Raw genomic sequence first — 57,671 nt, 5'->3', positions numbered from 1 at the left:
GTCTTGTCGCCCAGGCGCGGCACCTTTTTCAGCGATTCGCGATTGCTGAACGCACCGTTGGCATCTCGGAATTCGACGATATTGCGCGCCAGCACCGAGTTCAGGCCCGACACGCGCGCCAGCAGCGGGGCGGATGCCGTGTTCACGTCCACGCCCACCGCGTTCACGCAGTCTTCCACCACGGCGTCCAGCGCACGGGCCAGCTCGCGCTGGTTCACGTCGTGCTGGTACTGGCCCACGCCGATCGACTTGGGATCGATCTTGACCAGCTCGGCCAGCGGGTCCTGCAGACGGCGGGCAATCGACACCGCGCCGCGCAGCGATACGTCCAGGTCCGGGAATTCCTTGGCGGCCAGTTCCGACGCCGAGTACACCGACGCGCCGGCTTCGCTGACCACGATCTTGGTCAGTTTCAGTTCCGGGGCACCCTTAATCAGGTCCTGCACGAGCTTGTCGGTCTCGCGGCTGGCCGTGCCGTTGCCGATCGAGCAGAGCGCCACATTGTGCTGCCTGGCCAGCCGGGCCAGCGTGGCCAGCGAACCGTTCCAGTCACGGCGCGGCTCGTGCGGGTAGATCGTCGCGGTATCGAGCAGCTTGCCGGTGCTGTCCACCACGGCGATCTTGCAGCCTGTGCGGATGCCCGGGTCGATACCCATCACGGACTTCGGACCCGCCGGCGCGGCCAGCAGCAGTTCGTGCAGGTTGCGGCCGAACACCTTGATGGCCTCGGCCTCGGCGGTCTCGCGCAGCTGGGTCAGCAGCTCGGTTTCCAGGTGCGGCTGCACCTTGACGCGCCAGCACCAGCGGCACACGTCGGCCAGCCATTTGTCGGCCGGACGGTTGCGGTTCTCGATGCCGACATGGCGCGCAATCATGCCTTCGCACGGGTGCGGCACCATGGCGTCCTGCTCCTCGCCCAGGCCAAGCTTGACCAGCAGCACGCCTGCGTTGCGGCCGCGGAACAGCGCCAGCGCACGGTGCGACGGCACGGTACGGAGGGTCTCGCTGTACTGGTAGTAGTCGCGGAATTTCTCTTCCTCGGCGGTTTCCTTGCCTTCCATGACCGTGGACGACACCACGCCGTTGTTCCACAGGTGGTCGCGCAGCTTGCCCAGCAGCTCGGCCGTTTCGCCAAACTGCTCGGACAGGATGTCGCGGGCGCCGTCCAGCGCGGCCTTGGTGTCAGGCACGCCGCCTTCGGCGGTGGGGTTGCCATTGACGTATTTGGCGGCCTCGACTTGCGGATCCAGTGTGGGGTCGGCCAGCAGTGCCTGCGCCAGCGGCTCCAGGCCGCATTCGCGGGCGATCTGGGCGCGCGTGCGGCGCTTTGGCTTGTAGGGCAGGTAGAGGTCTTCCAGCGTCTGCTTGGTCTCGGCGCCCTCGATGGCGGCGCGCAGCTCGTCGGTCAGCTTGCCCTGTTCCTCGATCGACGCCAGGATCGTGGCGCGGCGGTCTTCCATGTCGCGCAGGTACAGCAGGCGCTCTTCGAGATTACGCAGCTGCGTATCGTCGAGGTTGCCCGTCACTTCCTTGCGGTAGCGGGCGATAAACGGCACCGTGGCACCTTCGTCCAGGAGGTCCACGGCAGCCGCCACCTGGCGCGGTTGCACGGACAGTTCGGCCGCGATCAGCGACACAATCTTTTGCAGGACGGAAGCAGGCAGATTGGACATCGAGAAAACGAGTCAGTCGAAAGCGGGGCATTGTGCCACAAGCGCGGCGCGCTTCCGGTGACGGGAAGACACCTTTTACACTGTCTTTTCCGCGGCTGGCGCGGGGGGTGCCCGCACGGCACCCGGCGCCCGGTTCGCGGTGCGGTCCGAGGGGTCCCCGGATGCTAGAATCGCGGCATGATCGTCAAGCCCCTTCCGGCCGTCATGGCTCGCCCGGTTTCCATTTCCGCTTTCCCGATTGCCACGCTGGCGCTGGCCGCGCTGCTGCTGGCGGCGCCGCTGGGCACCGCGCACGCGCAGGCGTCGGCACCCGCTGCCGCTCCTTCGTTCGCGCCGCCGTCGGCGCCCACTGCGGCACCCATCCCGCCGGACCCGGGCAAGCCCCGCGATTTCGAGGCCGAGCGCAAGGCCATCAATGATTCGCGTGCATGGACCAATTACCGCTTCGCGGTGGCCGAGCGCGCGTGCTACAGCAAGTTCCTGGTGACCCACTGCATCGAGAAGGCCAAGGACGTGCAGCGCGAGGAACTGCACGTGCTGCGCGCCAGGGATCTGGAAGTTGGCGATGCCGAGCGGGCCTACAAGGCGGCAACGCGCGATCGCGAGCAGGCCCTGCGCCGCGCCGAATACGAGGCCGGCCAGCCGGGCCGGGCGGCCAACGAGCAGGCCAGCCGGGAAGCCTTCGAACGCAAGCAGCAGGAACAGGCGCTGCGCGATGCGCAGGCCACGGGGCAGGCGCCCCAGCGCGCGGCCAATGCCGAGGCCTACCAGAAGAAGCAGGACGATTACAACGCGCGCATGAAGGAAGCCCAGCAGAAGGGCGCCGAAAGCGCGCGCCAGCGTCAGGAAAACGTCAAGACTTACGAGCAGAAGCAGGCAGACGCCGTGCAGCGCCAGAAGGACCTGGACGAGCGGCGCGCACGTGCCGAGGAGAAGCAGAAGCAGGGCGGCCAGAATTCCGGGCCGAGCCCGTTCGGTTTCTGATTCGTTGGCAGGGTCGGGCGGGGCCGCTGGCCGCCGCCCTGGAGTACGAAGGCGCACCATGGATGAAAATCTCAACACGCTGGCGCGGCAGATCATCGAGTTGCAGATCGAACACCGCGACCTCGATTTCCTGATCGACCGGCTGTCCGCCGATCCCGCCCACGATGAACTGCAGCTGCGCCGCCTGAAAAAGCGCCGCCTCAAGCTCAAGGACGCGATCACCTTGCTGCAGCTGCACCTGGAACCCGATGTTCCGGCCTGACGCCCCCGCAGCGGCGCGCTGGGCCGTCGATCCGGCCAGCGCAAGCGCGGTACACGCACCACACATCTCCCGTGGCACGCCCACCGGCCACGGGTATCGAAGAAAGCCCCACCTTGCCAGATCCCACTGACGACCTCCTGTCCGATGCCGCCGAGGCGCCCGATGCCCACGAACCTGCCGAATCGCCAGGCGACGCCGTGGCCGCGGCATCGGCCAGCCAGGCGGCCTCGCAAGCCGCCCAACTGTCGACGATGTTCGCCGACACGGGCACGCTGGCCACGGCCATCCCGGGCTACCGTCCGCGCGCGTCGCAGTTGAAGATGGCCCAGGCCGTGGCCAATGCCATCGGCCAGAACGACACGGTCATCGTCGAGGCCGGCACCGGCACCGGCAAGACGTTTGCCTACCTGGTACCCGCCATGCTCTGGGGCGGCAAGGTCATCCTGTCCACCGGCACCAAGAACCTGCAGGACCAGCTGTTCCTGCGCGATATTCCGACGGTGCGCCATGCGCTGAACGTGCCGGTGTCGGTGTCGCTGCTCAAGGGGCGCGCCAATTACGTGTGCCACTACCATCTGGAGCGCGCGCAGGCCAACGGTCGGCTTGCGTCGAAGCAGGATGCCGCGTGGCTGCGCGACATCGGGAAATTCGCCAAGACCACGGCGACCGGCGACAAGGCCGAACTGGCGGCCGTGCCCGAGAACGCGCCCGTCTGGCAGATGGTGACGTCCACGCGGGACAACTGCCTGGGCAGCGAATGCCCGAACTACAAGGAGTGCTTTGTGATGCGCGCCCGCAAGGAAGCGCAGCAGGCCGATGTGGTGGTGGTGAACCATCACCTGTTCTTTGCCGACGTGGTGCTGCGCGATACCGGCATGGCCGAACTGCTGCCGGCCGCCAACACCGTGATCTTCGACGAAGCCCACCAGCTTCCGGAAACGGCGACGCTGTTCTTCGGCGAAACGCTGTCCACCAGCCAGTTGCTCGAACTGGCACGCGACACCGTGGCCGAAGGGCTGTCACATGCCCGCGACGCCGTGGACTGGGTCGCGCTGGGCGCGCCGCTGGAACGCGCCGCGCGCGACTTGCGGCTGGCGTTCGGCCGCGACAACGTGCGCATGGCGATGGGGCAGATCGATGCCGATCCGCGCACCGCAGAGCCGTTCTACGAAACGCTGGACGCACTGGAAGAGGCGCTGTCGGGGTTTGTCGAGGCGCTGGAATCGCAGGCCGAGCGCGCCGAAACGCTGGAGCAATGCCATCGCCGGGCCGTGGAGCTGGCCAACAAGCTGGAAGTCTGGCGGGACGATCGCGCTGCCGCGCCGGCCTCGGCCCCCGCGTCGTCCGGCGAGACGGCGGCGGAGGCCGCCGGGGGCGACGCCGAGACCCCGCCGCCGCCCGCGCCTGCCCAGTTCGGCCCGGATACCGTGCGCTGGGTCGAAGTGTTCTCCCACACCGTCCAGCTGCACCGCACCCCGTTGTCGATCGCGCCGATCTTCACGCGCCAGCGCGAAGGCCATCCCCGCGCCTGGATCTTTACCTCGGCGACACTGTCGGTGAAGGGCAATTTCGCCCACTACGCGGCGCAGCTGGGGCTGAACAAGGATCAATCGCTGACGCTGCCCAGTCCGTTCGACTATGCGAAGCAGGGCCTGCTCTATGTGCCGCGCGACATGCCACCGCCGAATTCGCCCCAGTTCACCGAAGCCGTGGTCGAAAGGGCGCTGCCGCTGATCGAGGCGGCTGGCGGCCGGACATTCCTGCTCTGTACCACGCTGCGCGCGGTGCAGAAGGCGTCGGACATGCTCTACGACCTGTTCGCCGCGCGCGGCATCAACCTGCCGCTGCTGGTGCAGGGGCAGGCCAGCCGCACCGAACTGCTGGACCGCTTTCGTCAACTCGGTAACGCGGTGCTGGTCGGCAGCCAGAGCTTCTGGGAAGGCGTGGATGTGCGCGGCGAGGCGCTTTCTCTGGTGGTCATCGACAAGCTGCCGTTCGCGCCGCCCGACGACCCGGTGCTGGCCGCCCGCATGGAGGTGCTGCAGAAAAAGGGCCTGAGCCCGTTTGCCGTACACCAGCTGCCGCACGCGGTGATTACGCTGAAGCAGGGCGCCGGGCGGCTGATCCGTTCGGAATCGGATCGCGGCGTGCTGGCCATCTGCGACACGCGACTCGTAGAAAAGCCATACGGCCGGCAGATCTGGCAGAGCTTGCCGCCGTTCACGCGTACGCGCGAGGCCGAAACGGTGGTGCGTTTCCTGGAAAGCCTGCGCCAGCCGGCCGGTGAGGCAGGCGCGGACGCCACGCCTGGCGGGGAAGCGGGCGGCGATGCGGGGGATGAAGGACAGCGCGGCGAGGTATAGACGGGGCGGGCGGGGCCGGAAAAGCGCCAGCAAGCATCCAACACCATCGCCAAAAAACGAAAAAGCCCGACCTTGCGTCGGGCTTTTCTCATGCTCCGGCCAGGCCGGGCGTCGTCAGAACACTTCCCACCAGGACTTGTCCTTGCGGCGTTGTCCGTACTTGATGAAATCGCTGTTTGGGTAGTTGCGTTCCATCACGCGTGCCGCGTCGTCGCGCAGGTCTTTCATGCCCAGCGCATCGTACGACCGCACCATGATGTACAGCGCCTCTTCGTTGGCCGGCGCGCCATCGTAGTCCTTGAGCGCCTGCTGCGCGCGGTTCACGGCCGCCAGGTAGGCGCCGCGGCGGTAGTAGTAACGCGCGGCGTGGACTTCGTGCTGGGCCAGCGCGTTGACGATGTACTGCATGCGCAGCGTGGCGTCCGGCGTGTACTTGCTGTCCGGATAGCGCGTGATCAGGGTCTGGAACGCGTCATAGGCGGCGCGGGCTGCCTTGGGGTCGCGTTCGCTGAGATCCTGGCCCGAGAAGCGGCCAAGCCAGCCAAGGTTGTCGTTGAAGTTGATCAGGCCCTTGAGGTAGTAGGCGTAATCGATGTTCGGGTGGCTCGGGTGCAGCTGGATGAAGCGGTCCACGGCAGCCAGCGCGGCAGCGGTCTCGCCATCCTTGTAGTTGGCGTAGGCGGTATCGATCTGGGCCTGCTGTGCATAGCGGCCAAACGGATAGCGGCCCTCGAGCTTTTCGTACAGCTTGACGGCGCGCGTGTAGTCGCCGCCATCGAGGGCATCCTTGGCTTCCGAATATAATTTGTTGGCCGACCAGCCGGCGGTTTCGTCAGGCTGGTCTCCCAGCAGGCCGCATGCCGATAGCATGACGCATCCGCCTGCGAGCAAAACCGCTCCAATTTTCGCGCGCCAGTTCGCGCGTTTGATGCTCTGCAATTGCATGGGCAACCTGTTCCGGATGAAAAAAAATAGCGCCAAGCATTATAGCCGAAGCCCCAAGACCGAAACCGGTCTGGAACGCCACACCGCAAAAGCCGACGTGACCCACGAGGAATCCGAAGACTTCGACGACCATTTCGACGACGGCGACGAAGGGGGGGCGACGGACGAATTCAATGACGAGGTGCCTGCCACGGCGCCTGCCGCGCCTGACCTGATGCCACTGTACCTGGAAGTCGATAGCGCGGCGCACGGCGAGCGGCTCGACAAGCTGCTCGCGCGGCATTTCAACGAATTTTCGCGCAGCCGCATCCAGCAGTGGATCGAGGATGGTGCCGTCCGCGTGGACGGCGAGCCCAGCCGCGCCAAGGCATCCGTCCAGATGGGCCAGCAGATCGAGATCCGGCCCCAGGCCGCGCCGGAATCGATGGCGTTTACGGCAGAGGACGTCCCGCTGGACGTGCTGTACGAGGACGACGCCCTGCTGGTCATCAACAAGCCGGCCGGGCTGGTGGTGCATCCTGCCGCAGGCAACTGGAGCGGCACGGTGCTCAATGGCCTGCTGCATCGCGATCCGCACGCGGCGCGCCTGCCGCGCGCCGGCATCGTGCATCGGCTGGACAAGGAAACGTCGGGCCTGATGGTGGTGGCACGCACGCTGACCGCGCAGACCGACCTGGTGCGGCAGCTGCAGGCCCGCACGGTCAAGCGCACGTATATCGCGCTGGTCTGGGGCGAGACGCCCGACGAGGGCACGATCGATGCGCCGATCGGGCGCGATCCGCGCGAGCGCACGCGGATGGCCATCGTGCATACCAACAGCGGCAAGCCGTCGCGCACCCATTTCGAAACGCTTGGTACGGTGCCGCTGGGCCGCTCGAAGGTGTCGATGGTGATGTGCCAGCTGGAAACCGGGCGCACGCACCAGATCCGCGTGCATTTCGAGTCCATCGGCCATCCGCTTGTGGGAGATCCGGTCTATCACAAGGCGACGCAGCGCGGCCAGCGCCCGGCCGTGCGCGTTCCGCTGCCGGTGCCGTTCACCCGCCAGGCGCTGCACGCATACCGGCTGGGGCTGATGCATCCGGTGACGGGCCGCAAGAAATCATGGGAGGCCGAGCCGCCCGAAGACCTGCAGGCGCTGATCGATGCGCTCGACTTCGAGCGGTATGCCGAGGAAGACGACGAGGACGAGGGCGAGCCCGAGTGGTACGAAGGAGAGGCCGATGACGATGACGACTGACCGCGCGACGGTTGACCCGATGGCCGGTGACGCGGCCTGGATCGTCCCGGACTGGCCGGCGCCGGCCCGGGTGCGCGCGCTGTCCACCACGCGAAAGGGGGGTGTCAGCGCGGGCCAGTATGGCCTGGCAGACGGTAGCGCCGGAGGGCTCAACCTGGGCACGCACGTCGGCGACGATCCGGCTGCCGTGGCCACCAACCGCGCCCGGCTGGCCAGCTACCTGCCGGCCATGCCTCGGTGGCTGGAGCAGGTGCATGGATGCGGCGTGGCGACAGCCGATGACGCCGGCCAAGGCGACGATGTGCCGCGCGCCGATGCCAGCGTGAGTGCCACGCCCGGACACGTCTGCGCGATCATGACGGCCGACTGCCTGCCCGTATTGCTGTGCAATACGGAAGGCACGGTAGTGGGTGCCGCTCACGCCGGCTGGCGCGGGCTGTGCGATGGCGTGATCGAGGCCACCTTGGCACGCATGGCAGCACGAGCGGGCGCCCAGGCGCAGTGGCTGGCCTGGCTCGGGCCGGCGATCGGCCCCGATGCCTTCGAAGTGGGGCCCGAAGTACGCGAAGCATTCCTGCAGCAGGCCTTGCCCGACGAGCGTGCGGCCGTGGCGGCGGCGTTCATCGCGGGCGGATCGGGCAAATTCCTGGCTGATCTGTATGCACTCGCACGCATTCGCCTTGCCCGCGCCGGCTGCACGCAGGTGTTCGGCGGCAATGCCTGCACGGTCCGCGAGGCCGACCGCTTCTACTCTTACCGCCGCGACCGCACCACGGGCCGCATGGCCACGCTGGTCTGGCTGGCCGACTAGGGCCCGGCAGCGCCATCGTCCGGAAGCCGCGCCGCCTGTGCCGAGGCGGCTTGCGCGGCGTCACGGCCTTCCTGCGCACGGCGCCTGCGACGCCGGCCCGGCGTCCCCATGATGTACATCACGATCGACACCGGCGCCAATCCGTACAGCAGGAACGTGGCCACACCGGCGACGACGCTGGTCTCGGTGATGGCCATCATCAGGGCGACGTAAAGCCAGCCAATTGCCACGATATACATCAGGCTTTCATCTTTCTCGAATAGAGGTTGGACCGGCCCGGCAACCCGCGCCAGCGTTACCGTCCGGTAGGTCGGGCTTCACTTATTCGCCCCCCGCATCGCAATGCGGATTTCCGCATTGACAGTCTCTCCATTGCAAGGCAACAATGCCTCGAAATGTATCGGAACCGAGGAACGATTCCAGGGTTTCGCCGGCAAGCATAGCGTAAGAGCCAAGCAGCCCTGGGCAGCTTGCGGACGCAACCCGGGATATGGGGCGGGTCGGGAGACAGTTACCCCGAGCCCGTCATCCACTACGACAGGCAGAGAGACGATCACATCATGGCGACCGGCAAAGGTGCGGCAGCTTCCGGAAAGGAAGACAAGTCCCAACCGTTTCAATTTGCGCCGGGGCCATTCGATCCAGCTGCATGGCTGGAATGGTCCCGTCAGTGGGCCCCTGAAACCAACGGCGAGATGCCGGCCGGTTTCCCGGCGGGTCTGGCCGGTGCATTCCCCGGTGGCTTTCCCGCGGGCGATGCCTTCGCCAAGGCGTTTCAGCAGGCGTTTCCGACTGGCGGTGCGAACGGCGGCGCGGTGAAGATCTCGCCGGACCAGCTGGCCGGCATCCAGCAACGCTATCTGAAGGACTTTGCCGAGCTCTGGCGCGAAATGGGCGAGGGCGCCATGGTCGCCAACGGCCATCCGGGCGGCAACGGCAATGCCGGTGCCAGCGAACGCTTGTCCGATCGCCGCTTCGCCAGTCCTGCCTGGCGCAACAACGCACCATACCGGTATACCGCTGCGTTCTATCTGCTGACGGCGCGCGCCATGACCGAACTGGCCGATGCCGTGGAAGCCGACCCGAAGGTACGCCAGCGCATCCGCTTCGCGGTGTCGCAGTGGGTCGATGCCATGTCGCCGGCCAACTTCCTGGCCACCAATCCCGATGCCCAGCAGCGCCTGATCGAGTCGGGCGGTGAATCGCTGCGCAACGGCGTGCGCAACATGCTGGAAGACCTGCAGCGCGGCAAGATCTCGCAGACCGATGAGAAGGCCTTCGAAGTGGGCCGCAACGTGGCGGTGACCGAAGGCGCCGTGGTCTACGAGAACGAATACTTCCAGCTGCTGCAGTACAAGCCGCTGACCGACAAGGTCTACGCCCGGCCGCTGCTGCTGGTGCCACCGTGCATCAACAAGTACTACATCCTCGACCTGCAGCCCGAAAGCTCGCTGGTGCGGCACGCCGTGGAAAACGGCCACACGGTCTTCCTGGTGTCGTGGCGCAACCCCGATGCCTCGATGGCCGAGCGCACGTGGGACGACTACATCGAGCACGCGGCCATTCGGGCGATCGAGGTGACGCGGGATATCAGCGGGCAGGACCAGATCAACGTGCTGGGCTTCTGCGTGGGTGGCACCATCATCTCCACCGCGCTGGCCGTGCTGGCCGCGCGTGGCGAACGGCCGGCAGCCAGCCTGACGCTGCTGACGACACTGCTCGATTTCTCCGATACCGGCATCCTCGACGTATTCGTCGACGAAGCACACGTGCAATTGCGCGAAGCCACGCTGGGCGGCGCGTCCGGTGCGCCTTGCGGCCTGCTGCGCGGCGTGGAGCTGGCCAACACGTTCTCGTTCCTGCGACCCAACGACCTGGTGTGGAACTACGTGGTGGACAACTACCTGAAGGGCAATACGCCGGTGCCGTTCGACCTGCTGTTCTGGAACGGCGACGCCACCAATCTGCCTGGCCCGTGGTATTGCTGGTACCTGCGCCACACCTACCTGCAGGATGAACTCAAGGTGCCTGGCAAGCTGACCGTCTGCAACGCCCCGGTGGACCTGGGCAAGATCGACGTGCCGACCTATATCTACGGGTCACGGGAAGACCATATCGTGCCGTGGATGGCTGCCTATGCATCGACCGCGCTGCTGAAGAACAAGCTCCGCTTCGTCTTGGGCGCCTCTGGCCATATCGCCGGCGTGATCAATCCGCCGGCGAAAAAGAAGCGCAGCCACTGGACCAACGATGCGCTGCCCGAATCGGCCCAGGAATGGCTGGCGGGCGCCCAGGAGCACCCGGGCAGCTGGTGGCCCGACTGGATGGCCTGGCTGGGCAAGCAGGCAGGCCCGAAGCGCGCCGCATCCGACGCGCTGGGCAACGAACATTACCCGCCGGTGGAGCCGGCGCCCGGCCGCTACGTCAGACAGCGCGCCTGATTTCATGCGGGCTGGCCGTGACGGCCGGCCCGGTTTCGAACCGATCCGCGATTCGCTTTCTCGAAAGGACCTGAAATGACCGACATCGTCATTGTTTCCGCAGCCCGTACCGCAGTAGGCAAGTTCGGTGGCTCCCTGGCGAAGATCCCGGCGCCTGAACTGGGCGCCATCGTGATCAAGGCCGCGCTCGAGCGCGCCGGCGTGAAGCCGGACCAGGTGAGCGAAGTGATCATGGGCCAGGTGCTGACGGCCGCTTCGGGCCAGAACCCGGCGCGCCAGGCATCGCGCAAGGCCGGCCTGCCGGACATGGTGCCGGCCATGACCATCAACAAGGTGTGCGGCTCCGGCCTGAAGGCGGTGATGCTGGCCGCCAACGCCATCATCGCCGGCGAAGCCGAAATCGTGGTGGCTGGCGGCATGGAGAACATGAGCGCCGCACCGCACGTGCTGCCGGGCTCGCGCGACGGCTTCCGCATGGGCGACACCAAGCTGGTGGACTCGATGATTGTCGACGGCCTGTGGGACGTCTACAACCAGTACCACATGGGCATCACGGCCGAAAACGTGGCCAAGGAATACGGCATCACGCGCGAAGCCCAGGACGAGTTCGCCGTGGGATCGCAGAACAAGGCCGAAGCCGCCCAGAAGGCCGGCAAGTTCGACGAGGAAATCGTGCCGGTGCTGATTCCGCAGCGCAAGGGCGATCCGGTGGCCTTCAAGACCGACGAGTTCGTGCGCCAGGGCGCCACGCTGGACAGCATGGCCGGCCTGAAGCCCGCCTTCGACAAGGCCGGCACGGTGACGGCCGCCAATGCATCGGGCCTGAACGACGGCGCCGCCGCCGTCGTGGTGATGTCGGCGGCCAAGGCCAAGGAACTGGGCCTGACCCCGCTGGCCACGATCAAGGCCTACGCCAACGCCGGCGTGGATCCGGCCGTGATGGGCATGGGTCCGGTGCCGGCCAGCAAACGCTGCCTGTCGCGCGCCGGCTGGGGCGTCAAGGACCTGGATCTCATGGAAATCAATGAAGCCTTCGCCGCCCAGGCCCTGGCAGTGCACAAGGAAATGGGCTGGGACCAGTCGAAGATCAACGTGAACGGTGGCGCCATCGCCATCGGCCATCCGATCGGTGCATCGGGCTGCCGCATTCTGGTGACCCTGCTGCACGAAATGAAGCGTCGTGACGCGAAGAAGGGCCTGGCCTCGCTGTGCATCGGCGGCGGCATGGGCGTGGCGCTGGCAGTCGAGCGCTGATTGCAGGAGGCATGCCGGCGGCGCGTGCCGAGGAACGTCTACCTGCCGGCATCGATACAGACCTGAGCATCGATAACAACGATCGAGCGAGCCAACTAGGAGTGGATATGACTCAGCGCATTGCATATGTGACCGGCGGCATGGGTGGCATCGGAACCGCGATTTGCCAGCGTCTGGCCAAGGACGGATTCAAGGTGGTGGCGGGCTGCGGCCCGAACTCGCCACGCCGCGAGAAATGGCTCGAACAACAACGCGCGCTCGGCTACGAGTTCGTGGCGTCCGAAGGCAACGTGGCCGACTGGGATTCGACCAAGGCGGCCTTCGACAAGGTCAAGGCAGAAGTGGGCGAAGTGGATGTGCTGGTCAACAACGCCGGCATCACGCGCGACGTGGTCTTCCGCAAGATGACGCGGGCCGACTGGGACGCCGTGATCGACACCAACCTGACGTCGCTGTTCAACGTGACCAAGCAGGTGATCGACGGCATGGCAGACCGTGGCTGGGGCCGGATCATCAATATTTCGTCGGTGAACGGCCAGAAAGGCCAGTTCGGCCAGACGAACTACTCGACGGCGAAGGCAGGCCTGCACGGCTTCACGATGGCGCTGGCGCAGGAAATGGCCACCAAGGGCGTGACCGTGAACACGGTGTCGCCGGGCTATATCGCCACCGACATGGTCAAGTCCATCCGTCAGGACGTGCTGGACAAGATCGTCGGCACGATCCCGGTCAAGCGCCTCGGCGAGCCGGCCGAGATTGCTTCGATCTGTGCCTGGCTGGCATCGGAAGAATCCGGTTTTTCGACCGGTGCCGACTTCTCGCTGAACGGCGGCCTGCACATGGGCTGACGCCGGCGGCCTGCGTTGGCGCGTCGGGTTGATGCGGCGCATCCAGCGCAGTGCACAAGCGGATATTCCGGGCCAACCGATCGGCGCCTGAAACAGGCCGCCCGCATGCCATTCGGCGCGCGGGCGGCCTTTTTTTCAGGCCTTTTGGGTATACGGCCGGGGTTTGCTGCGGGTTTTCCATAAACACTGCCGACTTTCCATAGTGCTTTCTTGAGCATAGAATCAGGGCAATGGCGCAACCGGCACCAAAGAAGAGCGTTTCTCACGGGTCTGGTCCGGTTGTATCTTGCGCGCCTGCGGCGTCGATCCCGCCCGGGACGACGCGTCCATTGCGCACTGCACCGCATGCGGTGCAGCAGCGTTGCGACCAGGCGCAGCAGCGGATGCCAACCGCCGGCATCAGCGACGACAAAAGGATAGAGCACCGATGGCCACGACCAAGAAAGGCGCAGAGCGACTGATCAAGAAATATCCCAATCGCCGGCTCTACGATACGCAGACCAGCACCTACATCACGCTCGCGGACGTCAAGCAGCTGGTCATGGATACCGAGGAATTCAAGGTCGTCGACGCAAAGACGGGCGAGGAACTCACGCGCAGTATCCTGCTGCAGATCATTCTGGAAGAAGAAACGGGCGGCGTGCCGATGTTTTCGAGCGCCATGCTGTCGCAGATCATTCGTTTCTACGGCCATGCCATGCAGGGCATGATGGGCACTTACCTGGAAAAGAATATCCAGGCCTTCATCGACATCCAGAACAAGCTTGCCGAGAACTCGAAGGGCCTGTATTCGGGCGAGGCGTTCAGCCCGGACATGTGGTCGCAGTTCATGAACCTGCAAGGCCCGATGATGCAGGGGATGATGAGCAACTACATCGAGCAGAGCAAGAACCTGTTCGTGCAGATGCAGGAACAGATGCAGAACCAGGCCAAGAGCATGTTCGGCACGTTCCCGTTCAACCAGTCTGACAAGAAGTAAGCGGCCTTCCGCCCGCGCCGATCAGGCCCTGCATGTGCAGGGCCTTTTTCGTTGTGCGGCGGCGACGAGATGTTGCGAATGTCTGGCGAATTGCCACATTGGTGTTGCACTCCCCGGAGAGCGATGTTCGCGGCAAGTCTTCTGTGGTGCAATCGGCCGAACCCTGAGCAACGGGTACCCGCTGATCCCAATTTCTTTCGCTGCACGATGGCATCTCGCGCGCAAACGCATATGGGGCGCGCCGCCATCGGGCCCGAACTGGAGGCACGTCCATGTCCAGCCAAGCCGCTACCTGGGGCCTTGAGCCCGATCCTGTCGAATCGCCGCAATTCACGAATGTCCTGGAGTTTGCACTCGGTCTGTACGGCCAGATGGCCCATATTCAGCACGAGGTCGGCGCGTTGTCGGCGGCTCAGCCGCGGATCGAGGAGCGAATCGATGCGACGCAGGCCATGGTCGGCGCCGTCGAAACCCGTCTCGGCGGACAGATCGTTGAAGCCGAGGCGCGGCTGACGGACCGGATTCGCGAATCGGAAGCCCGCATGACCCAGGCTCTGGCCGCGTCGGAGAAAAGGGGCGAGTCGCTGATCGCCAGGGTGCTGCAGGAAATCGACGCCCGTTCCGAAGCGCGCTTCAGCCGGATGGACGCCAGGTTTGACGCCATCGACGCGAAATTCGAAATCGTAGACGCCAGGTTCGATGCCATCGATGCCAGATTCGACCAGATGGACGCCCGGATGGACAAGATGGACGACCGGTTCGACAGGGTGGACGACAGGTTCGACAAATCTGATGCACGGGTGGACAAACTGGAAATCACCCTTGGAGATCGCATCCAGGCCGGTAACGAAAAGATCTCCGCCCTGAAAGACCGTCTCAACAAGGTCTTCTGGGTGGCCTCAGGCGGCGGCATCGTGCTCGGCCTGGCAGTGGGGTGGAAGCCGATCATCGAACGTGTCGGAGGTCTGGCGGGCCTCTCGTAGCGTGCTTTCCGCCCATTTGGTTCCCCCGTGCGCCAATCCCGCCTGCTCGGGGTAAAATCTCGGCCTTTCATGGCAATGACGGCGCCCGGCAGGCTCGCCGGGTGCCACTAGACCAGCGCGGCGCACCACCGGGGACGGTAGGGCGCGCCCAGATCCCACATTCGCGGTGCCCCATGTCGTCTGATACCAATCTGTCCAACCCTGCGCCGAAAGTCGGCTTTGTTTCACTTGGCTGCCCCAAGGCCCTGGTCGACTCCGAGCAGATCATTACGCAGCTGCGCGCCGAAGGCTATGCCATCAGCGGCACCTACGACGGTGCCGATCTCGTGGTAGTCAACACCTGCGGGTTCATCGACGAGGCCGTGCAGGAAAGCCTGGACGCCATTGGCGAGGCGCTGACCGAAAACGGCAAGGTCATCGTGACCGGCTGCCTGGGGGCAAAGAAGGATGCGGCCGGACACGATATCGTGTCGTCGGTGCACCCGAAGGTGCTGGCGGTCACGGGGCCGCATGCGCTGGGCGAAGTGATGCAGGCGGTGCATACGCATCTGCCGAAGCCGCATGATCCCTTTACAGATCTGGTGCCGGCCGCGGGGATCAAGCTGACTCCCAAGCACTATGCCTATCTGAAGATTTCGGAAGGCTGCAACCATCGGTGCTCGTTCTGCATCATCCCGTCGATGCGGGGCGACCTGGTTTCGCGCCCAGTGGCCGAAGTGATGCTGGAAGCCGAAAACCTGTTCAAGGCCGGCGTCAAGGAACTGCTGGTGATCTCGCAGGACACCAGCGCCTACGGGGTGGACGTCAAGTACCGCACGGGCTTCTGGGCGGGTCGGCCGTTGAAGACGCGCATGACCGAACTGGTGGCGGCCCTTGGCGAGCTGGCCAGCCAGTATGGCGCCTGGGTGCGGCTGCACTATGTCTATCCGTATCCGCATGTGGACGAGATCATTCCGCTGATGAACCAGGGCAATGTCCTGCCCTACCTCGATGTGCCGCTCCAGCACGCGCATCCGGATGTGCTCAAACGCATGAAACGTCCGGCCAACGCCGAAAAGACCCTGGACCGCATCCGTGCATGGCGCGAAATCTGTCCAGAGCTGACGATCCGCAGCACGTTTATCGCCGGTTTTCCGGGTGAAACGGAGGCCGAATTCCAGACGCTGCTCGACTTCATTGCCGAAGCCGAGCTGGACCGCGTGGGTTGCTTCGCCTATTCACCGGTCGAAGGCGCAACCGCCAACGACCTGCCGGGCGCGCTGCCCGACGAGGTGCGTGAAGAGCGCCGCGCGCGGTTCATGGAAGTTGCCGAGGCCGTATCGGCACGCAGACTCCAGCGCAAGGTGGGGCAGACGCTGCGGGTACTCGTCGACGAAGTGAACCAGGACGGCGGCATTGGCCGGTCGTCCGCCGATGCGCCGGAAATCGACGGTTTGGTCTATATCGACCCGGCCGCCAAGCCGTCGCAGCGTTTCAAGACCGGGGACTTTGTGAACGTCAAGATCACCGGTGCCGACGGTCACGACCTCTGGGGTGAAATCGCATGAGCCTCGGTATCGGCTTTGGAGGCCAGACCGGCAGACCAAAGTGTGCCTGTCCAGACAATTAGGTAAAAGTACGGTCGTTCGCTTTTGCGTGGCGGCGACTATACTGTGCACCGCAACATAACGCATGGAGACAAGACATGACGCGTGAAGTGGTGGTTGTCAGCGGTGTGCGCACCGCAATTGGTACCTTTGGCGGCAGCCTGAAGGACCTGGCCCCGACCGAACTGGGTGCGCTGGTGGTACGCGAGGCGCTGGCCCGCGCCAATGTGTCAGGCGACGACGTGGGTCACGTCGTATTCGGCAATGTGATCCAGACCGAACCGAAAGACATGTACCTGGGCCGCGTGGCGGCCGTCAACGGTGGTGTTTCCATCAATGCGCCCGCGCTGACCGTAAACCGCCTGTGCGGTTCGGGTCTGCAGGCGATTGTCAGCGCCGCGCAGACGATCCTGCTGGGCGACGCCGATGTGGCCATTGGCGGCGGTGCCGAAAGCATGAGCCGCGCCCCGTATCTGGCGCCGATGGCCCGCTGGGGCGCGCGCATGGGCGACGCCAAGCTCGTCGATATGATGCTGGGCGCGCTGCACGACCCGTTCCACACGATTCACATGGGTGTGACGGCCGAGAATGTCGCGAAGGAATACGACATTTCCCGCCAGCAGCAGGACGAAGCCGCGCTGGAATCGCACCGCCGGGCGTCGGCCGCCATCAAGGCTGGCCACTTCAAGGACCAGATCGTTCCGGTCACGTTGAAGTCGCGCAAGGGCGATGTCGTTTTCGATACCGACGAGCATGTGCGTCACGAAGCCACCATGGAAGACATGACGAAGCTGAAGCCGGTTTTCGTCAAGGAAAACGGTACGGTGACGGCTGGCAATGCCTCGGGTCTCAATGACGCCGCCGCGGCAGTGGTGCTGATGGAGCGGGCAGAAGCGGAGCGCCGTGGGCTGAAGCCGCTGGCGCGTCTGGTCTCCTACGGCCATGCCGGCGTCGATCCCAAGACGATGGGGATCGGCCCCGTGCCGGCGACAAAAATTGCGCTCGAGCGTGCCGGCCTGTCGGTCAAGGATCTGGACGTGATCGAGGCCAATGAAGCGTTCGCGGCGCAGGCCTGCGCCGTGACCAAGGCGTTGGGGCTGGATCCGGCCAAGGTCAATCCGAACGGTTCGGGCATTTCGCTGGGCCATCCGATTGGTGCCACGGGCGCCCTGATCACCGTGAAGGCGGTGCATGAATTGCAGCGCGTCCAGGGTCGTTACGCGCTGGTGACCATGTGCATCGGCGGCGGACAGGGAATCGCCGCGATCTTTGAGCGCATTTAAAGGCACTTTGCGCGATTGCCGAGGAAGCCGTCTTGTCCCGTACCGTTCTGTCCTGCCTGCTGCATTCGATCATCGTGGCCACGACCCTGGCGCTGCCGGCAACGGCCATGGCTGCCGCTGACGAGCTGTCGACAGGAACCGGGCAGGGCGGCGGCTTCGGCATCAACGACGCCATCCGCGCTGGGGAAGCCGCGCGCGGGTCGTCGCTGTCAACCGGACCGGTTCGCATGCTGTCTCCCCGCCAGGAGTACGCGCACTATCCGACTTACGTCGGCACGGTGGGCGACAAGCCAGTGCGCATGCGGATCGCGCCGAAGACCGACACACGAGACAGCCTGCAAGGCGAGTACCAGATTGGCGATGGGAAGGGCGTGCGATTGCTGTCCGGTGAATGGGACAACGGCGCATTCCTGATGGAGGAGTCGGACGACGGCACGCGTGTGTCCGGCAACTGGGAAGGTCAGATCGACCGGAACGGCGCGGTGCGCGGCACATGGACCGATGCGTACAATCCGGCGATCGTCTTGCCTTTTTTTATTCGCCCGTTTGGCGGATATCTGGTGATTCCGCCGTTTGACACCAATCCGGGCAGTGGCGTCACCTATGCGCCGCCGGCCCCCAAGTCAACGATCTCGACGGGCAAGTCCCGCTAACGGGTCGGCGCCACATCACGTGGCGAGCGCGGCATTTGCTGGTAAGCTCGGACGCCTGATCCGAATTTTCCAGGGAATACGCCGTGTCTGCATCTGACTCGTCCCGCAATGCCCCCCGCTATATCCAGACCACCGCGGTCCAACCTGAACTGGATATCGCGCCCGGTTTCGATTCTTTTTCCACGCCCACGTACCGCGGCTCGACGATCGTCTTCCGCAATCTTGCCGAACTGCGCGCCTATGGTGATCGCAGCAAGACGTACTGGCGCTACGGCCTGCATGCCACGCCCACCAGCGAGGCACTGTGCCAGCAACTGGCCCAGATTGAAGGTGGCCGGCACACATTGCTGCTGCCATCGGGCATGGGCGCGATCTCGCTGGTGTACTTTGCCTTGCTGCGGACCGGCGACGATGTGCTCGTGCCCGACAACGTCTATGGCCCGAATCGCGACCACGGCGAATGGCTGGCTCGCGAATTCGGCGTGACGGTGCGCTACTACCATCCGTCGATTGGTGCCGGAATCGCTTCGCTGATCCAGCCCAATACGCGGCTGATCTGGATGGAAGCACCGGGCTCCGTGACGATGGAGGTGCCTGACACCACCGCCATTGCCTCGGTGGCGCGGGCGCGTGGCGTGCTGACCGCCATCGACAATACGTGGTCGGCCGGCGTCTATTTCAAGCCCTTCGAGAAGGGTATCGATATCTCGGTGCAGGCGCTGACGAAATACCAGTCCGGGGGCAGTGATGTCCTGATGGGTGCCGTCATCACGCAGAACGACAAGGTGCATGACCGCCTCAAGCGTACCCGCATGACCATGGGCTGGGGCGTGTCGGCGGACGATTGCTTCCTGGTCTTGCGCGGGCTTGCCAGCATGCCGGTACGCCTGGCGGCGCACGACCGTGCGGCACGTGAAGTTGCCGAATGGCTCAAGCAGCGTCCGGAGGTGACCCGCGTGTTGCATCCCGCCTTGCCCGATTGCCCAGGCCACGCGGAATGGTTGCGCGATTTTTCCGGGGCCAGCGGACTGTTTTCGATCATCCTGCATGACCGCTTTTCGCGCGAGCAGGTGGATGCGTTCGTCGAGGCCCTGAAGCTCTATGCGATCGGTTGGTCCTGGGGCGGCGCGCATAGCCTGGCGGTGCCGTACCACATCGACACGATGCGGCCGGCGGGCACCTGGCCGCCGGAAGGCTGGACGAACGCCGGTGAGCTTGTACGCCTGTACATTGGCCTGGAAGACACACGCGACCTGATTGGCGATCTGAAGCAGGCGATGGAAAGCTGCCTGCGCTAGCCGTCGGCGCCCGTAGCATTAAAAAGCCCCGCCGAAGCGGGGCTTTCTGTTTGCTGGCCAGTCAATCAGGAGGCGTCGGCCTTGCGCATCGTGGCTTGCGGCGCCGTCTGGGCCGCTGTGCCGCGTGTTGCCCACACCGATTCGGCGGGGCCGTTCTGCGCGCGGCGCCAGCTCACCCGGGCCAGTGCGAGGTATCCGGCAGCCATGGCAATGGCGCCAATATCGAAGCCGGCGATGACCCAGCGGCCATGGAGTGCGGCGGCAAACAGGTGGTCCCCGGTCAGGATCCAGTTCGACAGCGGCACGGCCAGGGTTGCCAGCGCGGCCACGCAGAGCAGTTCCACGGCGGCGCGAATGGGGGGCCTTGCCAGCGCCCACGCCGCGGCCAGTACGAACACGGGCCAGAATACATAGCTCACGGCGCGGTCCGGCCACAGCAGGGCAGCGGGGAAGCACAGCGCCACCCCGATGCAGGTGCTGATGCAGACGCCAACGGTGGCCTGGGCCAGCAGCTTGTGGACACGAGGCTGTTCGGTCTGCCGGGACTTGCGGCGTGTCTCGATCCACAGCAGGTTGCCGGAATAGAACAGAAACGCGCCGGCCAGCCCGGCGACGAGGTAAACCAACCGCATGGCCAGGTCGCCATACGTGCCGTAGTGGAGCGCAAACATGGCGCTATAGATCATGTGGTTCGTGTCGCGGGCGCCAGCCGTCTGGTTGGCGATCAACTGGCCCGCATTCGGCTCATTGGCCGCCGCGTGGATGCCTACCGCGCCGCCGTTGCCGAGCGCGCGCGTGCTATCGCCTCGTACTTCGGCCACGGCGTTGGCATCGCCATACCGCTGGAAGCGGATGGCATTGGGCGTGAATCGCTCGCCGCCGTGCTCGCGCGCAATCGCCAGCAGCTGGGCCGAACTCATCGTCGGGGATGCGCGGCCCGAGGCCACGACTTCGGGGGCCGCACCCGTGACGCGCGGCACCACTTCGAACAGCTTGCCGTCGAACGTCAGCGTGTTGAAGACCATGACCATGATCAGCGACAGGCAGAAAAACGCGCCGGTGATGGCAAAGATCAGGTGGAAGGGCAGGCTGAACAGGCCTAGCACATTGTGCGTATCCATCCAGAAACGCTTCAGGTTGCGCCCGGGCCGCACCGCGAACAGGTCTTTCTTCAGGCGGGGCAGGTGCAGGATCACGCCCGATACGAGTGCCAGGCCGTACAGCACGGAGACGATCCCCATGAAGTACATGCCATTGATGCCCAGCCCGAGCGAATAGTGCAGCGCGTTCAAGAACGCCGACAGCTCGCCCGTCACGTGGTCGAGCGACGTGTTGTGCTGCGCCGTCCTGTCGCCGTTCAGGCGCTCGCCGTTCATCGTGTGCCATTCACCGGCCTTGTCCTGCCAGTACGCATTGAAGTCCGGTTCTTCCTTGCTGGGCAGGCCGACGTAGACGCTGTTGGCCGCGTCCGGATGCACGGCCACCAGCTTCTGCACGAAGGCGTCGATGGCAGGCCCGTCCACCTGGACTTCGGTGCCGTGTTGGCCCTCCAGGCGCGCCGGGTTCTGCCAGACGTGCAATTCGTGGTGGAAGACAGTGATTGCGCCCGCGAAGAAGGCGATGAACAGCGCCCAGCCGGCCATCAGGCCGACCCAGGTGTGGAGCGTATTGAAAACGCGCAGGGTATTGGGTTTCATGCGAATGCCTCGGTGGCCCGGATCAGTGCCCAGACAGGGCAGACAGTGTCGATGCCGGCGGCATCGCGTGCATCAGGCGGACCGCCCACAGGATGCCGTAGCAAACCAGGTTGCCGCCAAGCAGCCAAAGCCAGGCGGCGCGGCTGGTCTGGAACAGCAGGCTCAGGCTGATGATGGTCACCCACAGCACGAAGCTCAGCGTGATGGCCAGCACGATGCCGCTTTCCCAGCCGCCCGGCAGCCACAGCACGCCGAGTGTGCACAGCGCGACGGCCAACGGCAGGCCCAGCAGGGTTCCGGCGAGCCACTTGGTTCCAATCATGGAGCACTCCCTTCGCCGGGCATGTCGTCGTAGCGTTTGTGGTGAATCCACGTGCCGATGAAGGGCCATGCGGACAGGGCGCAGGTCAGCGTGACCAGCGTCGCCGCGATCGCCACGGGCCAACCTTCGGGGATGCTCATGACCCAGGTGCCGGCGATGGCAAGCAAGGCGCCCAGCCAGCGCAGCAGCCGGGGCGGCAGCGGCGCGCGGCCGTTATTGTCGGCGTCCACGCACAGCACCTGATTCGGCGCGGAAAGATAGAGGCACGCGGCGGCGGCCAGGGATAAGAGAACGGCTAACGCTTGCATGCGTCGGGCGACCGAGGGGACGGTGTTACGGGAAAGGAATAATAATAATGATTCGCATTTGATTTCACAAGGCACTTACGGCATCAGCGGACCCCTAGGTCCAGCTGTGGCCGAAACGCGAATAACGCAAATGTAATGTGACAGCCGCACGGAAATGTGCGCAAGACGCCCCCGGAATTCGAGGGCAGCAACAGGCACCGCGAACGGGTGCCCGGCGGGAAATTGCTTAGTGCGGGAACAGGTTCAGCAAGCCGTCCAGGCCGACATGATTGAACGCGACGCTGGCTTGGGCCCGCACCACGGGTTTGGCCCGGAAGGCCACCGAAAGGCCCGCTACGGCCATCATCTTGAGGTCGTTGGACCCATCGCCCATGACGATGGCCTGCGAAGGATCGGCGCCGATCTGCTCGCAGACTTCCCGCACCGTGCGTGCCTTGACGTCGGCATTGACGATTTCGCCGACCACATTGCCGGTCAGCTTGCCGTCGACGATTTCCAGGGTATTGGCGCGCGTGACATCGAGCTTCAGGCGCGGCTTGAGCTGGTCGGTGAAGTGCACGAATCCGCCCGATACCAGCAGCGTCTTCATGCCCAGCGCCTGGATCGTCTGCAGCATGCGCTCGGCGCCCGGCGACAGCTTCAGGCGTTCGGCGTACACGCGGTCGAGCACGCTCGCGTCCAGGCCCTTCAGCAGGGCTACGCGGCGGCGCAGGCTTTCGTTGAAATCGGTGATTTCGCCGCGCATGGCGGCTTCGGTGATGGCGGATACCTCGGCCTTGAGTCCGCAGAAGTCGGCGATCTCGTCGATGCACTCGATCGTGATCAGCGTGGAGTCCATGTCCATCGCCACCAGCCGGAAATCCGACAGCTTGCGGCCCGCCGGCACCACGGCCCAGTCGATGGCACGTTCGCCGCACACGTCGTCCAGGGCATCGCGCAGCGCCGGGGTCAGCGGATTGCAGTGGTCGGCGGCGGCCACGTTGTCGGCGCGCAGCGCGAGATCGGAGGCATTGGCCACCGTGCGCACGGCGTCGAGGTCGGCGGCGGACAGCGGGGACAGGCTTTGGAGAATCAGGGGCATGACGGCAGGGAATCCGGGCGATGCGGGAGGGCGACAGGAAGAAGGGCGGTATTGTACTGCGCTCCCGCTCCCTGATCGCGCCTTGGGCGGTGCCGGTCAGGCCACACGCAGGCTGTCCACCACCTTGTGCAGGAACGCCTCGCAGGCAGCCAGTTGGTCCAGCGCCACGAATTCGTCGGGCTTGTGGGCCTGCTGGATATCGCCGGGACCGCACACGACGGCCGGAATGCCGGCACGCTGGAACAGGCCGGCCTCGGTGCCGTAGGCCACCTTGTTTGTATCGCGGTCGGCGGTCAGGGCACGCACGAGCTGCGTGATTGCATCGGATTCTGCGGCGTCCAGCGACGGGGCCGCGGCGATCTTGCTGATGGCCATGCCCGCGTCCACATGCTCGGCACGCATCTTCGGCACCAGCACGTCGTTCACGTACTGCTGGATGCGCGCCAGGATCGCTTCCGGGTCCACGCCCGGCAGGTTGCGGAACTCGAACACGAACTCGCATTCGGCCGGGATCGTGTTCAGCGCGATGCCGCCGTGGATCGTGCCGGTGGACGCCGTGGTGAACGGGACGTCGAAGGCCCGGTCGTACGGGCCGTTGGCCTTGAACTCGTCGGCAATGTCGCGGATGTAGCAGATCAGGCGCGCCGCGTATTCGATGGCGTTGACGCCCTTGGGCGTCAGCGACGAATGGGCCGCCTGGCCCTTCACGCAGCAGCGATAGGCATTGATGCCCTTGTGCGCCACGATCACGCGCATGCTGGTCGGCTCGCCGACGATGCAGCCCGCCGGCTTCACGCCGCGGTCGCGCAGTTCGGCCAGCAGGTACGGCGCGCCCATGCAGCCGATTTCCTCGTCGAACGACAGCGCGTAATGCACCGGCTCGCGCAGCCTGGCGTCGAGGATGGTGGGCAGCAGCGCCAGGCTGGTACCGATGAAGCCCTTCATGTCGCACGTGCCCCGGCCGTAGAGCTTGCCGTCGCGAATCACCGGCTTGAACGGGTCGGTGGTCCAGCTCTGGCCGTCCACGGGGACCACGTCGGTGTGGCCGGACAGCACGATGCCGCCGTCGGTGGCGCCGTTCGCGGCCGGAATCGTCACGAACAGATTGGCCTTGTCGCCCTGCGGGTTGTAGCTCAGATGCGGACGCAGTCCCTTTGCCAGGAAGTGGTCGCGCACGGATTCGATCAGGCCCAGGTTCGAATGGCGCGACGTGGTGTCGAACGACACCAGACGCTGGGTCCAGTCCAGCGCGCTGCCGCGTGGCGGGGCTTCGGCGTGGGTGTTGCGGGTGTCGGCGGCAGCTTGCATGGGATGGTCAAACAGTTGATTCGTCAAGGATGTGATCCTACACCGGTCGGCGCGGTCAGGCCAGTTGGCGCAGGGTGTGCTTGATGGTCTGCGCCCGAGCGCCCACGTCGGGCATCTTGGCCTCGATGCGCAGCTTGTCCTGGCCGGCCAGCTTGATGTGCTTGTTCTTTTGCACGAGGTCGATGATGCGGATGGCGTCGATTGGGGGATTCGGCACGAACTGCATGCTGACCGTGGCCTCGCCGGCGTCGATCTTGCGCACGCCCAGCGGCGCGGCGGCAATGCGCAGCCGGTGCGTTTCGATCAGTGCCTGCGCCTGGGCGGGCAGCCGGCCGAAGCGGTCGATCAGCTCTTCCTGGATGTCGTCCACGCGCTCGCCGGTTTCACAGTTGGCCAGCCGCTTGTAGAGCGACAGACGCTCGTGCACGTCGGCACAATAGTCGTTCGGCAGCAGCGCAGGCGTGCCAAGGTTGATCTCGGTGGTGGCCGCCAGCGGGGCCATCAGGTCGGGTTCCTTGCCGGCCTTGAGCGACTTCACGGCCGCGTTGAGCATGTCGGTGTAAAGCTGGAAGCCGATTTCGTGGATCTCGCCCGACTGCTTGTCGCCAAGCACCTCGCCGGCGCCGCGGATTTCCAGGTCATGCATGGCCAGGTAGAAGCCCGCGCCCAGTTCCTCCATCTGCTGGATCGCTTCCAGCCGGCGCTGCGCCTGCTTGGTCAGGCCGTCCACGTCATGCACCAGCAGGTAGGCATAGGCCTGGTGGTGGCTGCGGCCCACGCGGCCGCGCAGCTGGTGCAGCTGGGCCAGGCCGAAGCGGTCGGCGCGATGGATCAGGATCGTGTTGGCCGTGGGCACGTCGATGCCGGTTTCGATGATCGTCGTGCAGAGCAGGATATTGTCGCGGCGGGCCACAAAGTCGCGCATCACGCGTTCCAGCTCGCGCTCGTGCATCTGCCCGTGCGCCACGGCGATGCGGGCCTCGGGGACCAGTTCGGCCAGCCTCGCGCGCTTGTTCTCGATCGTCTCGACTTCGTTGTGCAGGAAGTAGACCTGGCCGCCGCGCTTGAGCTCGCGCAGGATGGCCTCGCGGATCACGCCGTCTTCCTCGCGGCGCACGAAGGTCTTGATGGCCAGCCGCTTCTGCGGCGCGGTGGCGATGACCGAGAAGTCACGCAGGCCTTCCAGCGCCATGCCCAGCGTGCGCGGGATCGGCGTGGCGGTCAGCGTCAGCACGTCCACCTCGGCGCGCAGCGTCTTCAGCGCCTCCTTCTGGCGCACGCCAAAGCGGTGTTCCTCGTCGATGATGACCAGCCCCAGGCGCTGGAACTTCACCTCGTCGGACAGCAGTTTGTGGGTGCCGATGACGATATCGACCGTGCCGTCGTTGATCTGCTTGATCGCGGCGTCCACTTCCTTTTTGGTCTTGAAGCGCGACAGCTCCACGATGCGCACCGGCCACTCGGCAAAGCGGTCTGACAGGGTCTGGAAATGCTGCTCGGCCAGCAGCGTGGTCGGCGCCAGCATGGCCACCTGCTTGCCGCCCAGCACGGCCACGAACGCCGCCCGCAGCGCGACCTCGGTCTTGCCGAAGCCCACGTCGCCGCAGACCAGGCGGTCCATCGGCTTGCCCGAGGTCATGTCGGCGATCACGGCTGAAATGGCGGCGGCCTGGTCGGGCGTTTCCTCGAAGCCGAAGCTTTCGGCGAAGGTCTCGTAGTCTTTGGGCTGCAGCGGGAAGGCAAAGCCCTGGCGCAGCGCACGGCGTGCGTACAGGTTCAGCAGTTCGGCCGCCGTGTCACGGATCTGCTGCGCGGCGCGGCGCTTGGCCTTGTCCCACTGGCCGGTGCCCAGCGAGTGCAGCGGGGCGGTGTCCGGATCGGCGCCCGAATAGCGCGAGATCACATGCAACTGGTGCACGGGCACGTACAGCTTGCTGGCCTTGTCGTAGTCCAGGTGCAGGAATTCCTCGTCGCCCTGGCCCATGTCCAGCGTGACCAGCCCCTGATAGCGGCCGATGCCGTGCTCGCTGTGCACCACGGGGTCGCCGATCTTGAGCTCTGCCAGGTCGCGCACCATCGAATCGACGGTGCTGGCCTGTTCCTGCTTGCGGCGCCCCGTGCGGCGCGCGGTGCCGGCATACAGTTCGTTCTCGGTGACGAACGCGAATGGCACGGCGGGCAGGGCAAAGCCGCTCTGCAGGGGCGCCACCACGATCGAGAAATGCGAATCGCCGGCCAGGAAGGCCGCAAAGTCCTCGACCACCATCGGACGCAGGCCGCTTTCGGCAAACAGCTGCATCAGCGTTTCGCGGCGGCCCGCCGAGTCGGCGCACATCAGCACGCGCGTGGCCTTGTTCAGCAGCAGTGCTTCCAGGTTGACCAGCGGATCTTCGGCGCGGCGGTTGACCGACACATCGGGCAGGCTGGCCGAGAACGCCGGCACGTCGGCTGCCACGGCCTCGCGCTGCAGCACCAGCCGGGCCAGCGGCTTGGCCCCGATGAAGAACTGCTCTTCGGACAGGAACAGGTCCGCGGGCGGCAGCAGCGGGCGCTCGCGGTCGTGGCGCATGAAGGTGTAACGCTGCGTGGTGTCGGCCCAGAAGCGGCGGATGGCTTCATCGACCTGGCCTGCGAAGGCCAGTTGCGTGCCGGCGGGCAGGTAGTCGAACAGCGTGGCGCTTTGCTCGAAGAACAGCGGCAGGTAGTACTCGATGCCCGCGGACGGTACGCCGTTGCCGATGTCCTTGTAGATCGGGGATTTGGTCGGATCGCCCTCGAACACCTCGCGCCAGCGGCCGCGGAAGGCGGTGCGGGCGGCGTCGTCCAGCGGAAACTCGCGGCCCGGCAGCAGGCGCACTTCCTTGACTGGATACAGGCTGCGCTGCGAATCGGGATCGAACGCGCGGATGGTCTCGATCTCGTCGCCGAACAGGTCGATCCGGTACGGCAGGGCCGAGCCCATCGGGTACAGGTCGATCAGCCCGCCGCGCACGCTGTACTCGCCCGGTCGCATGACCGCACTGACGTGCTCGTAGCCGGCCAGCGTGAACTGCGCCTTGAGCGCGGCTTCGTCGAGCTTTTCGCCCTGCTTGAAGAAGAATGTGTAGGCGGCCAGGAACGAGGGCGGCGCCAGCCGGTAGAGCGCGGTCGACGCGGGGACGATCATCACGTCGCACTGGCCGCCCTGGATGTCGTGCAGCGTGGCCAAGCGTTCCGACACCAGGTCCTGGTGCGGCGAGAAGCTGTCGTAGGGCAGCGTTTCCCAGTCGGGCAGCAGCCGTACGCGCAGTTCGGGAGCGAACCATGGGATTTCCTCGGCCAGCCGCTGCGCGTCCATGGCATTGGCGCAGACCACGGCCACCATCGGCACGCTGGCGCGGTGCTGGCGCGCATAGGCGGCCACCGCCAGGGCGTCGGCGGACCCGGTCAGGCCGGTCAGGGTATGGCGCATGCCAGCCTTGACCAGCGGCAGGGTGGCGAAAGGAAATGCGGTAGCGTTGTCAGGCATTGGCAGCATCGGGCGCAAAAACGGCGACACCCCGCCGGCACATGCGAAAGGCATGCCACGGGCAGGGGTTGTCTGTCATGCCAGCCGGGCCATGCCAGGATTCATGGCGGCGGGCGAGGGCCGTATTATAGAATGCGCTCCGGCCGGCCCGCTGGCCGTGCCAAATATTCAAAGGCCCTCAGAACCTGTGTCCGATCGTCGATTCGCCCTGATTCCCTGTGCCGGTACCGGCAGCCGTGCCGGTGGTGCCGTGCAGAAGCAATACCAGACCGTGGCCGGCCGGCCGATGCTCTGGTACGCCCTGGCGGCGTTTTCCGCCAGCGACGCCATCAGCGCCACGGCGCTGGTGCTGGCGCCCGACGACATGCCGCTGGAGTCACGGTTCGGCGCGCAAGCGTTTGCGGGGCTGCGCTTCGACACCGCGTTCGTGGGCGGCGATTCGCGCCATGCGTCGGTGCTTGCCGGCCTGCATCATCTGGCCACGCTGGGTGCAACCGATACCGACTGGGTGCTGGTCCACGACGCCGCGCGCCCCGGGCTGACCAGTGCGATGATCGATACGCTGGTGCGGGCGGTGGAATCCGACGATTCGGCCAGCGAGCCGATCGGCGGCATCCTGGCCGTGCCGGTGCCCGACACCCTGAAGCGTGCCGATGCCGGCGCGCGCATCGGCGGCACCGTGCCGCGCGAGGGCCTGTGGCAGGCGCAAACACCACAGATGTTCCGCATCGGCGTACTGCGCCATGCGCTGGAAGACGCCATGGCCGCCGGTGCCGTGGTCACCGATGAAGCCAGCGCCATCGAGCGCCTGGGCCTGCATCCGCGGCTGGTCAACGGTTCGCTGCGCAATTTCAAGGTGACCTACCCCGAGGACTTTGCGCTGGCCGACGTGCTGCTGCGCACGGGCCAGCCGGCGTCGTGATCCATTTTTGCAAGGAGTCGTTTTGAATCCGTTCGATTTTCGCGTAGGGCAGGGCTATGACGTGCACGCCCTGGTGCCGGGCCGCAAGCTGATTCTCGGTGGCGTCGATATTCCGCACGACCGTGGCCTGCTGGGCCACTCCGATGCCGATGCGCTGCTGCACGCCGTGACCGACGCGCTGTTTGGCGCAGCTGCGCTGGGCGACATCGGCCGCCATTTCCCGGACACCGATCCAGATTTCAAGGGCGCCGACAGCCGCGTGCTGTTGCGCGAGGCCGCGCGCCGCGTGCGAGCCGCCGGGTTCGAGATCGGCAATGTCGATGCCACGGTCATCGCGCAGAAGCCCAAGCTTGCGCCGCATATCGCCGGCATGGTGGCCAACCTGGCCGAAGACCTGGGCCTGCCCGTCACGCATTGCAACGTCAAGGCCAAGACCAACGAGAAGCTCGGCTTCGAAGGCAAGGAAGAGGGGATCGTCGCGCAGGCGGCGGTGCTGATCTACCGCCGCACGGTCGACGTGCAGGATTGATTGCGCGACTGGCTCAGGGGGCTGGCGGCGACGGCGCGGCCGGTTCCTCGGCCGTGATCGGATACACGTAGTCGATCAGCCGCGCCATGGCCCCATGGCGCGATCCGGCTTCCGTCCGCCTCTGGAAGCCCATCTGCTCGCACAGTTTGATGGCCGAATCCATCTCGGGCATGGTGCGGCAGATCAGCGCCAGGGCGCCAATGTCGCGGGCACGCTGGATGCAGATCTGCATCAGCCGCTTGCCCAGCCCGAGCCCGCGCGCCTGCGGGCTGACCGACAGCAGCCGCGCTTCGGGCTGCGTCAGCGTGATCGTGGAGTCGTCCAGCGCCGTCAACGTGGCGCCCGGATGGCAGAACAGCACCGCACCGCTGATGCCGTGGTCGGTTTCCGCGACCCACCATTCCATGTCCGGATTGTCCTTGGCAGCCATCACGGCCTTCATGCCGCGCTGGAACGACGCCCGGCAGTCTTCCATGATTTCGAGCTCATATTGCCCGTAGGCCTGCTGCGTGACCGCGGCGATGTCGCCCCAGTCGTGGACCGCGGCCAGCCGGAAGCGGAAGCGCGGCGAATTGGGTGAAGGCAAGGTGCTCATGGCAGCAGCGAAGTTCGGGACCTTTCGTCGATTGTAGGCCGCGCCATGCACAAATGCACCGGTTCGATTGGCTGTAAGCGATGTCGGACAATACCCCGATTGACGATTGCGCAAGCGCATCCATGCACACGGGCGGACACCTCTCAGTGCCCGCCCGTGTGGGTGACTGGCGTTGCGGCACGGGCGACGCCGCCCGCGATGAACGCCCGATTGGCGCGCTTCGGTTGCGATCTGGCGTCTTATTCCGCGACGATCACATTGGCGGCGGCGCCGATCACGGCGGCGATGCGGCCGACGTCACGCAGCTGCTGGGCGCTCATGCCCTGTTCATTCTTCAGCAGCTGGTAGTGCGACTTCACGCAGAAGTGGCACTTGCCGATGATCGAGGCGGCCAGTGCGTACATCTCGAAGCGGCGCTTGTCCACACCACCATGGGTAGCGTAGGCGTTCATGCGCAGGCCGGCAGGCTGGCTGGCCAGGTCCGGATCTTCGGCCATCTCGACGTACGGATACCAGATGTTGTTCATGCCCATCAGCGCGGCGGCGGTCTGCGCGGCGGTGACTTCCTCGGGCGAGAGCACGTTGGCGTTGCGAATCACGTCGACAATCAGCTTGCTCTTGGCCGCGAAGGCCGCCGCCAGCGCCACCCCGACTGCGTCGTTGCCTTCCAGCGACGAACGCGCGATGGTGCCATCCACATTCAGGCGGATGTCCTTGGCGTAATCGGGGATTGCATTCTTAATCGTGCTGAGGAATTCCATTTATTTCTCCTATCGACAAGGGCTCAAAAAACCCGCACATAGCGGGTTTCGACATGAAAGGGCGCCAGGCCCTTCCATGCGATGTGCCGGGTCACGCAAGGTGCCTGGCAGGCAGGGCCAATTACAGCGTGGCGCCGCCGACAGCGCGGTTGCACGGGCACAGTTCGTCCGTTTGCAGACCGTCCAGAATACGCAGGACTTCTTCCGGGTTGCGACCGACGTTGAGGTTGTTCACCGAAACGTGCTGGATCACATTGTCCGGATCGACGATGAACGTTGCGCGCAGGGCCACGCCAGCGGCCTTGTCACGCACGCCGAGCTGGTCGACCAGCGAGCCGGTCACATCGGCGAATTGCCACTGGTTCAGCTTGTTCAGATCCTTGTGTTCGCGGCGCCATGCCAGCTTCACGAATTCGTTGTCGGTCGAGCCGCCCAGCACGATCGCGTCACGATCGGCGAAGTCGTTGTTCAGCTTGGCGAATGCCACGATTTCGGTCGGGCACACGAACGTGAAGTCCTTCGGGTAGAAGTAAATGACCTTCCACTTGCCTTCGAACGACTTTTCGGTGATGTCTTCGAAAGCCGACTGGCCATTCTCTTCGTGGTTGTTGAAACCCGGCTTGACACCAACGATGCTGAAGGCTTCGAGCTTGTCACCAACGGTCTTCATTGACTTCTCCTAGATACGGTTGAACAGATTGAGGCTTGCAATCTTACGATTCGGTTCCCGCGGCAGCCGGGGATGTCAATCGTATTTGCACGAAAGCTCCGAGTATGCGCATTCGGGCGCACCAAGGCCAATTGGTTTTCTTAAACGGACCGATAGGCAGCGTCTCGCGCTGCGCAAAAACTCGCCGCAAGTATGCCATGAGTGCCAAATGGTGACGGCTGTCCGGAAAGCAAGCGCGCCGCCATCACATACCTGCCACGCGAACGTGTCAGGCACATGAAGGCGGCGCGGGCCGCACGCATGCGGCAGGTACGCCGGAGGCTCAGGCGGCGTGCAGCGCCGCGCGCTCGCGCCGGGCGCGGAAGATGACCAGCGTGGCCACCAGGCCGCAAGCTGCGGCAAACATCAGCCACAGGCCGGGGGCTGCCTTGTTGCCGGTGCTGTGGATCAGGTACGTCGAGATCGCCGGCGTGAAGCCGCCGAACAGCGCCGTGGCCAGGCTGTAGGCCAGCGAGAAGCCGGCGGTACGCACGGCGGGCGGCATGACCTCGGTCAGAGTGACGACCATGGCGCCGTTATAGCTGCCATACAGGAACGACAGCCACAGTTCCACCATCAGCAGGCGCTCGAAAGACGGCGCCGCCACCAGCCACGACACCGCGGGGTAGGCCGTGACCAGCGTGGCGATCGTGAAGAACACCAGCAGCGGCTTGCGGCCGATACGGTCGGACAGGGCGCCCATCAGCGGCAGCCAGATGAAGTTCGACAGGCCCACGCACATCGTGACGATCAGGTTGTCCACGTCGTCGAGCTTGAGCACGGTCTTGCCGAACGTCGGCGTGTACGCGGTAATCATGTAGAACGACACCGTGGTCATCACCACCATCAGGCAGCCGGCGATGATGATGCGCCAGTTGTCGAGCATCGAACGGTAGATCTCGTTGATCGACGGACGATGCTTGCGCGTGCGGAATTCCTCGGTTTCTTCCAGCGAGCGGCGGATCAGGAACAGGAACGGCACGATCAGGCAGCCGATCAGGAACGGCACGCGCCAGCCCCAGCTGTCCATCTGTGCGGGCGCCAGCGTGGCGTGCAGGATCACGCCGAGCAGGCCGGCGAAAATCACGGCCACCTGCTGGCTGGCCGACTGCCAGGCCACGTAGAAGCCCTTCTGGCCGGGCTTGGCAATCTCGGACAGGTACACCGATACGCCGCCCAGTTCCACGCCGGCCGAGAAACCCTGCAGCAGGCGCCCGAACAACACCAGCAGCGGTGCGGCCACGCCGATCGATGCATAGCCCGGCACCAGCGCGATCAGCAGCGTGCCCAGCGCCATCAGCGCCAGCGTGATGATCAAGCCCTTGCGGCGGCCGTGATGGTCGATGTAGGCGCCCAGCACGATCGCGCCAAGCGGTCGCATCAGGAAGCCGGCGCCGAACGTGGCCAGCGACAGCATCAGCGATGCAAACTCATCGCCGGCAGGGAAGAACGTACGCGCGATGGCGGCGGCGTAGAAGCCGTACACCATGAAGTCGTACATTTCGAGGAAGTTTCCGCTGACGACGCGGAACACGGTCCGGAAACCGTGCTGGGGGGTGGAGCTGGAGCTTGACATGGCTGTCTCTCGGTCGCCGTACGTGGGGTCGTGCGGCATGTTGTCGATTGTTGTCAGCCATGGCGGAAAAGGGGTGCTGCGGCAGGCGGCGCCATGACTTCGGATGCCGTTGTATGCATCGGCCTGTCGATGGCCTGAAGTGTGCGCAATGACGCTGTCATTCCCCTGTCAGCAACCTTTCAAAACCATATCAAATGCTGAAGAAAACCTGTCAATGCGCCGCATGCGGGGCATGCGGGCACGCAAGTGGGGCGCGAAGGGGGGGAAGCGGCGGGTCAGGCGCGCCTGAATCGCGCGCTGACCACGAGCCCCGTTTTCGGGGCGGGGCGGTTGGCCAGGATCAGGCGGCCGCCATTGCGCTGCAGGATACGGTTGACGATCGACATGCCCAGGCCGGCGCCCTTGGCCTCGCTGCGCGCGCTGTCGAGCCGGTAGAACGGCCGGGTCAGCAGCGACAACTGCTCGTTCGGCACGCCGGGCCCGCTGTCGGCCACCACCAGCACGGCTTCCTTGTCCTCCACGCGCGTGGAGATTTCCACCTCGGCCATGCCCGATTCCTCGTCCTTGGCATAGCGGCGCGCGTTCTCGACGAGGTTGTCCAGGATGCGCTGGATCTCCATGCGGTTGGCCACGGCCATGACCGGGCCATTCGCCCGCACGTGCACGCGCACGTCGTCGTGCGCGGCATAGACGCCAACAGATTCCTGCACCAGCGTGGACAGGTCCACCGGCTCCACCACTTCCTGGCCCGGCCGGGCGTAGTTCAGGAACTGGCCGATGATGGCATCCATCTGTTCGATGTCGGCAATCATGGCGTCGCGCGTGGTGGTGTCCACGGGCGACATCTCGGTTTCCAGCCGCAGACGGGTGAGCGGGGTACGCAGGTCGTGCGAGATACCGGCCAGCATGACCACGCGGTCGTCGTCGAGCTGGCGCAGGTCGCGCACCATCTGGTTGAAACTGCGGTTGGCCTGCGCCACTTCGCTGGCGCCCTGTTCGCGCAGTGGCGGCGCTTCGCCCCCGGAGCCGATCAGTCGCGCGGCATTGGCCAGCCGCTTGAGCGGGTAGTTCACGCGCGCCGTGATGAAGGCGGCACCGATGATCGACAGCAGCAGCGCGGCAATACTCCACCAGAGCCACTGGATACCGGGCACGCGTTCGAAACGCTCGGGACTGATCGCCACCCAGTAGTCGTCGCCTTCGATCTCGAAGCTGACCCACACGCCCGGAATATCGTTGACCGTGGTGGCCAGTACGGTGTCTTCGCCCAGGCGGCTGCGGATTTCCTGCTGGACGAGCTGGGTCAGGAAGGGGTTGGCCTTGGGCGCGGCAAAGTCGTCGTCCTTTTCGCGCGGATAGACCTTGATGCCCTCGTTCTGGACGAGGTCGAGCAGCAGGAACCGGCGCCGGGCCGGGTCCGAATAGAGCAGGGCTGCGCGGGTGAGCTTGACCACGCTGACCACCTGCATGGCGATCTGCTGGGCGCGCGGCGCGCGTTCGAAGAGCCGATAGCTCTGGAACCAGATACCCAGCGAGATCGCCAGCAAAAGGGCGATCAGCATGAAGGTTCGCCAGAATAGCGAACCGAAGAACCGCGTTGCGGTACGGCCGAGGGCGGTCGCCACGATGAGGCTGCGGTCGACCGGACTTACTTCACGCCATCGGGGATGAAGACGTAACCCAGGCCCCAGACCGTCTGGATGAAGCGCGGGTTGCTCGGGTCAGGTTCGATGAGCTTGCGCAGACGCGAAATCTGCACGTCCAGGCTGCGGTCGAACACCTCGTATTCGCGGCCGCGCGCCATTTCCATCAGCTTTTCGCGGGACAGCGGCTGGCGCGGGTGGCGGGCAAAAACCTTGAGCACCGAGAATTCGCCCGTGGTGAGGGTGATTTCCTCGTCGTTCTTGGTCAGCGTACGGGTGGCCAGGTTCAGCACGAAATCGCCGAACGCAAACGTTTCAGGCGTTTCGGACGGCGCGCCCGGTACTTCGGCGGGCCCCTTGCGACGCAGCACGGCGTGAATCCGCGCAATCAGTTCGCGCGGATTGAAAGGCTTGGGCAGATAATCGTCGGCACCCATTTCCAGGCCGACGATGCGGTCGACGTCCTCGCCCTTGGCGGTGAGCATGATGATCGGGGTCTGGTCGTTGGCGCCGCGCAGGCGGCGGCAGATGGAAAGCCCGTCTTCGCCGGGCATCATCAGGTCCAGCACCAGCAGATCGAAACGCTCGCGCAGCCAGAGCTTGTTCATGGCCGTGGCGTTTTCCGCCACGAGAACCGTGAAGCCCTGCTCGCCAAGGTAGCGGCGCAGCAGGTCGCGCAGGCGCGGGTCGTCATCCACGACGAGAATCTTGTGGCTGGTATTTTCCATGGCGGTATCTTAGCGACTATCGCTTTCGCTCAAAATGGCTTAACAAAACGTTACATACTTTACCCCGTGGTATGGCGGCATGCACCTTTTGTGCATTTACACTCCGCAAACCGTTTTCCCAGGGACGCCTTTTCGCCTGGGAACTGAACGGTCACCACGGGCATCGTACTGTTCCGGCCATGACACTGGCATTCGCCTTGATGTCCTTGGGGCGATGCCGGTGCGCTGCCCCCGGGGATCCTGAAGATCGATCCGGAAGCCACGGTCGAAACCGCCATTATCCAATGAAAGTGAAGCATAACCGGCACGGGCAAACCCTGCGTCGCACAATTTGCGCGCGAGTGGTCTGTCTGGCCGGCCTGACCCTGCTGATAGCCGCGGCGCCTGCCCCGGCATTCGCCCAGTCGGCGGGCATGGCGCATTTGCTTCATCCCAAGGGCCAGCCGCCGGGCGGGCCCGGCAGCAGCCCGCCGGCACCCGAACGCAACCGTCAGCCACCGCGCCGCAATGATCGTGCCGAGACCGAGCGCGACATGGCCGAGCGTGCCGCGCGTCAGGGGCAGCGCGGCGGCAGCCAGCGCCTGTCGCCCGACGAACGCAAGACGCTGCGCAAGAATCTTTACGACATCGGCAAGGAAATGTACCAGGGCGGCTGATCAGCCCGCCGCCCGGAAGTGCCGCAGGAAGTCCACGAATACCTCGGCGGCCTGCTGGGCGTCTTCCACCGTGATCGTTTCCGCCGGATTGTGGCTGATCCCGCCATTGCCGCAGCGCACGAACAGCATTGCCACATCGGTGATCCGCTGCATCATCATCGCGTCGTGCCCGGCCCCTGAGGGCAGCTCGAACGCCTCCAGCCCACGCTTTCTCAGCACCGCCGCGAACTGGTCCATCAGCCAGCGCGCGCACGGCGCGTTATTGACCGGCGTGACCCGTTCCACGGTGACCTGGAGCGATCGCCGGGCCGCAATGGTCTCGATGCCCGCCACGATATCGGCGATGGCCGCTTCGCGGATGCCGTCTTCGCCCGCGCGGATGTCCATCGAAAATACGCATGCGGCCGGAATCACGTTGCTCGATCCGTTGGGCACCTGCAACTGGCCCACCGTGCCGACGAGCGTCGGCACCTGGCCGCAGCGCTGCTCTACCAGCAAGATCATTTCCGCCGCCCCGGTGGCCGCGTCGCGCCGCATATCCATTGGCGTGGTGCCGGCATGGCTGGCCAGGCCCTCCACATGCACCTGGAAGCGGCTGCTACCGGCGATCTGCGTCACGATGCCCAGGGGCAGGCCGCGATTGAGCAGCACCGGGCCCTGTTCGATGTGGACCTCGACAAAGCCGGCCAGCGTGGCGGGATCGACCGCCGCGGCGCGCAGCGCGTTCAGGCTGCCCGCGCCCGGGAAGCCTGCCTGCGCCAAGGCTTCGCGCATCGACACGCCATCGGTGTCCACGCGGTCCAGCAACGCCGGATCGAAGCGGTTCGCCAGCACGCTGCTGGCCAGGAAGCTGGTCTTGAAGCGCAGGCCTTCTTCTTCGGCAAAAGCCACGACCTCGAAGTGGTAGGGCAGGCGGATGCCCGCGTCGCGCAGCGCGCCCACCACGGCGATGGGCAGCAGGATGCCCAGCCGCCCGTCGTAGCGTCCGCCGTTGCGCACCGTGTCGAAGTGCGACCCGGTCATCAGCACCTTGGGGTCCGGCTCGGCCGGGTCGGCGGCATAGCGGCCGATCACGTTGCCGATGGCGTCGATGCGCACCGTCATGCCGGCATCTTCCATCCAGCGCGCCAGCAGCGCCTGTGCCTGGGTATGGGCGGGCGTCAGGTAGGCGCAGGTCAGGCCGCCTTCCATATCGGAGTGCCGGGCCAGGGCGTCGGCGCGATCAAGAATCAGCTGGCCAAGAGAGGGCGTGGCAGTGGTCATGGCATCAATACTCTGAAACGACTGGCCGCCAGGGACTGACGGCAAGGGACGGCGAAGGCAGCGGAAGGGGTCGACCCGGCAAGGCACCCGCGCTCAGCCATTCCTGAGCCAGGTCTTCCACGCCAGCCACAGCTTGCGCATGGGCGTCAGCGCAATGCGCTGGGTCAGCACCTGGAAATCGCTGGCTTCGATCTCGTCAAGCAAGGCATGGTGGATGGCCGCCAGCGCCAGCGCCGCGCGCTGGGCCCGGCGGTCGGCGCGGGGCAGCAGCGCCAGGGCTTCCTGGTACAGCGTGCGGGCCAGCGCAGCCTGTTCGCGCATCAAGGTCACAAACTGCGGGGAATGGCGCGACTGCATGATGTCGGCCACCGGCACCTCGAATCGCTGCAGGGTATCCACGGGAATGTAGACGCGGCCCTGACGGGCGTCGTGGCCCACCTCACGCACGATGCGGATGCGCATCTGCGACAGCCCGAGCTTTTCGGCCGACTCCAGCGTAAGTTCATCGGTAAAGCCCAGCAGCCGTGCCGACAGCTTGCCCAGCGTACCGCCCACAAGCCTGCAGTACCGGCCGAGCGCCCCCTCGTCGAAATAGCGCGACTGGGCTAGGTCCATCTCGGTGCCATCGAGCACCTGGGTCATCTCTGCCTGGGGCAGGCTGGCCACGTAGGGCAGCAGCGCGTGGCTGACGGGATGATTCGGGCTGCCTTCGTACAGGCGGCGCAGTTCGGCGCGCCACCAGTCCAGCCGCTGCAGGGCCACGCCGGCATCATGGTTCTCGTGAACGATGGCATCGAGCTCCAGGCGCCAGGCTTGCAGGGCCGTCAGCGCCCGGCGGCGTTCGGGGGGCAGGAGCAGGCTGCTGTAATGGAAGCTGGAGCCGCTTTTCGCGGCCTTGTCCTGGCAATACTGATCGGGCGTCACGCCAATCTCTTTCTGGTGGGGCGGCGGGGGCGGCGCCAAAGCGGCGAATTGTAACATTGGCCACCTGGAGCGGCCCCGCCGATTGCGTGATGAAAAAGGCCCTTATTGCGTGCCGCGCCGGGAACGTGGCGTTTTGTCGCGGAATACAGCCGTTCGTCATCCGGCGTTTGACGCACTCATGGACGCTCGCTATATTACTGACCGCAAAGTTATTAACTCCCCATGGCCGATTTCCGGAGTTCCGGGAATCGACCGGAACGGCGGCAACGCGCCCGACCCGAGGCGCCAGCGAGACACCATCCGGCCGCAAGGCCGCGCAGTACCGCTGCCGGATTCAGCCCGAGTTTCAGCCGGTTTTTGCTGCACCCCAGCTTCATCTTTCCACCGACTCAAAGACGCTTGTCCATGCCAGTGCCCGTTGCCAGGCCGGAAGTTGCGGCCGCTGAAGTTGATCTCGTTCCCAAGTCGCGCCTGGCCGTACGCCGCCCGGTGCGGCCGGTGCGGGCCCGTGCGGCCGCGGGGCTGCTGGCCATGGTGGGGCTGCTGGCACTGGGCGGATGCGGCAAGCAGGCCGAGCCTGTGGAGGACGTGCGGCCGGTACGCCTGATGCAACTGAGCCCGGCGGCCGGCAAGACCGAGTACGAGTTTTCGGGCGAGGTGCGCCCGCGTATCGAGTCGCGGCTGGGATTCCGGGTGGGCGGCAAGATTGCGGTCCGTCTGGTCGATGTCGGGGCCAGCGTACGCAAGGGGCAGCCGCTGGCCCGGCTTGATCCGACCGACCTGGCATTGGCCGAGTCCGGCGCGCGGGCCCAGTACGATGCGGCCAGAACCGACCGCGACCTGGCCGCCGCCGACCTGAAACGCTACAAGGAACTGGCGGCCAGGAACTTCATCAGCGCGGCGGAGCTGAACCGCCGCCAGGCGACCTTCGATTCGGCCGCATCGCGGCTGGAACAGGCGCAGGCCAGCCTGCGCAACCAGTCGAACCAGACCGGCTACGCGGTGCTGACGGCCGACGCCGACGGCGTGGTGACCGCCATCGACACCGAGGTGGGCCAGGTGGTCACGCCGGGCCAGCCGGTCATCCGTGTGGCGCAGACCGCCGAAAAGGAAGTGGCCATCGGCCTGCCCGAGGATCAGGTCGACATGCTGCGTGGCATCACCGATGTGTCGATCCATACGTGGTCGGACCCCGACCGCACGTTGCCGGGCCGGGTGCGCGAGATTTCGGCGGCCGCCGATCCGGTCACGCGTACCTATCCCACCCGCGTCAGCATTCCCAACCCGCCGGCCGACCTGCGCATCGGCATGACGGCCGTGGTGTCGTTCACCCGGACCGGCGATGCAGCCACGATCCGCGTGCCGCTGACCGCTTTGCTGCAGGACAAGGGCGCCAACCACGTGTGGATCTACCAGCCCGGGCAGGGCGGCAGCGGTACGGTCAAGCCGGTGCCGGTGACGCTGGGCGAGGCGCAGGGCAACCTGATCGAGGTGCGGCAGGGTCTGACGCCGGGTCAGACCATCGTCACGGCCGGCGTCCATCTGCTCAAGCCCGGGCAGAAGGTCAAGCCGATGCAGAGCGTGGCGCCGGCCCAGCCGGCCTCGAACCCCGGCGCGCAGCTGAGCGCCCTTGACCGCCGCCTGGGCTGAGGGCGGCGCATGGAACATTCCCGTTTCAACCTGTCGCGCTGGGCGCTCGAACACCAGCCGCTCACGCGTTACCTGCTGGTCGTGCTGCTGCTGGGCGGCCTGCTGGCGTTCTTCCAGCTTGGCCAGGACGAAGATCCGCCGTTCACGTTCCGCGTGATGGTGGTGCAGGCCTTCTGGCCCGGCGCCACGGCCGAGCAGATTGCCGTGCAGGTCACCGACAAGATCGAGCGGCAACTGCAGGAAGTGCCGTATGCCGACAAGATTCGTAGTTTCTCCAAGCCGGGCGAGACCACGGTGATTTTCCAGCTGGCCGACAATTCGCCGGCCAAGGACACGGCGCAGATCTGGTACACGGTGCGCAAGAAGATCGGCGATATCCAGCAGACCCTGCCGCAGGGCGTGCGCGGGCCGTTCTTCAACGACGAGTTTGGCGACGTTTACGGCTCGATCTACGCGCTGTCAGCCGACGGCTTCAGCTACAAGGAACTGCGCGAATACGCCGACCTGGTGCGGCAGGAACTGCTGCGCATTCCGGCCGTCGCCAAGGTCACGCTGCTGGGGCTGCAGGACGAGAAGATCTTCATCGAGTTCAACCAGGCGCGATTCGCCCAGCTGGGGCTGGACATCAACGCCATCGCCAACCAGATCTCGGAGCAGAACAATCCCACCGGCAGCGGCGTGCTGGTGACGCCCACCGACAACCTGCAGGTGCGCGTCACGGGCCAGCTGGGCGACGTGGAAGACCTGCAGAACCTGGTGCTGCGCGGGCCCAACGGCATCGCCAATATCCGCCTGGGCGACATCGCGCACGTGTACCGTGCCTATGTGGACCCGCCCGTCAGCAAGATGCGCTTCAACGGCAAGGACGTGATCGGGCTGGGCATCTCGATGGAAAAGGGCGGCGACATCATCGCGCTGGGCCAGGAACTGCGCCGCGTGACCGATGGCCTGCGCGGGCAGTTGCCAGTGGGCATCGAGATGGACCAGGTGCAGGACCAGCCGCAGGCCGTCAAGCGCAGCGTGGGCGAATTCGTGCACGTGCTGATCGAGGCCGTGGTGATCGTGCTGGGCGTGAGCTTCGTGGCGCTGGGCCTGCATACCCGGCCGCTGCGCCTGGACGTGCGGCCTGGCCTGGTGGTGGCGCTGACCATCCCGCTGGTGCTGGCCGTGACGTTCCTGTTCATGAACATCTTCGGCATCGGCCTGCACAAGATATCGCTGGGGGCGCTGATCATCGCGCTCGGGCTGCTGGTCGATGACGCCATCATTGCCGTGGAGATGATGGTCCGCAAGCTCGAGGAAGGCTTCTCGAAGATGGAGGCGGCCACCTTTGCCTACACCTCGACGGCCATGCCGATGCTGACCGGCACGCTGATCACGGCGGCGGGATTCCTGCCGGTGGGGCTGGCGCGCTCCACGGTGGGCGAATACACGTTCGCGATCTTTGCGGTGACGTCGCTGGCGCTGGTGCTGTCGTGGCTGGCGGCTGTCTATTTCACGCCGTATCTGGGCTACCTGATCCTGAAGACACGCACGCAGGACGGCGGCCATCACGAGGTGTTCGACACGCCGTTCTACGCGCGCTTCCGGCAACTGGTGAACTGGTGCGTCACGTGGCGCAAGACGGTGATCGCGATCACGCTGGTGGCGTTCGCGCTGGGTCTGCTGGCGTTCAAGTACGTCGAAAAGCAGTTCTTCCCCGATTCGAGCCGCCCGGAGCTGATGGTGGAGCTGTGGATGCCCGAGGGCACCGCCATTGCCGAGACCGAGGCCATGACCAAACGCTTCGAGGCCGCCATGCGCCGCGACAAGGGCGTGCAAAGCGTGACTTCGTTCGTCGGCACCGGCGCGCCGCGTTTCTACCTGCCGCTGGACCAGATCTTTCCGCAGTCGAACGTGGCCCAGGCCATCGTGATGCCGGTCACGGTGGAAGCGCGCGATGCGTTGCGCAAGCGTATCGAGCGCGTGCTGGTCACGGAGTTTCCGCAGTTGCGCGGCCGCGTGAAGCTGCTGCCGAACGGGCCGCCGGTGCAGTATCCGGTGCAGTTCCGCGTGATCGGCCCCGATGCCGGCGGGGTACGCAAGGTGGCAGACCAGGTGCGGGCGATCATGACGGCCAACCCCAACACGGTGGGCGTCAATGACAACTGGAACGAGAACGTCAAGATGCTGCGCCTGGAACTGGACCAAGACAAGGCGCGGGCGCTGGGCGTGACGACCAACGCCATCGCGCGGGCTACCCAGGCCGTGCTGACGGGCGTGCCGGTGGGCCAGTATCGCGACGCCGACAAGCTGATCGACATCATCATGCGCACGCCGCGCAGCGAGCGCGACACGATGTCGGACCTGAACAACGTGCTGGTGCCCACCAGCACCGGGCGCGCCGTGCCGCTGACGCAGGTTGCGCGCGTCACGCTGAAGTCCGAGCCTGGCGTGATCTGGCGCGAGAACCGCGATTTCGGCATCACCGTGCAGTCCGATATCGTCGATGGCATCCAGGGCCCGACCGTCACCGCGCAGATCAATCCCAAGCTGGACCCGATCCGGGCCGCGCTGCCGGCCGGCTACCGGATCACGATCGCCGGTGCCCAGGAGGAAAGCGGCAAGGCCGGCGCGTCGATCGCGGCCCAGCTGCCGCTGTGCATCTTCCTGATCTTCACGCTGCTGATGCTGCAGTTGCACAGCTTCTCGCGCGCGGTGATGGTGTTCCTGACCGGGCCGCTGGGCCTGATTGGCGCCGCCGCCACGCTGCTGCTGCTGCATTCGCCAATGGGGTTTGTCGCGCAGTTGGGCATCACGGCGCTGCTGGGCATGATCATCCGCAATTCGGTGATCCTGGTGGACCAGATCGAGCAGGACATCCGGTCCGGGCTGCCGCCGTGGAACGCCATCGTGGAATCGGCGGTGCGCCGTTTCCGGCCGATTATCCTGACGGCCGCGGCGGCGGTGCTGGCCATGATCCCGCTGTCCCGATCCACGTTCTGGGGGCCGATGGCCGTGGCCATCATGGGCGGGCTGGTGGTGGCCACCGTGCTGACGCTGCTGTTCCTGCCGGCGCTCTATGCCACGTGGTTCCGCATCAAGCCGCCCGAGGACGAGCGCGGAGTGATGGCGGGCTGATCGGGATCGGGGGCGCTGGCCTTACGGCCGGCGCTTCTTCCATTCGTAGTCCGGCGCCGGGTCTGCCGCGCCGGGCTTGCCCACCGAATTCGGGTTTTCCGAACAGAGCGTCACAAAGCTCACCGGCTCGCCCGCGAACTGCCGCCGGCGCAGCGCCTCGGCGAACTGCAGGGCATCCCGCAGTGCGTCGCCCGGGAACGATTGGGCGTGCGGGGCCATGCCCTGGGCAGTGGCCTCGGTCCAGTAGATCATGTACATGGGATGTCTCCGGTGCGGCGTCGCGGCCGAGCCGGCCGCCCGTCGCAAGCTGAAGCCGGCTGCGCGTCAATTGGCCAGTGACTCGGCCAGTTAGCGGGCCAGCAACCCGGCCAGCTACTCTGCCAGTTCGAACACCACGTCCTGCGCGCCTTCCCAGAGCACCTTGGTGCCCAGCGCGCGCAGGTTGTCCTTGCCTTCGACGATGGTCAGGAAGTGGTTGCCGGCCAGCTGGCCCATCTTGCTCGCAAAGCAGCAGCTGCCATAGGCCAGGATGATCTCGGTCTCGCTGTAGCCGCCCGGATAGAACAGGATATCTCCCACCGAAGGATGGCTGGTGTGGTTTTCGAAGCCCACGCCGAGCTTGAATTCGCCCAGCGGAATCCAGCAGCCTTCGCCGCTCCAGCGCACGTGGATCAGCTTCTGCCGGTAGGGCAGCAGCTTCATGAAGGCGGCCACGGTATCGGGGGCGTCCGGGTTCGTCTCGGCGATGAATGTGTGGCCGGCGGCGGTGATGCGGAGTCGGGTCATGGAGTGTTCCTGTTGCGTGTCGGTCCCCGCCGGCACGGGGCGGCGGGGTCCAGTGGAGCGTAGCCTATGCCGGCCCGTCAGACCAGTGCCGTCATCAGCGTCTGCGCCACGGCGATCAGGCTGCGGTCGCTGCCCTTGGGCCCCAGCAGCGAGATGCCCAGCGGCGCCCTGTCCCGCCCCGACAGCGGCAGGCTCAGTTGCGGAAATCCCGACAGTGGCGTCAGGCACAGCGTGTGGGCGGCCGCCGTGCGGTAGTCCTCCAGTACCTCCATTGGCGTGGCGCGCAGGGGGGCGATGTCGGGCATGGTCGGCAGCACCAGGATGCCGTCATGGCCCAGCAGCCGGCCCAGGTGCGCGGTGAACTCGCGGCGCACGGCGCTCGACTGTTCGAACTGGGCCCGCGTCACGCCCTTGCTGAACGCAAAGCGACCGGCGACATCGGGCCCGAGCTGCAACCCGTAGTTTTCGATCAGCGCACCGTCGGCCTGCCAGGCTTCCCAGCCTTGCACGTAGCGGAACGCCCAGTACAGGTCTGACAACGGACGGTCCGCCACGTCCACCGGCGTGGCGCTGCCCAGGATGGCTTCGATGCGCGCCACGGTCGGCGCCAGCGCGGCGCGCGCGGCCGGGGTGGGCAGTTCGAACAGGTCGGACGCCAGCAGCAGCCGGGGCCGGGCCGGCAGCGGATCGCCATCGGCGCCGCACAGGACATCCGCCACCCGGGCGAACGTGGCGATATCGCGGGCAAAGAAGCCGCAGGTATCGAGCGATTCGCAAAGGGGCATGCAGTCCTGCAACGAAATGCGGCCATGCGAGGGCCGGATGCCGAACAGCCCGCAATGGCTGGCCGGCGCGCGCACCGATCCGCCCGTGTCGGTGCCCAGCGCGAAGTCGCAGAGCTGGTGTGACACGGCCGACGCCGATCCCGACGACGACCCGCCGGTGATGCGGTCGGGCGCCGCGCCGTTGTACGGGCCGCCGTAGTGGTAGTTCTGGCCATTCATCGAGAAGGCCAGCTCGTCGGTGTGTACCTTGCCGATGAACCTGGCACCGGCGTCGAGCAGCTTCTGGACGGTGGGCGCCGTGGTGGTCTTGATGCCCGAGCGTGCCAGCACATGCGGATTGCCGCCGCCGGTGGGGTAGCCGGCTACGTCGAACAGGTCCTTGACCGCGAAGGTCAGGCCACGCAGCGGGCCGGTGCCCGCGTTCGGCACGGCGGCATCGGGGTAGGGCAGGAAGGCGCGGGCGGGATGGGTGGCCAGGCTCATGGTGTTCGGTTTCCTTGGTCGAGAAGGTAAGGGGTCATGCCGCGCATTCGCTGGAGGCGCTGGCGGCGGGTTCGGATACCAGCACGCAGCTCACGCGGTGGCCGCCGCCCAGCGATACCGCCGGCGGCACGGCTGACAGGCACTCGGGCCGCGCCTGCGCGCAGCGCGGCGCGAACGTGCAGCCCGGCGGCAGGTTGGCCAGGTCGGGCGGTGCGCCGCCGATCGTCTGCAGGCGCTGGCCGCGGTCCATGCCATGCTGGCGGCTTTGCAGCAGCGCGATGGTGTAGGGATGGCGTGCCTCGCGCATCAGCGTGCGGATCGGACCTTCCTCGACGATACGGCCGCCGTACATCACCGCCACGCGGTCGGCAATCTCCACGGCCGCGCCGATGTCGTGGGTGACGAAGACGATCGACAGGCCCAGTTCGCGCTGCAGTTCGCGCAGCAGGATCAGCACCTGGATCTGCACCGTGGCATCGAGCGCCGTGGTCGGTTCATCGGCCAGCAGGATCTTCGGCTGCGCGGACAGCGCCAGCGCAATCATCGCGCGCTGCCGCATGCCGCCCGACATCTCGTGCGGATAGGCGGGCAGGCGGCGCTCCGGGCTTGGGATCCGCACCGATTCCAGCGCCTTGAGCGCCAGCGCCTGGGCTTCGGCCCGCGATACCTTGCGATGGGTGCGGATGCATTCCACGATCTGCTGGCCCACGGTGTAGACCGGGTCGAGCGCCAGCAGCGGCTCCTGGAACACCATGGCGACGATGCCGCCGCGCAGGCGGGCCAGCGCGCGCTTGTCGAGCTTGAGGACGTCCTGCCCGGCGACGCGGATATCGCCCTGCATCGTCGTGCGGCGGGGCGGATGCAGGCGCATCAGGGCGCGTAGCGTCACGCTCTTGCCCGAGCCCGATTCGCCGATCAGGGCAACCGCTTCGCCCGGCGCGACGTCGAGCGACACGCCATTCACGGCACGGATGGTCTTGCCGCCGCCCGAGAACGTCACCCGCAGGTCACGCACCGAGACGGCCGGCGGGGCCGGGCTGGCGGCGCCGGCGGAGACGGCGGGGCTGGAGGAGGATCTGGTGGAGTCTGTGGACATCGAAATCTCCCGCAATTCAGGGCGTGGCGGCGTGCAGGCCGGGCGTCATGCGGCGCAGCGGCAGCGAATGGCCGCCGTCGGGCATCGCCATCAGGCACGACACCGGGTGGCCGGCCAGCGCATCGGACAGCATTGGCGCGCGGCGTTCGCAAACGGGCTCGGCGCGGGCGCAGCGCGGATGGAAGCTGCAGCCGGACGGCGGGTTGATAGGGTTGGGCGGGTCGCCGGCCAGCGGCGCGGCCTGTGTGCGGTGGTCGGGGTCCATCGACGGCATCGACGCCAGCAACGCGCGCGTGTACGGGTGCGCGGGGTTGGCATAGACCGATTCGGTGTCGCCGATCTCCACGACCTTGCCCAGGTACATGACCATCACGCGGTCGCACAGGTAGCGGATCACGTTGAGGTCGTGGCTGATAAAGACGTAGGTCAGGTCGAATTCGGCCTTGAGGTCCAGCAGCAGGTTCAGCACCTGGGCTTCGACGGATTTGTCCAGCGCGGACACCGCTTCGTCCAGGATGACCAGGCGCGGCCGCAGGGCCAGCGCGCGCGCGATATTCACGCGCTGCCGCTGGCCGCCCGACAGTTCGTGCGGATAGCGGCCGGCAAATCGCTTCGGCTCCAGGCCCACGCGTTCCAGCAGATAGCGCGCCCGCTCGGTGGCTTCCCGGGACGGCACGCCATGCACGCGCGGCGTGAAGGCGATCGATTCCTCGATGGTCAGACGCGGGTTCAGCGACGAATAGCTGTCCTGGAACACCATCTGCACCTGGCTGCGGAAGGCCTTCATCGGCAACTGCGGCGAGCCCACGCCCTGGGCGTCGAAGATCAGTTCGCCGCTGTCGTGCGGCGTCAGCTGCATCAGCAGCCGCGCCGTGGTGGACTTGCCGCATCCGGATTCGCCCACCACGCCCAGCGTTTCGCCCTTGCGCACGTCGAAGCTGACGCCATCGACAGCCCGCACCACGCCTCCGGCGCGGAACGGCACCGCAGATTTCAGCGGGAAATGCTTGACCAGGTCGCGTGCGATCACCAGTGGCTGGGCGGGGCCGCCCACATCGGCGGCGGCACCCGGTACGACGGGATGGGGGGTTGCCAGCATCTCGGCCATGCTCACTCCTTGATTTCCATGGCCGAGCGGATGCCGTCGGCCAGCAGGTTGAACGAGATCGAGGTCAGGAAGATCATCGCGCCGGGCAGCGCCGCCACCCACGGCTGTGTGTAGATGGCCGTGCGCAGCGTGTTGAGCATCAGGCCCCATTCGGGCTCGGGCGGCTTCACACCCAGGCCCAGGAACGACAGGCCGGACGCCAGGATCATCGACACCGAGATCAGACTGGTGGCGTAGACGAAGATCGGCCCCAGCACGTTGTTGAGCACGTGCGCCCGGACGATGGTCAGCGACGAGGCGCCCGAGGCGCGCGCCGCATCGACAAACTCGCGGTTGCGCACCTGGGTGGTCACGCTTTCGGCCACGCGCACGATCTGTGGCACGAACACGATGGTCAGCGACAGCAGCGCGTTGCCCACGCCGGCGCCGAGCGTGCCGGACAGCGCGATGGCCAGCAGCACCGACGGGAACGCGTAGAGGATGTCGGTGAGCCGCATGATGACCGTGTTGGTCCAGCCGCCGGCATAGCCGGCCACGATGCCGATGGCGCTGCCGATCACGAACGCCAGCAGCACGGGCGTGATGCCCATGAACAGCGACAGCCGCGCGCCGAGCATCAGGCGCGACAGCATGTCGCGGCCCAGCTCGTCGGTGCCGAGCGGATAGCCCGCGAAGCCGATCGGCTTGAGCCGCTTGAGAATCGACGATGCGTACGGGTCGGCCGGCATCAGCGCCGGGGCAAACACGGCCATGGCGATCAGCGCCAGCAGGATCAGCGCGGCCAGCATCGCCAGCCTGTTGCGCAGCAGGCGCCGGCCCACGGTGGTCCAGTAGCCGGGGGAGCGTTCCACCGGCAGCGGCGCCACGGCCTTGTTCAGTGTCATTTCCATGGCAGGCTCCTCAGTTCCGTTGGATGCGCGGGTCGAACAGCGTCTGCAGCGCGTCGACCAGCAGGTTCAGCAGCACGAAGAACACGGCCAGGACCAGGATCGTGCCCTGCAGCAGCGGAAAATCGCGCTGGAAGATCGCCGAGTTCAGCAGGAATCCGGTGCCGGGCCACGAGAAGACCGTCTCGATCAGGATCGAGCCGCCCAGCAGATAGCCGAGCTGCAGGCCCATGACCGACAGCGCGGTGGGCGCCACGTTCTTGACCACGTGCCGGAACACGGCGAACTCCGACAGCCCGCGCGCGCGCAGCCCGACGATGAACTCGTTGGACAGGATTTCGGCCACCAGCGCCCGGATCGTGCGGGCGACGATGCCCATCGGGATCACCGACATCGTCACGGCCGGCAGCAGCATGTACTGGATGTGTTCCCAGTCCCACCGCCAGGAGCCCGAGCCATCGGGGCCGGCGCCGGTGGCCGGCAGCCAGCCCAGCAGCACAGAGAACGCGATGACCAGCACCATCCCCAGCCAGTAGTGGGGGATGCTGACGCCCAGCACCGACAGGAACGACGCCACGCGGTCGGGCACCGAATCGCGCAGGTAGCCGGCCACGAAGCCGAACAGGCTGCCGAACGTGAAGCCGATCAGCGTGGCCACGGCGGCCAGCCGGATCGAGTTGATGACCGCGTTCGACACTTCGGCCATCACGGGCCGGTTCGTCGCGATCGACGTCCCCAGGTCGCCATGCAGCGCGCGCGCGAGCCAGTGGAGGAATTGCTCCAGGAACGGCTTGTCGAAGCCGTACAGCGCGGTCAGCTGGCGGCGCAGGTCTTCGGACGCATCGGGCGGCAGCACCGACACGAGCGGATCGCCGGGCGCGATATGAACCAGCGAGAAGCAGAGCAGGGCGACCCCAAGCAGGATCGGCAGCGCATACACGATGCGGCGGAGCAGGTAAGTCATGGTCTGTGGCCGGCTTGTGGGGGTGGCGAGGACGTTTCCATACGGCTCCCCGCTCCCGCGTGCGGGAGAGGGGTGGGGGAGAGGGCGGCAGTTCAAGATTCGACAAGTCGCGTCTGGCCGCCATGCCCTCTCCCCCCGGCCCCTCTCCCATTGACATGGGAGAGGGGAGCAACCGGCAGCATTTGCATGCCGGCTCAATCCATCGACATCGTCGCAATGTCGATGAACCAGCTTTGCGGCTGCACCACGCCCTTGACCTTCTTCGAGATCGCGCGCGGGCCCACGTCGTGGGCGATCAGCACGAACGGCGCTTCCTCGACGATGCGGGCATGCAGCTTGGCCAGCGCGGCGTCACGGTCTTTCTCGCCGAACGACGTACGCGCGGTTTCGATCAGCTTGTCGAACTCGGCATTGCCGAAGTAGCCCCAGTTGTTCGAAACCGGCGGCTGGGTTTTCGTGCTGACGAAGCGGACCATGGCGAAGAACGGGTCCATTGCCGCAAAGCTGACGTTGATGGCGTTGGTGCCGTGCGCGCTCGGGTCCTTGGCGCCGATGCGCCAGTTGGTGAACAGCGTGTTCCATTCGACCACGTCGAAGTCCACGTCGAAGAAGCATTCCTTGAGGTTCTGCTGCACGTATTCGTTCATCGGCAGCGGCTGCATCTGGCCCGAGCCCGATGCCGACACCTGCACCTTGACCTTGACCGGCTTGGCGGCCGAGTAACCCGCCTCGCTCATCAGCTTGCGCGCCGCCGCAGGGTCGTACTTGATGTCGAACTTGGGATTGCCCCACCACGGGTTGCCGGCTTCGACAATGCCCTTGGCCTCGGCCATGTAGCCGCCCAGCAGCGTTTTCAGGCCGGCACGGTTCACGCACAGGTTGGCGGCCTGGCGCACGCGCTTGTCCAGCCACGGCGAATTGGGCGCGAACGACAGCTGCCACGGCCACATGTGCGGCTGGGCGTTGGCGTAGACCTCGAAGCCACGGCTCTTGATCTGCGCGATGGCGTCAGGCGCGGGGGCCTCGATCCAGTCCACCTGGCCCGACAGCAGGGCGGCCGTGCGCGCATTGGCCTCGGGCATCGGCACCATCACGACCTTGTCGAGCTTCGGCGTGCGCTTCGGGTCCCAGTAGCTGGCGTTCCTTGCCAGTTCCAGGCGCTCGCGCGGCACGAATCGCGTCATCCTGAAGGGGCCAGTGCCCGATGCATCGGCGGCAAACGCCACCCATGCCTGCTTGCTGCGCTCGGCCGGGTCGGTCACCGACGCCGGCACGGCGGCCAGCTTCTTCTCCCACTGCGCGGGCGACGCCATGAACAGGTTCGACACGTTATAGGGCACGAACGAATCGGGCTCGGACGTCACCAGTTCCACGGTCAGGTCGTCGATCTTCTTCGCGCTGCGCAGCGTGGGCATGCGCGATGCCGTGACCCCGACCTGGCTCGGATCGAACTGTTTGGCGGTCTTGTCGAGCACCTTGTTGACGTTCCAGACCACGGCGTCGGCGTTGAACGGCGAGCCGTCGTGGAACTTCACCCCGGGACGCAGCTTGAATGTCCACCTGGTCTTGTCCTTGTCGTCGACCTTCCACTCGGTGGCCAGGCCCGGCACCAGCAGGCTCGGGCCGTTGCTCCGGGACAGGTCCCAGGCGGTCAGCGCGTCGTACATCGGAATGCCGGTGAAGCGGTTGCCTTCGAAACCCTGGTCGGGCTGGCCCAGCGTGCGCGGGATATCGGCGGCGGTCATGCCGATGCGCAGTACCTTGTCGGCCATGGCTGCGCCGGGCAGGGCCAGCAGCGACAGGGCGACGGCAGCCGAGGCCGAACGGACGACAGCGGAGAAACCTTTGGCGCGGGGATACGTGGAGAGGGTCACAGGCAGGGCTCCTGATTGGGGGATGGGTTGAACGCTTGTGTTCGGTCTCGAACTAGCAAGTGATGTGCCAGTGCCCATGCACCATCGATGGATTACCGGCACCCGTGGTCTGCTTCTTGCTGGTTCGACGCTCGATGTTCACTCACTGCAGACAACACAGACATGGATTCGCAATTCACTCCCCGCATCAATGGCGCCCGCCTGTGGCAATCGCTGATGGACCTGGGCGCGATCGGCGCCACGCCCCTGGGCGGCGTGTGCCGCATCGCCCTGACCGATGAAGACCGCAAGGGTCGCGACCTGGTGGTGCAGTGGTGCCGCGAGGCCGGGCTCGACGTGCGCGTGGACGAGATCGGCAACGTCTTCGCGCGCCGCGCCGGCACCGACCCCAACGCCCCGGCGGTGGCCACCGGCAGCCACATCGACACCCAGCCATCGGGCGGCAAGTTCGACGGCAACTTCGGCGTGCTGGCCGGGCTGGAGGTCATGCGCACGCTCAATGACCTGGGCATTGCCACGCGCGCCCCGCTGGAAGTGGCGTTCTGGACCAACGAGGAAGGCACGCGCTTCACCCCGGTGATGATGGGGTCTGGGGTGTTCGCCGGGGTATTCGACGGGGCGTTCGCGCGCGCGCAGCAGGACCGCGACGGGGTGAGCGTGGGCGAGGCGCTCGAAGCCATCGGCTACCTGGGGACGCAGCCCGCCGGCCAGGTACCGGGCGGCATGTACGCGGCCTATTTCGAGGCGCATATCGAGCAGGGGCCCGTGCTGGAAGCCGCCGGCCTGCCGATTGGCGTGGTCAGCGGCGCGCTGGGCCAGCAGTGGTACGACGTGACCGTAACCGGCCAGGACGCCCATGCGGGCCCCACGCCGCTGGCGCTGCGCCACGACGCGCTGCTGGCATCGGCGCGCATGATCGAGGCCGTCAACCGCATTGCGCGCGACGAGGCGCCGCATGGGCGCGGCACCGTGGGTTTTGTCGAGGTCAAGCCGAATTCGCGCAACGTGATTCCGGGGCGCGTCGATTTCTCGGTGGACTTCCGCAACCTGTCGCAGGCCGGGCTCGACCGCATGGACGCGGCGATGCGCGCCGCGTTTGCCGGCATCGCGGACGCCGCCGCCGTGACGGTGGCCGTGCGTCAGGTGGTCAAGTTCGAGCCCTGCATCTTCGCGCCCGCGTGCGTGGACAGCGTGCGGCGCGCGGCCGCGTCACTGGGGCTGCCGCATATGGATGTGGTGAGCGGGGCAGGGCATGACGCCGTCTACGTGGCCCAACGCGCGCCCACGGGCATGATCTTCGTGCCGTGCAAGGACGGCATCAGCCATAACGAGCTGGAAGATGCGCTGCCCGAGCATATCGAAGCCGGCGCCAACGTGCTGCTGCAGGCGATGCTGGAGCACGCGCGGTAAGCCTGCCGCCAGCGAAACGGCAGAGTCAGTGGGCGATCGACCGCGAGATCGCCCACGCGCATTCGATCACCAGAGGCCCGAGCTTCTTCTGCGCGTCGGCCATGGTCCAGCGGCTGGCCGGCGGCGATACGTGTACCGCGCCAACGGCCTCGCCACGGCTGTTCACGATGGGCGCCCCCACGCCCATGTCGCCGAGGAACAGCTCCTCCTCATTGCACGCATAGCCCAGGCTGCGGCATGCCACCACCTGCTCGAAGATCGCCTCCACATCGGTCAGCGTGGCCGGCGTCCGCGCCTGCCGCGTGGAGGCTTCGAGCATCGCGCGCACCTGCTCGTCTGGCAACTGGCTCAGGTAGGCCCGGCCCGAGCTCGTGCAGTACATCGGAATCCGCATGCCCACCGGCGTCAGCACCGGCATGTGCTTGGCGGTCATGAGTTGCGCGACGTAGACCATGTCGAGCCCCACGGGCTCGGTCAGGTTGGCCGTTTCGCCGCTGGCATTGGCCAGTTGCGACAGATAGGGGCTGGCAATCGGGATCAGCGCGTCGGCCGCCAGGTAGTTGTAGCCGATCTCCATCACCCTGGGCGTCAGCCGGAAGCGCCGCGTCTGCGGGTGCTTGTCGACGTAGCCGAGCCGTTCCAGCGTATGGACGGTGCGCTGGGCCGAACTCCTTGTCATGCCGGTGAGGGTGGCGATTTCCACCAGGGTCAGCGTGCGATGCACGGCGCTGAACGCGCGCAGGACTTCGAGCCCTTTTTCCAGGGACTGGTTGAAGAGCGGGTCGGGACGGTCGCCGTCGGTGATGGCCATGGGGAGATCCGGATTCGGCACCATCGTCGTGATCCGCTGCACCACGATGGCTGCATATTGCACCAAGATATTGATGTATCGATTATCGATTCATAGCGGACGGCTCATGATAGGCGCAACGGCCGTCACATGGCGCGCTGTCGGGCGATACGTGGTGTTTACCCCTAGGAAATTCCCGGTTGTGTCCAGTGAAATATCACACTAGTATCACAGCAACTTCAAACGAACCGACCGTGACCCTGCCGTGGTGAATCCGATTCGACTGGTTGGCGCCGCCGACCCCGCGCCCGCAGCGCCGACTGCCGCCCAGAGCGGCGCGGCAATGCGCGAGCAGGCCTATACCGAAATCAAGCGCCGCATCATCGCGTGCGAATTCCGTCCGGGCGAACCGCTGAACGAGGCCCAGGTGGCCGCGCTGCTGGGCCTGGGCCGTACGCCCGTCCACCAGGCGCTGCATCGGCTGGAAGTGGAAGGGCTGGTGTCGATCCTGCCGCGCAAGGGCGTGCTGGTGACGCCGCTGTCGCTCAATGAAGTGCTGGACATGATCGAAGTGCGCGCCACCAACGAGGTGCTGTGCGCCACGCTGGCTTGCGAGCGCGGCCACGACAGCGATTTCAAGGCGATGCGCGACATCGTCGACCGCTCTCCCGAACTGGTCGCCCGACGCGACATCCCGGCGCTGGCCGCCCTGGATCTGAAGTTCCACACGGCCATGTCGGCCGCCTCGCGCAACCGCGTCCTGGCCGATCTGCTGCGCGGCCTGCACGAGAAGCAGGCGCGCTTCTGGTTCCTCTCGCTGTCCGATCCGCAGCACCTGGAGAACGTCTACCAGGAGCATCTGGAGATCGTCGACGCCCTGGAGCGGCGCGACGTGCCGGCCGTGCGCGAGGCCATCCGCGAACACATTGACGAATTCCGGAAGAACATCATCCGGACACTCTGACCCGAACTTTTTCCTCGTAACAAGGTAGTACGCAATGCCGACACTGCATCTCCAGGTAGCCGGCGGGGGCGCGCTCGCCCTCGACATCGAACGACTGATCATCGCCGGCTGGACTGGCCGCGACATGGAAGCCGTCCAGCACCATATCGACGAACTGAAGGCCATCGGCGTGAAGCCGCCGGCCACCGTGCCCACGTTCTATCCGCTGGCCGCCCAGTTGCTGACCACCGACGACGTGCTGGAAGTGCCGCGCGACGACTCGTCGGGCGAGACCGAATTCGTGCTGCTGCAGGGCGCCGATGCGCTCTATATCGGCATCGGATCGGACCACACCGACCGCAAGGTCGAGGCGTATGACGTGACGGTGTCCAAGCAGATGTGCGCCAAGCCGATGGGCCGCGACGTGTGGCGATTCGACGAGGTGGCCGATCACTGGGACGCCCTGGAAATGCGCTGCTGGCGCGTGCGCGACGGCCAGCGCGCGCTGTACCAGGAAGGCAAGGTGACGCGCCTGCTGGACCCGCGCGACGTGATCGAACGCCTGACCGGCGAATCGCAGTTGCCGCCCGGCACCGCGATGTTCTGCGGCACCCAGGCCGTGATCGGCGAGATGGGCCACGGCGAGTCGTTCGAAGTGGAACTGCACGACCCCGTGCGCAACCGCAGCCTGCGCCACGCCTATCGCGTGCAAACGCTGGCCGTTGCCGAGTGAGCATCGCCATGACTGCTAGGACCATTGCAGAACTGGCCGCCGCGCTGGCAGCCGGCCGGACCACCAGCGTGGCCCTGACCGAAGACGCGCTGGCCAGGATCGACCGTCATATGCAGGCCGGCGGCGCGGCGTTCATGAGCGTCGACGCCAAAGGCGCGCTGGCACAGGCCCATGCGGCCGACCAGGCCCGCGCCGCCGGCTACGTGGCATCGCCGCTGGCCGGGCTGCCGGTCTCCATCAAGGATTTGTTCGATGTGCGCGGCCAGGTGACGCGTGCCGGCTCGAAGGCACTGGACGGCAGCGCGCCGGCCCAGGCCGACGCCCCCGCCGTGGCGCGGCTGCGCGCCGCTGGCGCCGTGCTGATCGGCCGCACCAACATGAGCGAGTTCGCGTTCTCTGGCCTTGGCCTGAATCCGCACTACGGCACGCCGCGCACGCCGTTCGATCCCGATCGCATCAGTGGCGGTTCGACCTCGGGCGGCGCCGTGAGCGTGGCAGAGCAGATGGCCGTGGCCGCGCTGGGTACCGATACCGGCGGCTCGATCCGCATTCCGTCGGCGTTCTGCGGCCTGACCGGCTTCAAGCCCACCGCGCGCCGCGTGCCGCTGGACGGTGCCGTGCCGCTGTCCACGTCGCTCGACTCGGCCGGCCCGCTTGCCCGCTCGGTGGCGTGCTGCGCGGCGATGGATGCGGTGCTCAGCGGCCAGACGCTGGACACGCGCGCGGCCGATCTGCGCGGCCTGCGCTTCTACGTGACCCGCGACTTCGTGGCCGACGGCCTGGATGCCGAGGTGGCCCTGGCGTTCGAGGCCGCGCTGGCGAAGCTGTCGGCGCAAGGCGCGCAGATCGTGGAATTTGCTTTCCCCGAACTACGCCGCCTGCCCGAGATCAACGCTGCCGGCGGCCTGACCGCGGCCGAAGCGTGGACCTGGCATCGCGAACTGCTGCAAACGAAGGGCGACCAGTACGACCAGCGTGTGGCCCAGCGCATCCGCCGCGGCGAGAAACTGACTGCCACCGACTACATCGTCCTGCTGGCAGAACGCCGCGCCATGCAACAGCGCGCGGCCGAACTGCTGCGCGATGCCGATGCCTGGCTGATGCCCAGCGTGGCCGTGCGTCCGCCGCACCTGGACGCGCTGCAGCGCGACGAGGACTTTTTCGCGATCAACGGCCTGGTGCTGCGCAACCCGAGCGTGATCAATTTCCTCGATGGCTGCGCGGCGTCGCTGCCGATAGGCGAGGGGATCGGGCTGGGCGTCTGCGGCCTGCATGGCAACGATGCCCGCGTGCTGCAGGTGGCCGCCGCCATCGAGCCGATCCTGTCCTGATGTATTACGCGTAACACCGGCCGGATTCCCACGGCCGCCGCAGCAAGCGCCAGCACAGCGCAATGCGAGAGGGCGCCGCCAACGTAGCGGCGCCCCGCCAACCACACCCAAGGAGTAGTCACCGATGTCTTCCGTGATGAGCGGCGCCCCCGGCGCCCTGGAGAACCTGCCGCCCGCGCAACTGGCGCAGCAACGCAACGAGGCGTACCGCAAGATCACCGTGCGCCTGATTCCGTTCCTCGTATTCCTGTTCATCCTGGCCTGGATCGACCGCGTCAACGTGGGCTTCGCCAAGCTGCAGATGCTCCAGGACCTGCAGTTCAGCGAAGCCGTGTACGGGCTGGGCGCGGGGATTTTCTTTATCGGCTACTTCCTGTTCGAGGTGCCGAGCAACCTGCTGCTGGAAAAGATCGGCGCACGCAAGACGCTGGCGCGCATTACGATCCTGTGGGGCCTGGCGTCGATGGCCATGATCTTCGTGAAGACGCCGATGCAGTTCTACACGCTGCGCTTCATGCTGGGCATCTTCGAGGCCGGCTTCTTCCCGGGCGTGGTGCTGTACCTGACCTACTGGTTCCCGGCCGCGCGGCGTGCCCGCATCAACGGCCTGTTCATGACGTCGTTTGCGATCGCAGGCGTGGTCGGCGGCCCGCTGGCCGGTTTCATCATGAGCGCGATGGACGGCGTGGACGGCCTGGCCAACTGGCAATGGCTGTTCGTGATCGAAGGCATTCCTTCGGTGCTGGCCGGTATCGCCGTGCTCATGTACCTGCCGGAAAAGCCCGTCAACGCCAGGTGGCTGTCGCAGCAGGAGCAGGCCATCGTGACGCGCGACATCGAACAGGAAGCCCGCGATCCCGCCAAGCATTCGTCGCTGAAGGGCGCCTTTGCGAACTCGCGCGTCTGGATCTGCGCGGCGATCTATTTCTGCGTGGTGAGCGGCAACGCCACCATCGCGTTCTGGTCCCCGTCGATCATCAAGGAACTGGGCGTGCAAGGCAACCTGCGGATCGGCCTGGTCTCGGCCATCCCGTTCGTGGCAGGCACCATTGCCATGGTGCTCAACGGCATCCACTCGGACCGCACCGGCGAGCGCCGCATGCACTGCGCGCTGGCTACGCTGCTGGCCGCCGTGGGCCTCACGCTGACGGGCTTCTGGCTGCACAGCGCCGTGCTGGCCCTGATCGCGCTGACCGTGGCGTCGGTCGGCATCCTGGCCGCATTCCCGGTGTTCTGGTCGCTGCCCTCGGCTTTCCTGGCCGGCACCGCCGCCGCCGGCGGCATCGCGCTGATCAACTCGATCGGCAACCTGGCCGGATTCGTGGCGCCGTACATGATCGGCTGGTTCAAGACCACTACCGGCCAGCTGGCTTCGGGCCTGTACTTCGTGGCCGCCCTGGAGGCCTGCGCCACGGTCCTGGTGATCGCCTTCATCCGCGCCCGCCAGTAAAGTGGAAAAGTGAAGCGGCATTATCGGCCGGGCGGGCGGGGGGCTGGATTCCCCCGACGCCTTGCGATACAATCCGCATCCTTATTGCGCCGCAGGCTGAAGTTACGCCGGCGGCACGAACCGGATCC

Annotated in this window: 50 protein-coding genes (1 of these 50 only partly in view); 24 read left to right on the top strand and 26 right to left on the bottom strand. The window is 66.1% G+C overall.

The genetic code is table 11. The features are described 5' to 3' along the window. Positions 1-1,673: the 5' portion of a Tex family protein gene (locus D9X30_RS04390; protein ID WP_153948112.1), read on the bottom strand. It extends 691 nt beyond the left edge of the window; only the first 1,673 of its 2,364 coding nucleotides appear in the window; its start codon is at positions 1,671-1,673; the stop codon falls past the left edge of the window. Between the two features lie 177 nt (positions 1,674-1,850). Here D9X30_RS04390 and D9X30_RS04385 point away from each other — a divergent pair, with 177 nt between their 5' ends. The 3 genes from D9X30_RS04385 to yoaA all read left to right on the top strand — a co-directional run bounded on the left by D9X30_RS04385 (position 1,851) and on the right by yoaA (position 5,282). Then, positions 1,851-2,657 carry a hypothetical protein gene (locus D9X30_RS04385; protein WP_153948113.1) on the top strand — a complete coding sequence of 269 codons (807 nt, stop codon included), beginning with the start codon at positions 1,851-1,853 and terminating at the stop codon, positions 2,655-2,657. A gap of 58 nt (positions 2,658-2,715) precedes the next feature. Beyond that, entirely contained in the window at positions 2,716-2,919 is a 204-nt protein-coding gene (locus D9X30_RS04380) for a DUF465 domain-containing protein (RefSeq protein ID WP_029050639.1), read from the top strand. A 251-nt stretch (positions 2,920-3,170) separates the two neighbouring features. Beyond that, a complete protein-coding gene (gene yoaA, locus D9X30_RS04375) occupies positions 3,171-5,282 on the top strand; it encodes a DNA repair helicase YoaA (RefSeq protein WP_502799610.1) in 2,112 nt (703 codons plus the stop codon). Positions 5,283-5,396: 114 nt separating this feature from the next. On the opposite strand, the gene D9X30_RS04370 is transcribed toward yoaA, so the two are convergent. Next, the gene (locus tag D9X30_RS04370; RefSeq protein ID WP_029050638.1) at positions 5,397-6,227 is read right to left on the bottom strand and encodes an outer membrane protein assembly factor BamD; all 831 of its coding nucleotides are present in this window, start codon (positions 6,225-6,227) and stop codon (positions 5,397-5,399) included. A 16-nt stretch (positions 6,228-6,243) separates the two neighbouring features. Here D9X30_RS04370 and D9X30_RS04365 point away from each other — a divergent pair, with 16 nt between their 5' ends. Together D9X30_RS04365 and pgeF are read left to right on the top strand one after the other, a co-directional pair. Then, entirely contained in the window at positions 6,244-7,467 is a 1,224-nt protein-coding gene (locus D9X30_RS04365; RefSeq protein WP_153948115.1) for an RluA family pseudouridine synthase, read from the top strand. Then, positions 7,451-8,278 (top strand): peptidoglycan editing factor PgeF, encoded by an 828-nt coding sequence (gene pgeF / locus D9X30_RS04360; RefSeq protein WP_502799602.1) that lies wholly within the window; start codon positions 7,451-7,453, stop codon positions 8,276-8,278. The genes D9X30_RS04365 and pgeF overlap by 17 nt, the downstream gene beginning before the upstream one ends. On the opposite strand, the gene D9X30_RS04355 is transcribed toward pgeF, so the two are convergent. Then, positions 8,275-8,517 (bottom strand): hypothetical protein, encoded by a 243-nt coding sequence (locus D9X30_RS04355; RefSeq protein ID WP_153948116.1) that lies wholly within the window; start codon positions 8,515-8,517, stop codon positions 8,275-8,277. The two genes, pgeF and D9X30_RS04355, sit on opposite strands and share 4 nt — an antisense overlap. A 321-nt stretch (positions 8,518-8,838) precedes the next feature. Here D9X30_RS04355 and phaC point away from each other — a divergent pair, with 321 nt between their 5' ends. The 9 genes from phaC to D9X30_RS04310 all read left to right on the top strand — a co-directional run bounded on the left by phaC (position 8,839) and on the right by D9X30_RS04310 (position 19,603). Continuing rightward, the gene (gene phaC, locus D9X30_RS04350) at positions 8,839-10,719 is read left to right on the top strand and encodes a class I poly(R)-hydroxyalkanoic acid synthase (protein WP_153948117.1); all 1,881 of its coding nucleotides are present in this window, start codon (positions 8,839-8,841) and stop codon (positions 10,717-10,719) included. Positions 10,720-10,794: 75 nt separating this feature from the next. Then, on the top strand, positions 10,795-11,973 hold the full coding sequence (locus D9X30_RS04345; protein ID WP_153948118.1) for an acetyl-CoA C-acetyltransferase: 1,179 nt from the start codon (positions 10,795-10,797) through the stop codon (positions 11,971-11,973). 107 nt (positions 11,974-12,080) lie between these two features. Next, on the top strand, positions 12,081-12,821 hold the full coding sequence (locus D9X30_RS04340; protein ID WP_153948119.1) for a 3-ketoacyl-ACP reductase: 741 nt from the start codon (positions 12,081-12,083) through the stop codon (positions 12,819-12,821). 427 nt (positions 12,822-13,248) lie between these two features. Next, positions 13,249-13,800 (top strand): polyhydroxyalkanoate synthesis repressor PhaR, encoded by a 552-nt coding sequence (gene phaR, locus D9X30_RS04335; protein WP_153948120.1) that lies wholly within the window; start codon positions 13,249-13,251, stop codon positions 13,798-13,800. Positions 13,801-14,072: 272 nt separating this feature from the next. After that, positions 14,073-14,783: a hypothetical protein gene (locus D9X30_RS04330; RefSeq protein WP_153948121.1), complete on the top strand. Its 711-nt coding sequence runs from the start codon at positions 14,073-14,075 to the stop codon at positions 14,781-14,783. A 173-nt stretch (positions 14,784-14,956) separates the two neighbouring features. Continuing rightward, positions 14,957-16,330, top strand: coding sequence for a 30S ribosomal protein S12 methylthiotransferase RimO (rimO, locus tag D9X30_RS04325; protein WP_153948122.1), 1,374 nt, complete (start codon positions 14,957-14,959; stop codon positions 16,328-16,330). Positions 16,331-16,467: 137 nt separating this feature from the next. Next, on the top strand, positions 16,468-17,652 hold the full coding sequence (gene bktB / locus D9X30_RS04320; RefSeq protein ID WP_153948123.1) for a beta-ketothiolase BktB: 1,185 nt from the start codon (positions 16,468-16,470) through the stop codon (positions 17,650-17,652). A gap of 107 nt (positions 17,653-17,759) precedes the next feature. Next, entirely contained in the window at positions 17,760-18,305 is a 546-nt protein-coding gene (locus D9X30_RS04315; protein ID WP_228770942.1) for a hypothetical protein, read from the top strand. An 83-nt stretch (positions 18,306-18,388) separates the two neighbouring features. After that, positions 18,389-19,603, top strand: a complete 1,215-nt coding sequence (locus D9X30_RS04310; RefSeq protein WP_249640881.1) for a cystathionine beta-lyase — start codon at positions 18,389-18,391, stop codon at positions 19,601-19,603. 65 nt (positions 19,604-19,668) lie between these two features. Here D9X30_RS04310 and D9X30_RS04305 read toward each other — a convergent pair whose 3' ends face one another. The 6 genes from D9X30_RS04305 to mfd form a co-directional block, all read right to left on the bottom strand. Further along, complete coding sequence (locus tag D9X30_RS04305) at positions 19,669-21,300, bottom strand: PepSY-associated TM helix domain-containing protein (protein WP_153948125.1); 1,632 nt, start codon at positions 21,298-21,300, stop codon at positions 19,669-19,671. Positions 21,301-21,322: 22 nt separating this feature from the next. Further along, on the bottom strand, positions 21,323-21,622 hold the full coding sequence (locus tag D9X30_RS04300; protein WP_153948126.1) for a hypothetical protein: 300 nt from the start codon (positions 21,620-21,622) through the stop codon (positions 21,323-21,325). Further along, a complete protein-coding gene (locus D9X30_RS04295) occupies positions 21,619-21,852 on the bottom strand; it encodes a hypothetical protein (protein ID WP_249640880.1) in 234 nt (77 codons plus the stop codon). Before D9X30_RS04295 ends, D9X30_RS04300 begins: the two co-directional genes overlap by 4 nt. Before the next feature lie 304 nt (positions 21,853-22,156). Next, on the bottom strand, positions 22,157-23,011 hold the full coding sequence (serB, locus tag D9X30_RS04290) for a phosphoserine phosphatase SerB (protein ID WP_153948128.1): 855 nt from the start codon (positions 23,009-23,011) through the stop codon (positions 22,157-22,159). A 96-nt stretch (positions 23,012-23,107) separates the two neighbouring features. Beyond that, entirely contained in the window at positions 23,108-24,319 is a 1,212-nt protein-coding gene (gene argE / locus D9X30_RS04285; RefSeq protein WP_153948251.1) for an acetylornithine deacetylase, read from the bottom strand. Positions 24,320-24,374: 55 nt separating this feature from the next. Beyond that, positions 24,375-27,827: a transcription-repair coupling factor gene (mfd, locus tag D9X30_RS04280; protein ID WP_153948129.1), complete on the bottom strand. Its 3,453-nt coding sequence runs from the start codon at positions 27,825-27,827 to the stop codon at positions 24,375-24,377. 103 nt (positions 27,828-27,930) lie between these two features. On the opposite strand from mfd, the gene ispD reads away from it, so the two are divergent. After that, complete coding sequence (ispD, locus tag D9X30_RS04275; protein ID WP_153948252.1) at positions 27,931-28,749, top strand: 2-C-methyl-D-erythritol 4-phosphate cytidylyltransferase; 819 nt, start codon at positions 27,931-27,933, stop codon at positions 28,747-28,749. Between the two features lie 22 nt (positions 28,750-28,771). Continuing rightward, complete coding sequence (gene ispF / locus D9X30_RS04270; protein WP_153948130.1) at positions 28,772-29,278, top strand: 2-C-methyl-D-erythritol 2,4-cyclodiphosphate synthase; 507 nt, start codon at positions 28,772-28,774, stop codon at positions 29,276-29,278. A gap of 13 nt (positions 29,279-29,291) precedes the next feature. Here the strand turns inward: ispF and D9X30_RS04265 are convergent, their stop codons facing one another. The 6 genes from D9X30_RS04265 to ompR form a co-directional block, all read right to left on the bottom strand. Then, positions 29,292-29,873: a GNAT family N-acetyltransferase gene (locus D9X30_RS04265; protein WP_153948131.1), complete on the bottom strand. Its 582-nt coding sequence runs from the start codon at positions 29,871-29,873 to the stop codon at positions 29,292-29,294. Between the two features lie 239 nt (positions 29,874-30,112). Next, the gene (locus tag D9X30_RS04260; protein WP_153948132.1) at positions 30,113-30,634 is read right to left on the bottom strand and encodes a carboxymuconolactone decarboxylase family protein; all 522 of its coding nucleotides are present in this window, start codon (positions 30,632-30,634) and stop codon (positions 30,113-30,115) included. Positions 30,635-30,755: 121 nt separating this feature from the next. Further along, positions 30,756-31,304 carry a peroxiredoxin gene (locus tag D9X30_RS04255; RefSeq protein WP_153948133.1) on the bottom strand — a complete coding sequence of 183 codons (549 nt, stop codon included), beginning with the start codon at positions 31,302-31,304 and terminating at the stop codon, positions 30,756-30,758. Between the two features lie 322 nt (positions 31,305-31,626). Continuing rightward, on the bottom strand, positions 31,627-32,919 hold the full coding sequence (locus tag D9X30_RS04250) for an MFS transporter (RefSeq protein WP_153948134.1): 1,293 nt from the start codon (positions 32,917-32,919) through the stop codon (positions 31,627-31,629). A gap of 275 nt (positions 32,920-33,194) precedes the next feature. Next, positions 33,195-34,544, bottom strand: a complete 1,350-nt coding sequence (locus D9X30_RS04245) for an ATP-binding protein (protein ID WP_249640879.1) — start codon at positions 34,542-34,544, stop codon at positions 33,195-33,197. A gap of 23 nt (positions 34,545-34,567) precedes the next feature. Continuing rightward, a complete protein-coding gene (gene ompR, locus D9X30_RS04240) occupies positions 34,568-35,290 on the bottom strand; it encodes an osmolarity response regulator transcription factor OmpR (RefSeq protein WP_010810107.1) in 723 nt (240 codons plus the stop codon). A gap of 413 nt (positions 35,291-35,703) precedes the next feature. Between ompR and D9X30_RS04235 the strand changes: the two genes are divergently transcribed. Further along, positions 35,704-35,946 carry a hypothetical protein gene (locus D9X30_RS04235; RefSeq protein ID WP_228770936.1) on the top strand — a complete coding sequence of 81 codons (243 nt, stop codon included), beginning with the start codon at positions 35,704-35,706 and terminating at the stop codon, positions 35,944-35,946. Here D9X30_RS04235 and D9X30_RS04230 read toward each other — a convergent pair whose 3' ends face one another. After that, positions 35,947-37,209: a Zn-dependent hydrolase gene (locus D9X30_RS04230; protein WP_153948137.1), complete on the bottom strand. Its 1,263-nt coding sequence runs from the start codon at positions 37,207-37,209 to the stop codon at positions 35,947-35,949. A gap of 93 nt (positions 37,210-37,302) precedes the next feature. Then, positions 37,303-38,133: a presqualene diphosphate synthase HpnD gene (hpnD, locus tag D9X30_RS04225; RefSeq protein WP_249640878.1), complete on the bottom strand. Its 831-nt coding sequence runs from the start codon at positions 38,131-38,133 to the stop codon at positions 37,303-37,305. A 531-nt stretch (positions 38,134-38,664) separates the two neighbouring features. Between hpnD and D9X30_RS04220 the strand changes: the two genes are divergently transcribed. Beyond that, a complete protein-coding gene (locus D9X30_RS04220) occupies positions 38,665-39,783 on the top strand; it encodes an efflux RND transporter periplasmic adaptor subunit (protein WP_502799609.1) in 1,119 nt (372 codons plus the stop codon). Positions 39,784-39,792: 9 nt separating this feature from the next. Further along, on the top strand, positions 39,793-42,903 hold the full coding sequence (locus D9X30_RS04215) for an efflux RND transporter permease subunit (RefSeq protein ID WP_153948140.1): 3,111 nt from the start codon (positions 39,793-39,795) through the stop codon (positions 42,901-42,903). A gap of 21 nt (positions 42,904-42,924) precedes the next feature. Here D9X30_RS04215 and D9X30_RS04210 read toward each other — a convergent pair whose 3' ends face one another. From D9X30_RS04210 to D9X30_RS04175, 8 genes are all read right to left on the bottom strand, one after another. Then, positions 42,925-43,161 carry a hypothetical protein gene (locus tag D9X30_RS04210; RefSeq protein ID WP_153948141.1) on the bottom strand — a complete coding sequence of 79 codons (237 nt, stop codon included), beginning with the start codon at positions 43,159-43,161 and terminating at the stop codon, positions 42,925-42,927. A 114-nt stretch (positions 43,162-43,275) separates the two neighbouring features. Continuing rightward, positions 43,276-43,689: a DUF3830 family protein gene (locus D9X30_RS04205; RefSeq protein ID WP_153948142.1), complete on the bottom strand. Its 414-nt coding sequence runs from the start codon at positions 43,687-43,689 to the stop codon at positions 43,276-43,278. 77 nt (positions 43,690-43,766) lie between these two features. Next, positions 43,767-44,957, bottom strand: a complete 1,191-nt coding sequence (locus D9X30_RS04200) for an amidase (RefSeq protein ID WP_153948143.1) — start codon at positions 44,955-44,957, stop codon at positions 43,767-43,769. Between the two features lie 34 nt (positions 44,958-44,991). Next, complete coding sequence (locus tag D9X30_RS04195; protein ID WP_153948144.1) at positions 44,992-46,053, bottom strand: ABC transporter ATP-binding protein; 1,062 nt, start codon at positions 46,051-46,053, stop codon at positions 44,992-44,994. A 16-nt stretch (positions 46,054-46,069) separates the two neighbouring features. Continuing rightward, positions 46,070-47,152 (bottom strand): ABC transporter ATP-binding protein, encoded by a 1,083-nt coding sequence (locus tag D9X30_RS04190; RefSeq protein ID WP_153948253.1) that lies wholly within the window; start codon positions 47,150-47,152, stop codon positions 46,070-46,072. Between the two features lie 11 nt (positions 47,153-47,163). After that, positions 47,164-48,051 (bottom strand): ABC transporter permease, encoded by an 888-nt coding sequence (locus D9X30_RS04185; RefSeq protein ID WP_153948145.1) that lies wholly within the window; start codon positions 48,049-48,051, stop codon positions 47,164-47,166. A gap of 10 nt (positions 48,052-48,061) precedes the next feature. Beyond that, positions 48,062-49,012 carry an ABC transporter permease gene (locus tag D9X30_RS04180; RefSeq protein WP_153948146.1) on the bottom strand — a complete coding sequence of 317 codons (951 nt, stop codon included), beginning with the start codon at positions 49,010-49,012 and terminating at the stop codon, positions 48,062-48,064. Positions 49,013-49,206: 194 nt separating this feature from the next. Next, entirely contained in the window at positions 49,207-50,784 is a 1,578-nt protein-coding gene (locus tag D9X30_RS04175) for an ABC transporter substrate-binding protein (RefSeq protein ID WP_228770943.1), read from the bottom strand. Between the two features lie 264 nt (positions 50,785-51,048). Here D9X30_RS04175 and D9X30_RS04170 point away from each other — a divergent pair, with 264 nt between their 5' ends. Continuing rightward, a complete protein-coding gene (locus tag D9X30_RS04170; RefSeq protein WP_153948147.1) occupies positions 51,049-52,296 on the top strand; it encodes a Zn-dependent hydrolase in 1,248 nt (415 codons plus the stop codon). Positions 52,297-52,321: 25 nt separating this feature from the next. Here the strand turns inward: D9X30_RS04170 and D9X30_RS04165 are convergent, their stop codons facing one another. Next, positions 52,322-53,107 (bottom strand): IclR family transcriptional regulator, encoded by a 786-nt coding sequence (locus D9X30_RS04165; RefSeq protein WP_153948255.1) that lies wholly within the window; start codon positions 53,105-53,107, stop codon positions 52,322-52,324. A gap of 244 nt (positions 53,108-53,351) precedes the next feature. On the opposite strand from D9X30_RS04165, the gene D9X30_RS04160 reads away from it, so the two are divergent. The 4 genes from D9X30_RS04160 to D9X30_RS04145 all read left to right on the top strand — a co-directional run bounded on the left by D9X30_RS04160 (position 53,352) and on the right by D9X30_RS04145 (position 57,543). Next, positions 53,352-54,050, top strand: a complete 699-nt coding sequence (locus D9X30_RS04160) for a GntR family transcriptional regulator (RefSeq protein ID WP_249640877.1) — start codon at positions 53,352-53,354, stop codon at positions 54,048-54,050. Positions 54,051-54,084: 34 nt separating this feature from the next. Continuing rightward, complete coding sequence (locus tag D9X30_RS04155; protein WP_153948148.1) at positions 54,085-54,762, top strand: DUF2848 domain-containing protein; 678 nt, start codon at positions 54,085-54,087, stop codon at positions 54,760-54,762. A gap of 8 nt (positions 54,763-54,770) precedes the next feature. Then, positions 54,771-56,093, top strand: coding sequence for an amidase (locus D9X30_RS04150; protein WP_153948149.1), 1,323 nt, complete (start codon positions 54,771-54,773; stop codon positions 56,091-56,093). 124 nt (positions 56,094-56,217) lie between these two features. Continuing rightward, the gene (locus tag D9X30_RS04145) at positions 56,218-57,543 is read left to right on the top strand and encodes an MFS transporter (RefSeq protein ID WP_153948150.1); all 1,326 of its coding nucleotides are present in this window, start codon (positions 56,218-56,220) and stop codon (positions 57,541-57,543) included. The last annotated feature ends 128 nt before the right edge of the window (positions 57,544-57,671 follow it).

This window comes from Cupriavidus sp. U2, from assembly GCF_009663685.2.
GTDB lineage: Bacteria > Pseudomonadota > Gammaproteobacteria > Burkholderiales > Burkholderiaceae > Cupriavidus > Cupriavidus necator_C.
The sequence above is the reverse complement of the archived record's forward strand: the minus strand, read 5'-3'. Positions and strand labels throughout refer to the sequence as shown.

Bases quoted from the DNA above. Each gene is read 5' to 3' on its own strand.
- D9X30_RS04345 (WP_153948118.1), top strand. From the start codon at position 10,795: ATGACCGACATCGTCATTGTTTCCGCAGCCCGTACCGCAGTAGGCAAG.
- phaC (WP_153948117.1), top strand. From the start codon at position 8,839: ATGGCGACCGGCAAAGGTGCGGCAGCTTCCGGAAAGGAAGACAAGTCC.
- D9X30_RS04215 (WP_153948140.1), top strand. From the start codon at position 39,793: ATGGAACATTCCCGTTTCAACCTGTCGCGCTGGGCGCTCGAACACCAG.
- pgeF (WP_502799602.1), top strand. From the start codon at position 7,451: ATGACGATGACGACTGACCGCGCGACGGTTGACCCGATGGCCGGTGAC.
- D9X30_RS04185 (WP_153948145.1), bottom strand. From the start codon at position 48,051: ATGGAAATGACACTGAACAAGGCCGTGGCGCCGCTGCCGGTGGAACGC.
- D9X30_RS04305 (WP_153948125.1), bottom strand. From the start codon at position 21,300: ATGAAACCCAATACCCTGCGCGTTTTCAATACGCTCCACACCTGGGTC.
- D9X30_RS04170 (WP_153948147.1), top strand. From the start codon at position 51,049: ATGGATTCGCAATTCACTCCCCGCATCAATGGCGCCCGCCTGTGGCAA.
- D9X30_RS04165 (WP_153948255.1), bottom strand. From the start codon at position 53,107: ATGGCCATCACCGACGGCGACCGTCCCGACCCGCTCTTCAACCAGTCC.
- ompR (WP_010810107.1), bottom strand. From the start codon at position 35,290: ATGGAAAATACCAGCCACAAGATTCTCGTCGTGGATGACGACCCGCGC.
- D9X30_RS04255 (WP_153948133.1), bottom strand. From the start codon at position 31,304: ATGAAGACCGTTGGTGACAAGCTCGAAGCCTTCAGCATCGTTGGTGTC.
- D9X30_RS04195 (WP_153948144.1), bottom strand. From the start codon at position 46,053: ATGTCCACAGACTCCACCAGATCCTCCTCCAGCCCCGCCGTCTCCGCC.
- D9X30_RS04260 (WP_153948132.1), bottom strand. From the start codon at position 30,634: ATGGAATTCCTCAGCACGATTAAGAATGCAATCCCCGATTACGCCAAG.
- D9X30_RS04385 (WP_153948113.1), top strand. From the start codon at position 1,851: ATGATCGTCAAGCCCCTTCCGGCCGTCATGGCTCGCCCGGTTTCCATT.
- D9X30_RS04370 (WP_029050638.1), bottom strand. From the start codon at position 6,227: ATGCAATTGCAGAGCATCAAACGCGCGAACTGGCGCGCGAAAATTGGA.
- D9X30_RS04355 (WP_153948116.1), bottom strand. From the start codon at position 8,517: ATGTATATCGTGGCAATTGGCTGGCTTTACGTCGCCCTGATGATGGCC.
- D9X30_RS04205 (WP_153948142.1), bottom strand. From the start codon at position 43,689: ATGACCCGACTCCGCATCACCGCCGCCGGCCACACATTCATCGCCGAG.
- D9X30_RS04145 (WP_153948150.1), top strand. From the start codon at position 56,218: ATGTCTTCCGTGATGAGCGGCGCCCCCGGCGCCCTGGAGAACCTGCCG.
- D9X30_RS04250 (WP_153948134.1), bottom strand. From the start codon at position 32,919: ATGTCAAGCTCCAGCTCCACCCCCCAGCACGGTTTCCGGACCGTGTTC.
- D9X30_RS04220 (WP_502799609.1), top strand. From the start codon at position 38,665: ATGGTGGGGCTGCTGGCACTGGGCGGATGCGGCAAGCAGGCCGAGCCT.
- argE (WP_153948251.1), bottom strand. From the start codon at position 24,319: ATGCAAGCTGCCGCCGACACCCGCAACACCCACGCCGAAGCCCCGCCA.
- D9X30_RS04235 (WP_228770936.1), top strand. From the start codon at position 35,704: ATGGCGCATTTGCTTCATCCCAAGGGCCAGCCGCCGGGCGGGCCCGGC.
- phaR (WP_153948120.1), top strand. From the start codon at position 13,249: ATGGCCACGACCAAGAAAGGCGCAGAGCGACTGATCAAGAAATATCCC.
- D9X30_RS04155 (WP_153948148.1), top strand. From the start codon at position 54,085: ATGCCGACACTGCATCTCCAGGTAGCCGGCGGGGGCGCGCTCGCCCTC.
- D9X30_RS04190 (WP_153948253.1), bottom strand. From the start codon at position 47,152: ATGCTGGCAACCCCCCATCCCGTCGTACCGGGTGCCGCCGCCGATGTG.
- ispD (WP_153948252.1), top strand. From the start codon at position 27,931: ATGGCGGCGGGCGAGGGCCGTATTATAGAATGCGCTCCGGCCGGCCCG.
- rimO (WP_153948122.1), top strand. From the start codon at position 14,957: ATGTCGTCTGATACCAATCTGTCCAACCCTGCGCCGAAAGTCGGCTTT.
- D9X30_RS04340 (WP_153948119.1), top strand. From the start codon at position 12,081: ATGACTCAGCGCATTGCATATGTGACCGGCGGCATGGGTGGCATCGGA.
- D9X30_RS04210 (WP_153948141.1), bottom strand. From the start codon at position 43,161: ATGTACATGATCTACTGGACCGAGGCCACTGCCCAGGGCATGGCCCCG.
- mfd (WP_153948129.1), bottom strand. From the start codon at position 27,827: ATGCCTGACAACGCTACCGCATTTCCTTTCGCCACCCTGCCGCTGGTC.
- D9X30_RS04265 (WP_153948131.1), bottom strand. From the start codon at position 29,873: ATGAGCACCTTGCCTTCACCCAATTCGCCGCGCTTCCGCTTCCGGCTG.
- D9X30_RS04330 (WP_153948121.1), top strand. From the start codon at position 14,073: ATGTCCAGCCAAGCCGCTACCTGGGGCCTTGAGCCCGATCCTGTCGAA.
- bktB (WP_153948123.1), top strand. From the start codon at position 16,468: ATGACGCGTGAAGTGGTGGTTGTCAGCGGTGTGCGCACCGCAATTGGT.
- D9X30_RS04230 (WP_153948137.1), bottom strand. From the start codon at position 37,209: ATGACCACTGCCACGCCCTCTCTTGGCCAGCTGATTCTTGATCGCGCC.
- serB (WP_153948128.1), bottom strand. From the start codon at position 23,011: ATGCCCCTGATTCTCCAAAGCCTGTCCCCGCTGTCCGCCGCCGACCTC.
- D9X30_RS04200 (WP_153948143.1), bottom strand. From the start codon at position 44,957: ATGAGCCTGGCCACCCATCCCGCCCGCGCCTTCCTGCCCTACCCCGAT.
- D9X30_RS04365 (WP_153948115.1), top strand. From the start codon at position 6,244: ATGAAAAAAAATAGCGCCAAGCATTATAGCCGAAGCCCCAAGACCGAA.
- D9X30_RS04315 (WP_228770942.1), top strand. From the start codon at position 17,760: ATGGCTGCCGCTGACGAGCTGTCGACAGGAACCGGGCAGGGCGGCGGC.
- D9X30_RS04380 (WP_029050639.1), top strand. From the start codon at position 2,716: ATGGATGAAAATCTCAACACGCTGGCGCGGCAGATCATCGAGTTGCAG.
- D9X30_RS04300 (WP_153948126.1), bottom strand. From the start codon at position 21,622: ATGATTGGAACCAAGTGGCTCGCCGGAACCCTGCTGGGCCTGCCGTTG.
- D9X30_RS04150 (WP_153948149.1), top strand. From the start codon at position 54,771: ATGACTGCTAGGACCATTGCAGAACTGGCCGCCGCGCTGGCAGCCGGC.
- D9X30_RS04180 (WP_153948146.1), bottom strand. From the start codon at position 49,012: ATGACTTACCTGCTCCGCCGCATCGTGTATGCGCTGCCGATCCTGCTT.
- yoaA (WP_502799610.1), top strand. From the start codon at position 3,171: ATGTTCGCCGACACGGGCACGCTGGCCACGGCCATCCCGGGCTACCGT.
- D9X30_RS04175 (WP_228770943.1), bottom strand. From the start codon at position 50,784: ATGGCCGACAAGGTACTGCGCATCGGCATGACCGCCGCCGATATCCCG.